The organism is Candidatus Peregrinibacteria bacterium (assembly GCA_016699145.1).
GTDB lineage: Bacteria > Patescibacteriota > Gracilibacteria > UBA1369 > 2-02-FULL-48-14.
Window position 1 is genome coordinate 112,747 of sequence record CP064962.1, and the last position, 55,828, is coordinate 168,574.

Consider the following 55,828-nt stretch of genomic DNA (forward strand, 5'->3'; position numbering starts at 1 on the left):
CTTGACTGAGGAGGTCGTATTGCTTACTGCGGCGGAGCGTTCGGATTTCTTTTTCAACTTTGATTTTACGGGCCTCCAAAACCTTTTTCACTTCTTGACGCATGGCTGGCACTTTGGGGGCACTCGCTAAAAGCCGTTCTCGAAGCAAAAGTTTTTCATCCAAAAGCGCCCCTTTTTTCGTGGTTTTAGCAGACTGCTTGCTTTGAGAAGAAGAATCTCGTTTTTTTTCACTTTGACCGGAAGCCACTTCACTCACGGATTCTCCGACACTGTCCACAGCTTCGGCTAAACCAGAATCTCCCTCCAGGACTCGAACCTGAACAGAAGAACCCTCGGGGACTTGCTCTTTAGTATTGGAAAAATTGTTTTTGTGACTCATAATGCAATCCTAACATTATAACACTTTATCGTCTTTCTTTAAAGGTTAATAAACTTTCGTTGCCATGCAAGAACTTGCTAAAACTTTCAACTCCAAAGAGTTTGAGGAACGTCTCTACAAAAAATGGGAAGAATCCGGGGCTTTTCAACCGGACTCCGATCCTCAAAAGCCCGCCTACGCCCTCATGATGCCGCCCCCCAATGCCACCGGCACTCTGCACTTGGGGCATGCAACCATGCTGGCCATTGAGGATATTTTGGTCCGCTACCACCGAATGAAAGGCCACGCGACGCTTTATTTGCCCGGCACCGACCATGCAGCCATTGCCACCGAAAGCGTGGTGATTAAAAAATTACAAGAAGAAGGAATGAAGAATCCGCGCGAAACCTTAGGACGCGAAGGGCTTTTAAATGAGATCAAAGTTTTTGTTGAAAACAGCAAAGCCACCATCCGTAATCAGGTTCGAAAAATGGGCACCAGCTGCGACTGGTCTCGCGAGCGTTACACCTTCAGTGATGACATGAATCACGCGGTGAATACACTTTTTAAAATGATGTATGACGACGGACTCATCTATCGTGGAGATCGCATTGTGAATTGGGACCCCAAAATGCAAACCACCGTAGCCGACGACGAACTCGAATACATGGAAGAGAAATCCCCATTTTACATCTTTAAATACGGCCCTTTCGAGATTGGGACTTCTCGTCCCGAAACCAAATTTGGCGATAAGGTGGTGGTGATGCACCCCGAGGACCCGCGTTATGCAAAATACAAGCATGGAGAAGTGATTGGACCTTTTGAGTGGATCAATGGACCTTCGACCGCCACTGTGATCAAAGACGAAGCCATCGACATGGAATTTGGTACCGGAGTCATGACCATCACCCCCTGGCACGACATGACGGACTTCGAAATTGCCGAACGCCATAAACTTGAAAAAATCCAAGTCATCGACGAACACGGGCGACTTTTGCCCATTGCGGGTGAATTTGCAGGCATGAAAATCCAAGAAGCTCGCGGAAAAATTGTAGAAAAACTCGCCGAAAAAGGATTGCTTTTGAAAACGGACGAAAATTACGTCCACAACGTGGCCGTCAGCTACCGTGGAAAAGGAAAAGTGGAGCCTCAAATCATGAAACAATGGTTCGTGGACGTGAACAAAGCCGTCATCGATTGGAAAGGGAAAATGAGCAGCATCAAAGAGGTGCTTCAAGATGTAGTCCACAGCGGCATGATCCGCATCGTGCCCGATCGTTTCGACAAAATCTACTTCCACTGGATCAACAATTTGCGCGATTGGTGCATCTCTCGCCAAATCTGGTGGGGCCACCGCATTCCGGTGTGGTACAAAAACGAACAAGTGCAAGTGAGCGAAAACTCGCCCGGCGAAGGCTGGATCCAAGACGAAGACACCCTCGATACCTGGTACAGCTCCGGACTTTGGACTTTTTCAACCTTAGGTTGGCCTGAAAAAACGCCCGACTTACTGCGCTTCACACCCTCCAACGTACTGGAGACGGGCTACGACATTTTGTTTTTTTGGGTGGCTCGCATGATTTTACAATCCACTTACGCCCTTCGCAAAACTGGCTTTTCAGAAGAAAAATCCCTTCCTTTTAAAGACGTGTACTTGCACGGCCTCATCCGCGACATTCGTGGAAAAAAGATGAGCAAATCCCATCCCGAAACCTGCATCGATCCACTGGATATGATCGAAAAATACGGCACCGACGCCATTCGCCTTAGCCTGGTGATTGGGGGAACACCGGGCAACGACATGCGTCTTTATGAAGAGAAAATTTCAGGATTCCGCAACTTTGTGAACAAAATTTGGAACGGCGCTCGCTTTGTGCTTTTAAACCTCGACCCTTCCGCCAGTACTGACCTCGATCCTTCCACTTTCAGCCGTGCGGACAAATGGATTTTAACGCGACTCAACGAAATCATTGAAAAAGCCAGCAAGGAACTCGAGACCTATCAATTTTCGGAAGCAGGCATGAGCGTCTATGACTTTTTTTGGGGAGAATACTGCGACTGGTATGTGGAAATGAGCAAGGTCAATAAAAATCCAGCGGTGCTCAAACACGTGCTCCAAAACACACTTAAACTTTTGCACCCCTTCATGCCCTTTGTAACCGAAGCCGTTTGGGAACAATTGGAGCCCAAAGAATTGCTCATCACTTCTGAGTGGCCACGCCCCAATCCAATGTGGAATTTTGCAGAAGAAACAGCCGAAGTTCAGCGCGTGATGGAACTGGTTTCCTCCATCCGCTCCTTGCGAGCCGAAGCCAACGTGGATGCCACAAAAAAAATCCACGCTATTGTTTACGCCCACGAAGATCTTCAGCTCATGCAAGACAAAGCAGACATCATCAAACGCCTCGGCAACTTGGGGGAGCTCGAACTCAGCGAAACCGGTCCCAAGCCAGAAAAAGCCTTGGCGGCCTTTGTAGGAGACATTGAAATTTTTCTACCCCTTGCCGATCTCCTCGACTTTGAACAGGAGCAAAAACGCATCACCAAAGAGATTCAGGAACTAGAACGCTATATTGAAAACATTGAGCGGAAACTCGAAAACCCCGGCTTCGTTCAAAATGCTCCTCAAGAAATTTTAACGAAAGAAAAAGAAAAGTTGAATGAAAGCAAAAATCGACTGGAAAAACACCAAACCCAACTCAAAACTTTGACGAAATGAGCTGAAGTGCTAAATTGAACTCTTATAATCAATCGCATATGAAATTCAAAGAATTGGCTTTATTAGGCACCCTAGCAGGATGGGGCTGTCTGCCTGAAAAAAATGCACCAACAGACGATTGCACCACCGTAGGAGTGAACGGCGATGTCGCAGCGGATGAAGCAGACGGTTTGTCAGATGAAGACCTTCTCGCAGAATATGGCACAACTGCCATTAGCATTCAAATGGCCCTATCTGGAGAAGAAACTTCTATTACAGGAGAAATTCAAGAGGGAACTGAAGGTGAAAATGGAGACACAGTAGCTTTCGCCTGCGCATCAAATCAAATAGGTTCCTGTGAAATGCATGTTTATAACAATTGTAATAATGATTTTAGATGGACAGTAGCATTCAATGAGCCTATAGAAAGCGCAGCTTGCACCTGGTTCGCTGACGCAGCAGATCTTCCTCCCCGCGACCCAACCTGCACATTGACCACCGATGGAAGAGAGCTCACTGTGGACGGCAACTAAAGCCACATCCAAAGTGAACAGCCTTGAAAAAACGCGCGTTTTGAGTTAGAATGATGAGATGCTCAAAACAGATCATTTAAAACAAATTCAAGTCGCCAAGTCCCAAAAAAATTATGACTTGATGCTGCTGAGTGCCAAAGAAGCTTTAAACGCTTATCCCAGCGACGAAGATTTAAAAGAAGCCCTGTGCGACGCCCAGGCTTATTATGTGAACGAAAAACTGCATTCAGACTTGCTCAAAACTTTGGAAGAAAAAGAGGATTGGGAAGGACTGCAGGCCATTTATCTCAAGCTGCTTTCGGTCTTTCCAAGCTCCGAGAAATTGCATCATCTGCTGGAAAAAACCAGAAAAAAAATCGAACGCAGTGCTAAAGAAGCCAAGGAAAATTTCTATCAAAAGGCGGAGCGACAAGTCAAAGAAATGATGCAAAAAGGAGATTTACAAGGTGCAGAAAACGCCTGCTACGAAATTTTAAGCAGTGATCCAAAGCAAAAAAAAATACTCAAACTCTTGATTAAAATTCAGCACCGCATCGATAAAGACATCGAAAAAGCCCTCGGATTTTACTATAAAAACGCCGTTCCCAGCCTCGAAAGAGAGTATCAAGCTCACCAAGAAAACTACGTTCGCGTTTAGCGCAGCAAAAGTTGGTCGCGTCGTTGCCCAACCCCCACGTATTTCAGAGGACAGCCAAGCAAAGCTTCCAGTCGAAGCACATAATTTTTGGCATTTTGAGGCAACGCATCCCACGAAGTCACTTCTTTAAGAGAGCTTTTCCAACCAGGCAAAGTTTCATATTCCACTTCCACGCGTGCTAGGTCTTCGAGGCTCGCCGGAATACTGTCCAAATTGCGGCCATCCAATTTATAAGCCACCGCAATTTTCACCTCATCAAGCGCGTCCAACACATCGAGCTTCGTCAAATTGAGTGCCGTAAAGCCATTGAGCCGTACGGAATATTTCGTCATCGGCACATCGAACCATCCACAGCGACGAGGCCTCCCCGTGGTAGAGCCATATTCACCCCCTGCCTCTCGAATGGAGTCACCGAGTGCATCCACAAGTTCGGTTGGGAAGGGACCACTGCCCACGCGAGTCATATAGGCTTTCACAATTCCAATATTGTCGCCAAGATCGCGAGGAGAAAGACCGGTTCCAGTGAAAATACCTCCAATGCTGGGGTTGGAGGAAGTCACAAAAGGGAAAGTTCCATGATCAATATCGAGCAAAGTTGCATTTGCCCCCTCCACGAGCACTTTCTTACCCGCCGCCAAAGCTTGATCGAGCACGAGAGCACCATCCACCATCATGGCCAAAAGCCGAGAGCGAACCCCCTGTAAGACAGCCAATTCTGCCTCAGCATCGTATTCGAATCCATAATTTTTTTGATGCCACTCCACATTGGCCTTGTACTTTTCTACAAAACTTTCCCAGTGAGCTAAATCGCAAAGGCGAAGCCCACGTCGATTGATTTTATCGGCATAGGCAGGCCCAATTCCACGTCGAGTCGTCCCCACTTTTTGAGTTCCTTTAGAGTCTTCCTGAGCTCCATCAATAAGCTTGTGATAATCGAATAAAAGAGCAATACGATCCGAAATTTTCACGCGACTCTCCACCTCATAGCCTTGAGTTTTCATCGCTTCAATTTCTTCAAACAGACTGGGCACATGCAAGACCACGCCGTTGCCAATCACACACTGAACATGCGGATACAAAAGTCCACTGGGCAGAAGGTGAAACACAAATTTTTTAATTTCCTCACCTTGCTTCACATACACCGTGTGACCCGCATTCGCACCGCCCGTCGCACGAGCCACAATATCGAAATTTGCACTCAAAACATCCACGAGTTTCCCTTTACCTTCGTCGCCCCATTGAGCGCCCAGGATAACGGTGAAAGCTTGTCGTGTCATGTGAGGAAGGGTAAATCGCGGCTATTTTAAACAAAGCCGCTTGAACTTACTAGGGAGATTTTCTAAGCTAAAACCATGAAACACATGGAGCTTTATATTTCCGGCAAAGTCCAAGGGGTCTGCTTCCGTTCGCTCACACAAAGCCTAGCCAAAGAACTCGGACTCACAGGCTATGTTGAAAATTTGGAAGATGGCCGCGTCCACATCGAAGCAGAGGGCACCGACAAAGATCTAAAAGAACTTTTGGATTGGACCCACCGTGGACCTGACCTTGCTGAAGTTGAAAAAGTGGAAATAAAATGGAGCGACGACTTTGTGGATTATACTGATTTCACCCTCCTTGAACCATGAAACGACTGTTTTTAGGTCTAGAATTTCCAAAAGAACTTGCCAGCGAACTCGAGGCTTTTATCGAACCGTATAAAACTCATTCTGCTCTCAAAGATGCCAAGTGGATCCCCACCGAAAATTTTCACCTGACTCTCCTCTTTTTAGGAGAAGTACCCGACTCCCTTGTGCCAGAAGTACAATCTTTGGCCCGCGGCGTTTGCGCCAAAATTCCTAAATTCATCCTGCAGCCCAAGCGCGTGACGCTGTACCCCGAAATGGGCAAGGCCAAAATCGTTTGGACCAAATTCGAACGCAGCCTCGAGTTTCAAGAACTCTGCTCTGAGTTGCTGCTCTTTTTGAAACACACGCTCCCAGACCTTGAAGTGAAAGAATCCATCGCTCACCTCACACTCGCACGCCTCCGTAAAACCATCGATGGCAAAGCACTGACCTTCAAGCCCATCGACTTCAGTGGCTTCGAGGTGACCGAAACCGCCCTCTACCAGTCGGAACTCACACCCCAAGGCTCCGTTTATACTGTGCTTGAACGCTATCCACACGGAGCGTAGTATACCGGCACTCTTTCGCCCCATTTTTCCATGTCTTCTGCCCTACGCGATCACCGTTGGATCGCCCTTATTGTGCTCTGTCTTGGCTCTCTCATGATCGTACTCGACACGACCATTGTGAACGTGGCGCTGCCTTCCATCCGCGACGACCTTGGCTTTTCCGAGTCCACGCTCGCTTGGGTGGTGAATGCCTACATGCTCACTTTTGGAGGCTTCTTGCTGCTCGGGGGACGCCTCGGCGATCTCTTTGGCCACCGCAAACTCTTCCTCATGGGCTTGGGACTCTTCACTCTAGCTTCCTTAGCGTGCGGATTGGCCAGCACTCAAGAGCTGCTCATCGTTGCCCGTGCCTTTCAAGGGTTTGGAGGGGCGATCGTTGCCGCCGTGGCCCTTTCTCTCGTCATGAATCTTTTCACTGAACCGACAGAACGCGCCAAAGCCATGGGCGTCTATGGTTTTGTGAACTCCGGGGGAGGAACACTGGGTGTCTTGCTCGGTGGAATATTAACCAACTCGTTCAGTTGGAATTGGATCTTTTTAGTGAATGTCCCCTTGGGAATTCTGGTCTTCGTACTGGGCCTCAAACTGCTTCCACTCCACAAAGAAAGCGGTGCCCCACGTCACTTGGACGCCGCCGGTGCCGTCACCATCACCTCAGCCATGCTGCTCGCGGTTTATGCCATTGTGAATGGAAATCAAGTGGGATGGGGGTCTGCACAAACCTGGCTCGAACTGGGGGGAGCCTTAGTACTCTTGCTCATCTTCATTGCCATTGAACTCAAAGTTAAAAAACCACTGATGCCGCTGGGACTCTTCAAACTCCGCAACATGACCATCGCCAATGCCATGGCCATGCTTTGGGCGGCTTCTATGTTCTCATGGTTCTTCCTTTCCGCTCTTTATCTACAGCTCGTGCTCGGTTACAGTCCGCTCTTTGTGGGACTGGCCTTCCTCCCATGCAACATCATCATGGCCATTTTGTCACTCGGTGTTTCTGCCAAGCTAGTCATTCGTTTCGGGATCCGCCCCACGCTTATGGTCGGACTCGCTTTGATCACAGCAGGACTGGGGTTCTTTGTACTCGCTCCAATGGAAGGAACTTTTGTGATGAACGTGATGCCCAGCATGATCCTCTTTGGCCTCGGAGGAGGAATTGCCTTCAACCCGCTCTTGCTCGCTGCCATGAACGATGTGAAACAAGAAGACTCCGGCCTCGCCTCGGGAATGATCAACACTTCCTTCATGATGGGTGGAGCGCTTGGACTCGCTATTTTAGCCAGTCTCGCCTCGTCTCGTTCTGCCAGTTTGCTCGCCTCAGGAGCAGAAGAAATGGTGGCCTTACTGGGTGGCTACCACGCCGCTTTCTTTGCCGGAACTCTCTTTTCTGGACTTGCGCTACTATTGGCCACTCTGCTTAAAATCAAGAAGCCCACTAAGGAGCCTAGCGCTGCGGTACATTTTTAGCAGAATGTTTTCAGGTTTTTTGATAAACAAAAAACCCCTCAGAAGAGGAGTATTTGCGTCACCCGCGAGTTACTGTAGCTGAACAGCCCTTGGATATTTTAAGAATAACACAAAGCAGTATAAAATGGCAACATGAATAAAGCCCTCCCTCTCCGTTGGTTCAACCGCCCCACCGTGGACGTCGCCCGTGACCTCCTCGGCAAATACCTCGTGCGCCGCTTTCCGGATGGCACTGAGCACGCCTACCGCATCACCGAGACCGAAGCCTACGACGGACCCGAGGACCTCGCGTGCCACGCTTCCAAAGGACGCACGCCCCGCACCGAAGTGATGTTCGGCGAAGCCGGTCACTTTTACGTCTACTTCGTCTACGGCATTCACTGGCTCCTCAACATCGTCACCGGCCCCACAGATTTCCCATCCGCCGTCCTCATCCGCGGACTCGAAGGCCTTAGCGGCCCCGCCCGCCTCACCAAAGCCCTTCAGATCGATAAGAGTTTTTACGGCAAACCAGCCACTCCTAAATCAGATTTGTGGTTTGAAGACCGCGGCGAAAAGGTGGATCAGATCCTCGCAACCCCTCGGATTGGAGTGGATTATGCGGGGAAAGAATGGGCAAGGAAGGAGTGGAGGTTTGTGATAAAAATTTAAAAAGGCGGCTACCACTCCGTAACCGCCTTTTCGGGCAGATCAACTACTTTGTGTCACCATTGCCGGATTTCGGCATGCGCTCTACAACGTATTTCTCTGGATTCCCCCTTGCCTTCTCAACTGGTACCAATCTTCCCGTTAGGGCATTGCGTCCAATAAGGAATGTTTTAGCCGTGCTCATAGGTTTCAGACCTCATTTTTGAATCTCGGGCTCGACCAACCTTCGCGAGTCTTCAAGAGGAGGAAGAACTCGGTGTTTTATCACGGGATAATCGTACCAAAGAGAGCTTAGTTTTGTAAAGAATTTATTACAAAATGCAATAAAAACGAGCTAAAATAGATAATTTGTGTGAATACTTGACTTTTAAGTAGATCGAAGTATCATGTAGATGAATCGCCTTAACCACTCGCTCATGAAGGATTTTATTACCAAGCTTCGCAAGTCTGCAGGACTTTCTCAAGAAGAGCTTGCTCAAAAATTAGGGTTTTCGCGACCCACTCTTGTTGCGATAGAGAAGGGTGAAAGAGACGTCACTCTCAATGAACTCAAACAAATATCGGAAATTTTCGACATTCCGCTTGAGATAATTCTGGATCAGGAAATGGAAGTAACTCAAAAAATAGAGGCGCAAAACTTTAGTGAAAAAACTTTTATTAAGTTTCAGAATCTTATTCTTCAATGTATTAAATATGGAGCTGATACTGATGGGAAAATTACAAAAACTAAACTGGCAAAACTAGTATATCTATGTGATTTTGCGAACTATTACAAAACTTTAAAACCAATTTCTGGATTTGAATACCGTAGATTCGCCAGAGGACCTGTAGCAATTGAATTTTTTGATATTATCGATAACGATGAATCTCTTAGTGCTGAGAAAAATGGCACTGCAGTAATGGTCTCTTTAGTGGAACAACCAGATGACACTGTTCTTAATAAAGAAGAATTAGAACTTATTAAAGCTGTCTGCAAAAAATGGAAAAAGGCTACCACTCAACAGATTGTAGATTTCACTCATAAACAAATGCCTTGGGCTATGTGTAAAGATAGGGAAGTCATTCCGTATCAACTCATCAATAACGAAGCTCCAGAGAATGTTTATTAAAGATTTATCCTATCAAATTGAATTTTCTTCATACTGCGAAAGACATTTCTGTAAAGATTTTCTAAAAAAATATAAAACACGTCAGTGGCTTGAAACGAGGAAAACTATTATAGCTACCTTAGAACGTGCCTATGCTTTTCAAAATACTGGGCTAATTGATAATTTAAAATTCTCCCAAGAAGATGGGGTAGGAATCTTCAAACTTGATTTTAGAGTTGCTGGAACAAACTTTTCTCCAAAAACATCAGGAAATCGGGTGATTTTTTCTCTTTCCATTAATGCGGTAAAAATTAAAGTTTTACTCGTCTACGGTAAGGATCACTGCGATAAAAAACATTCAGAGACGCAGTGGATATTGGAGCAAATTAAAGCAAATTTCCCTGAATACCGAAAATATTGTTAATTATAGTGTAAATAACTTACCGTCTCCATCTATATGGTAAAAAATCATAAAAGAACATCAACCGATAGTTTTTTTGAAACTCATGTACTAGAGTCGGTCATGGAAAACTTGATACAAAAGGGTTACCCTCCAGAAACATTATCTACATGTTGGAATCAAGATGGTTATATTTTTGATTTAGCAGTGGTGGATAATACAACCAATGAATTAATAGCTGTAATTGAGACTCAAATTCAAAACCCTATTATAGCGACCAGCACTAACTTAAGAGATAGTCTGAAAAAATATTCAGAAATAGCTCGACTCAGTAAGGTTATTCTTTTTATTGTTAGTCTTTCTAATTCAACACTTAAATTTTCTCAATTTGTACCCGATAAAGAAGATAATGAAAAGGGAACTTTCGTACCTATAGATTCACTGCCTTCTTTTGAGGTTCTTAGAGAGAAAATTTTAGGCATAAAGAGGAAAGAAACTAGAGACCAAATAAGGAACATTTGTAGCCTTTTATTCGTACTGACGCTGCTAGTCTTATTAGCTGATTTTTTTAATTATATCGAGGTCAGCTTCGAAAGATTAACACTCCTGGGTGCCTTGGCCGTATTTGCGCTAGTCCCCCATGCTAATAAACTTAAAATATTGAACATAGAGTTTGAGAGAAAGAAGTCAGAGTAGTTTCAGCTTGCCCCTCCCGTCATCCTTCCCTAAAATAAAACTACCCCTAACTCATCCCCGATGCTCGACGCTGCTGTCATTGCCTCTCAGATCCCGCATGTTCTGAAAGGCACGAATTTTACGAACCTTGGAACCCGTTACGAAGGAAAAGTGCGAGACAATTACACTCAGGGCGACAGACGCATCCTCATCACAACCGATCGTCTTTCCGCCTTCGATCGCATCATCGCGCTCATCCCATTCAAGGGGGAAGTGCTCAATGCCATCACCAAATTCTGGTTTGAAAACACCAAGGACATCTGCCCGAACTACATCGAATCCTACCCAGACCCCAACGTAATCGTGGGCACCGAATGCAAGCCGCTCATGATCGAGATGATCGTGCGCGGCTACATCACCGGCTCCACCACCACCTCCATCTGGTATAATTACAACGAAAAGGGCATGCGCAACTTTTGTGGAAACGAACTGCCCGAAGGACTCAAAAAGAACATGCGTTTGCCCATGCCGATCATCACGCCCACGACCAAGGCCGCTCACGGAGCGCACGACGAAAACGTGACACCTCAACAAGCCGTTGAAATGGGACTCGTGACCCAAGAGGAATGGGATCAACTCGCGAACTACGCCCTCGGACTCTACGCTCGTGGAGTGGAAGTGGCCGCTCGACAAGGAGTGATTCTCGTGGACACCAAATACGAATTCGGCCGTATGCCGGATGGAAAGATCGTGGTGATCGATGAGATCCACACGCCAGACTCCTCCCGTTTCTGGATCGCAGACACCTACGAAGCCAAGATGGCTGCGGGCGAAGAACCCGACAACATCAACAAGGAGTTCCTCCGCCTCTGGCTTTCCAATCAAGGTTACCGTGGGGAAGGAGAAATGCCCGTGATTCCTCAGGAAATTTTGATCGAAACCGCCCAAAAATACATGCAAGCCTACGAAATGATCACTGGACAAAAGTTCGAAGCCACTCCCGGCGACGTTCAAGCTCGTTTGCAACAAAACCTCACTCCTTACTTCATCAAGTAACCCCGAACCCCATGATTGTACCCTTTCTCCTCGGTTCCAAAGTCGACCTCGACCACGCGAAGAACATCGCCAAAGTCCTCGATGACTACGGCGTGAAGTATGAAATCTATGTATCCAGCGCCCACAAGGTGCCCGAAAAGACCCTCGAAATCATCAAGAAGTTCAACGAAAAGAAAGAGACGGTGGTCTGGGTGAACATGGCCGGACGCAGCAACGCGCTCAGCGGGCTCGTTTCTGCAAACTCTCACTTTCCAGTGCTCGCTTGCCCTCCATTCAAGGATTACGCAGACTATCTCGCGAACATCCATTCCACCTTGCAAATGCCCGGTGAAACCCCCGCCATCACCGTAGTGGACCCCAAGAATGCGGCTCAAGCCGTCGTGCGCATCCTCGCGCTCACCGACAAAGACCTCGCGAAGAAAGTGAAAAATCACATCAAAGTCGTTCAAAATTCCTTTGAAATCAAACCTGTCTCACTGTAGTCACCTACTCAAAAATGCATAAAACACTCTCTCCGCTCGACGGCCGTTACTCAGAAAAAGTCACCGAATTGACCGAAATTTTCTCGGAAGCGGGACTCATTCGCAGCCGCATCGCGGTGGAAGTCGAATGGCTGATCTTCGTTTGCAACACCCTCAAATTAGAAGGAGCTGGCCATCTTGAAAAATTGGAGGTGGAATCGCTCCGCAAACTTTACATTCAATTCCAGGACGAGTTTGCCGAAGAAGTGAAGGAACTCGAAAAGACCACCAATCACGACGTGAAAGCCGTGGAATATTTTTTGCAAAAAGCTCTCAAGGTGCTGGGCCGCGAAGACCTCGTGCCCTTCATCCATTTTGCCTGCACCAGCGAAGACATCAACAACTTGGCCTACGCCCAAATGATGAAAGCGGGACTGAACAGCGTACTCCTCAAGTCCCTCGAAAAAGTACTCGCCAAACTCAAAGAACTTTCGGAAACCTATCGCAAAGTGCCCATGATGGCGCACACCCACGGCCAGCCCGCAACACCAACCACCGTCGGAAAAGAATTCAAAAACATCGGCGCGCGTCTCTTCCGCCAATATGAGTTTTTGACCAAGGCCGAATTTTTTGGAAAGATCAACGGCGCAACAGGGAACTTCAACGCCCACCTCGTGGCTTACCCAAAAGTGGATTGGATTGCCGCCAGCAAACAATTTGTAGAACATCTCGAACTGACCTGGCAGCGTTACACCACCCAGATAGAACCCCACGACTACATGGCCGAGATTTTCGATGCCATGCGTCGGGTCAACACCGTACTCCTCGATGCCAGCCGCGACCTTTGGTCCTACATCGCCATGGGCTATTTCAAACAAAAGGTGATCGAGGGGGAAGTGGGTTCGTCCACCATGCCACACAAAGTGAATCCCATCGACTTTGAAAATGCCGAAGGGAACCTCGGTCTTGCGAACGCCCTACTCACACATTTCAGCGAAAAACTACCCATCAGCCGCATGCAACGCGATCTGACCGATTCCACCGTGCTCCGCAACATAGGTCTCGCGTTCGGTTATTCCCTCCTCGCTTACAAGAGCCTGCTCAAAGGCCTCGATAAACTTGAGGTGAACGAGACTAAACTTGCCACCGACCTCGATGCCAATTGGGCCCTGCTCGCCGAACCCATCCAAACGGTGCTCCGCCGCTACGGCGTTAAGGACGCCTATGAACAACTCAAAGCCCTCACTCGTGGCACCGACGTGAACCAAGAAACCATCCGCAGCTTCGTGGAAGGCCTCACCATTCCCGAGGATGCAAAAAACCGCTTGCTGGAACTCACTCCAAGCAAGTACATCGGACTTGCAGCTTTGCTATAAAATATCAGCTTTACTTTTAGAATAACAGTGTTATAATTAAGGATCTAGAATTCTTTACATGGCTGATTCAACAGGTATAAAACTAGGCGATACGGTACAAAACGACACAGAAGAAATTGGGAGAGCATTAGGAGTAATAGAAATTCAGAAAGGTGCGATTAGGCAAAAAGATGAGGAGCAAAAAGCGGCTCGAGCTGCCCATGTTGAGCGAATAAATCAAGTCACAGTTCTTCCAACAGAATTTTCAAATTTCGATGCGTTTAAAGCATATCTTGAAGGAATGAACCTCCCCGAGCTTACGCTCGGGGTTTCAGCCTAGTTCAAGCTGCGCTTGGCCCGCATCTTCTTCGCCCTGTTGTTGGATATACTTTCGAATGACCTCCTCGTTAATCCCAACTGTGGAGGCAAAGTAACCTGCCGACCAAATACTTCTCGTCCCCAGTCCACTTTTCTAAGAAACGGAAACTTTATGTTCAACTCACGAGCTGTGTTGGCTTTTATTATTCTCACCACCTCTCCCACTGCTATTTGTGGAGGTATGGAAATTAAAATATGTACATGGTCTAAATCCGTGTTTACCTCTTTCACCACCAGTTCCGGATAGTACTTCGGAATATCCTTCATCACTTCCTGCAGAAAAGCCAACACACCTTCGTTGAATATCTTCCGACGGTATTTGGTCGGCCAAACTAAGTGATAGTCACAGATGAAAACTGCGTGTGAGCTTTTTCGTAGCTTCTTCATGCCTCCACTTTACACCACCACGAAGATGCGGGCACCCACTACATCCCTCGGGCTTACGCCCGGGGAACTACGTCAGTTGATTAGATGTCGATCGAGGGCTCTTATATTTTAGAGAAGGATACATTTATGCGAATGGAGAGGAAAAACTGGCTCACGTAGATGCAAAAAGCGGGAAGATTTCCATCTATAACCTTTTAGCATTGGGAGCTAACCAAGCTCAAAAAAAGTTCCTATCGAATCTAGCAATGATAGCAGGATTGCCCCTATATCAAAGATATGAGGATCATATTATTTACGAAATAGATACTGACCTCTCCCAAAACCTAGAGGACACACTTGCATGCATACTTCTTCGCCATCGAACTCAATTTGATGCAGCCGTAGCAGGATGGACGGGAAAAGACAAAAGAGAAGAAGAGGATTTAGCAGAAGTATATCCAAGCGCAAATGCATTATTACGTAAATTCAACATTCCTAAGGGTGAATTAACTGAAGCACCAAATGGTGATCTGCAAATACCTCCTCTATCTGAAGAAGAATTCCAAAAGATCTTTAGATCTAGCACCAGATCCAAAACTGCTCCAATTGTTTTTGCAAAAAAAGTCGCGCGAGGGTACCAACTCAGTCCATTGACAGATATGGGGGAGTCTCTATCTCTGAGCGATACCAGGCGCTCCGAATTAATAAAATTGATGAGAAAGAGATTTGAAGAAAGAACAGAAGAGAGCTACAAAGATATGTTAAACAATCTAGGAATACAGACCTTAGAGGAGGACCTTGAAAAGGACCCTTCACTTAAAGCAGATTTTCTACATTACATCTCGATAGTTTTTGGTCCGAAAGAGTCACCCATTGCTCCAAACCCACAAGAGCCCTTTACCGTAGCCTTGCTTAGACTGAATGAAAAGGCATTTCTAGAAGAAATCTTCGTGCCAACCATAAAATACAAAAGAGGGGAAGGGAAGATGGAATTGCCCTATAAGGGGATAGCATATGAAGAAAAACCATTTGGGGAAAATGGTAGCCTTACTACAGTAAATACTCAAAAAACATGTGGACAATTTACTGGATTGGAAGAATCGGAAAAAATTGAAAATGCTAAAAAAGCTGCTGAAGATGAAAATATAAAAATCAAATATGCTTTTAAAGAAGATTTCTTGATGTTTAGACTCTTCGTTAAAGCAGTTTCCGATCAAGAAAGAGAAGATTTACGCAGAGCAATTTTCATAAAAGAACTTGATTCTAGCATCAGGAGAGGCTCCTATTCCATGTCAAAGGCTTTTGATGATATTAAAGAACTAGGAGCTGTTAACATAAATAGAGGAGTGGTGTAGAGTGAAGTTACTCTAACCCTAACGCCATGTACCAGATGCTAACGGATGAACAGTTCAAACTGATCCAGCCTTATTTTCCAAAGCCCAGAAAGCCTGAAAAGATTCCACTGAAACGTTGCATGGATGCCATTTGTTATGTACTTAAAACAGGGTGCGCATGGAGACAAATGCCCTACGATTACAGAGAAAAAGAGAATGACTGGCACACGATTTATACAAGATACAAACGGTGGAGCGAATCTGGACTTTTTGGACAAATGCTTAGAGCACTTGAAGTAGCAGATGTACTTCAAGTGCGAATAGCTTTCCTGGACAGTACAACAAATAGAGCGCACCACAGTGCAGCGGGAGCCATGAAAAAAAGGGGCCACAAGCGTTAGGCCGAAGTAGAGGTGGGTACACTACAAAAATTCACATGATTGCTGGAGATCCAGATCATGGGATGCACTTTGTTTTAACAGGTGGTGAAGTGAGCGATGTGAAAGTTGGAAAACAAATTTTGAGAGATTATTCGTTTCCAAAAACAGTAGATCATTTGGCTATGGACAAAGGTTATTCATGCTACAAAGTTCTGGAGCTGTGCGAAGAAAAAGGCATAACTCAGTCGTTCCTCCAAAGGCAAAAATGAAATTTCCGTGGGAATACAACAAGAACATTTATGCCTACCGCAACGAGATTGAACGCCTATTTCACCGAATGAAAAATTACAGAAGAATTTCAACTCGCTATGACAAATTAGACCTGATGTATGCCTCCTTTATCTCCCTCTGCCTTGTGGCACTTTTACTCAAAGTCTTATGTTAACAGCTCCTAAAGCCAGAAGAATTAGAGGAAGTCCTACAATTGGCAGAAGTAGAGATGGAAGCGACTGAAAAAGAAAATCTTGAAGCGGTTTTAAATCAAAACGAAAAGCTTAAATTAATCTCTGCTTTAGATGCAATACGCAGGATTAGATTACTAAATCAGCCAGATCGATCAATAAGAGCAATGTCCCTTAGTCGGGATATATTGGCTTATATTGAGAAACAGGATCAATCAATTAAAGAGAAGCAAACTAGGTTGGATGCTTTTCAGGTTAGACTTACTGAATACAATCAAAAGTTAGAACAGCTCAGCCCCGCTCAACAGAAAGAATTGGGTACTTTAGAGGCGGAAGCCTTAGATTGTGCTATGAGCGAAACGCGTCTAGGGGACGCTTTATTACAGGAGTTCCGAGGTTCTTCTCCTCACCCAATTTTTGGGTCTGCTAGCTTTCCATACCAATTACTGCACTTTAGTAAGGTTGAATTTCAAGGTTACTTTGTTTCTCATCCAAACCAAGATTTAACTACTGAACATCTCGAGACTATTGCTCGATGTGAAGCATTGAGAAAAGAAACAATGGATACCCAAGCCTCGATTCAGGAAAAACTCGTTGAATGGGTGGGGCCAAGACCAAACTCTCCTGATGGAAGTTTGGCAGGAACTATTGAACTTCAAAAAAGAAATGTGGAGTTTGCTTTGGCGAATAATAGAATCCCAGACTACAAGGATCAGAAAGATTGGAAAATATCATGGTAGTCAAAAGCGCTTGCGGATGCGGCTCATCAAAAGGTACATTGAGTCCGCTTAACTTTTCCAATGATCCTCTCCGACCACGACATCAAAATTGCCATTCAAAGCGGCCGCATTGCCGTTGAATCGCCGGAAAATGATCATGAAAAAAATATTCATGCTTCCAGCATGGATTTACGTTTGGGCAAATGGTTCAAAGTGTATGAGCACAGTAAATTTCCCGTGCTCGATCCCCTCAAAATGGGCAGCTTTCAAGGACTCACCAAGCTCGTAGAAATCACAAATCCTGAAGAACCCTTCATCGTTCACCCAGGCGACTTTGTGCTCGGCGTAACCATAGAAAAAGTAAAACTCGGCGACGACATCGTGGCTCGTGTAGAGGGCCGCAGTTCGCTCGGGCGTCTCGGCATCATCGTACACTCCACGGCCGGCTTCATCGACGCCGGATTTGAAGGAACCATCACTCTTGAAATCACCAACATCAACCGTATGCCCGTAGCCCTTTACCCAGGCATGCGCGTGTGCCAACTCGCTTTTGAAGAAATGAGCAGTCCAGCCGACGTCCCTTACAACAAAAAAGCCAGCTCCAAATACCAAGGCCAATCCTTGCCTGAAGAAAGTCGCCTCACCATCGATCCGGAGTTCGACAAAGTTAAATTGGCCGCCTAAGCCATGTTCAATCTTCTCCACGACCGCAAAATCCCGTCGCTCATGGCGACTCAGCATCCCGACAATGCCTGTGCACCCTTTTGGTCGGACACTCCTTTCATAAACACTCACCTGGAAGTGGAAGAAATTTATCAAAGTTTCTTCGGCCTCGGCTGCGACGAGTACATGTGGGATTGGGAAGGCAAATTCGCCGACGAAGGAATGATCGAACGCCTGTTGACCAACCACTTCGAAGCCTTCAAGCAGGAGCAACTGGGTCGCGATCGCTTCATCACTTTGCGCATCCCCAACATTTGGGAAGAAAAAACGTTCAAACTGGCTCGTGCCTACATGAGCGTGCTGTCTGCTGCTGAATTCATGAAATCGCTGAATCTGTATACGCCACCCGTTTTCGAGCTCATTTTGCCCATGACCAAGAGCGCGGATCAACTCTTGCATATTCAAAAAACCTTTCAAAAAACAGCCCAACTTCACGAACAAATTTTCTGCGAAGAAGACTCCAGCGCTTGCAATCGTTTTGGAGAAGATTACATTCACATCATTCCTCTTTTTGAAAGCGTGGATGATTTGGCCAACTGCGCCGAAGTCCTCACCGAATTTTTACGCCTGCACCGTGAACACTTCAAAAAAGACCCTCCTTATTTACGCGTATTCATCGCTCGCTCAGACCCAGCCCTCAACGCCGGTTTCGTGCCTGCCGTTTTAGCTTCTCGTTTGGCTTTGCGTGAAATTGCTCGCATGGAAAAAGAAACCGGTATTCCCATGTATCCCATCATCGGCAGCGGATCTCTTCCATTTCGCGGAGGCATCAATCCTGAAAATTTAGAAAAAGTGCTGCCTCAATATGAAGGAGTACAAACCGTTTCCATTCAATCCGCTTTCCGTTACGACTATCCTCAAGAGGAAGTAAAAACAGCGCTTCAATACATCCAAAAAACACTCCCAAGCTTAAAAGCGCCCGACTTTGATGATGCCACTTTCGAAAAACTCAAAACTCTGATGCACTTGTTCAAAGATGTCTATCACCCCACCCTCGAAGCCTTCGCACCCACCATCAACGCCATGGCCAAACACGTGCCAGCTCGCCGTGAACGTGTGCAGCACGTAGGTCTCTTCGGTTACAATCGAGGAGTAGGAGAGGTGAAATTACCCAGAGCCATTTCCTTCACAGCCGCCTGCTATTCTTTGGGCGTCCCACCCGAGTTCATTGGAACAGGTCGAGCACTCAAAAAGGCAAAAGCCCAAAATCTTCTCGACCTCTTAGAACAACATTTCTTCACTCTCCGCTCTGAATTGCACCATGCCGGCAAATACCTGAACATAGAAAACTTAGAGCACTATGCCAAAAGTGAGAGCTGGGCTAAGGAAATTTTAGAAGACGTACACCTTTGCCAAGAGATACTAGGCATCGAACTCGGACCTCAAAAGCCCAATCATTTTCTGCACCGCAACCTCACCTCAAGCATTCTTTACAAACAAGAGCTAGGCCTCGACTTTCAGGAAGATCTTGTAGAAGCCGCCGTGATGCGGAAGAGTCTGGGGTGACACTAAACTAGAGGCTATCTCAAACGCTTAGAGCTTTTTACCCGTTCGCTTAGCTCGCTTTGTTTGACCTCGAGTAAGTTTTTTCTTTGGAGCAACAGGAGCCTCGGTGACCTCCTCAACCATTTCCTCCATATCTGAAAAATCTTCGTCATCTTCAAAATCAATTTCTTCTTCCATAGCAGCTTCCAAAATCTCCAAGATTTTGTCCATCTTCGCATTGAGGGTCTTAAACTGCTCATTCGTCATTTTTGGCTCAGAAACAGGGGCAGGAGCAAACCGTGGAGCCTTTGGCTCAAAGCGTCTGGGTTCAAAACCATCTTGATCCTGACGTTTGAAGCAATCCCTACAGAAAACAGGGCGCCCATTAACAGGTTTAAAAGGCACTTCACAAAAATTGCCACAATCAGAGCAATGGGTAGAAAAAAGAGGCTTACCCGTTCCATTCCCACCACTAAAATTAGGACGATCTCCATAAGGACGGCTAAAATGACGTTTCCCTCCAGAATTTCGCTCTGAACCAAAGTCGCGATTCTCTTGATTGAATTTTCTATACATATAACAAGTTTTTTAAATGACAAGCGTAGAACCATAGACCCTTCCTAGGAGAATGTCCAATAAATAAAAACAGCCCGCTCTAACTCCCCAAATACGCCTCAATAGCTTTTGCCAGCGTTGCATAAATCGCATCCAATCTTTGGGGATCGCGTGTCAATGTTGTGACGCGGAATCCATAATAGGGGCTGAAAAAACCGGTCGCCGGAACCACACAAATACCAGTGCTCGCCACAAGATAGTAAACAAAACGTTTATCCAAGGCCATGTCGGGATCAGCCGTCTTTTCTTCCACAAATTTACGCAGCTCTTCATTGGCGATGGGCAAACTTTGATGGGCCTTCAAAACGCCATCTTCAAAGATGGGCATCATGTAAAAAGCTCCATTGGCCGGATTCACTTTAAGTCCTTTCACGGTGCTTAATTTTTCCGTAATCACCCGACTGTTGCGCTCTAACAGTTCATTGTTCTGCTTCAGCCATCCAGCAAATTCAGGATGATCGTAAACACGTGGCATCACCACCTGTGGCAAGTGCGTAGAACACACCTCCAAAAGGGCACGCCGTTTCACACTGTCCGCATATTTTTTAAAATCGGCATCCAAGTTTACATTGTGAAATTCCACCCAACCGCTGCGCCCACCGGGCCAAGGCACATCTTTAGAAAGCCCACGCATCACAATCAGCGGCACACGATTTTTGGCAATTTCCGTGATTTGAGGGAAAACATAAGCATTATAAATCATGCGGAAATAAATCTCATCCGAAAGGATCATGAGCTGATATTTTTCAGCGAGTTGCACGATTTTTTCCAAAGTTTCCGCACTATAAATCGCACCCGTGGGATTGTTAGGATTGATGATCAAAATACCCGCCACCTCAGGGTGTTGAACAATTTGATTTTCCATGTCTGCCAAATCAGGCTCCCATCCTTTTTCTGGATCCAACTTGTAAGTGAGCGCCTCTTCCCCCTCAGAAAAAGATTCAAAAGCCCCATGAGTAGGGTAGGCAGGGCTGGGTTGTAAAATGCGCGCTCCTTTTGGCAGCATTTGGTACATCATCGAAATGGCCGCTCCTAAACCAGAAGTGATGAGCACATCCTCGTAGTCGAGTTCGCTGTTCGGGGAAAAACGTCGAGAATAATCAGCAATCCATTTGCGAACGGGAATGGCCCCGCGTGAATGAGTGTAACCAAACACTAAATCACCAGGTTTATCCACTTCTTCTTTGATGAGTTCCTTCATAAAAGTCGGCACCGGCCAACCTTTCGCAATGGGGTCCCCAATATTTTCATTTTCAATCTTCAGACTAGGATCCAACTCCGTCAGCCGCTGCACAAAATCCACAATTTCACGAATTTCATAACGGAGCAGATGAGCAGAAGGATGAACAAGGCTGTGGCGCATGAAGAAAGATTAAGTGGCCTGAAGCTACCATAAAACAGACGGCATCAAAATATCATTTTACTTCAACTTGAAAAAGCATCTGAAAATGTGATAAATAAGAGCAGTTTTCCTGACCACGCCTTTATGCAAATCTTGCGCTGCACGCCAAAATTCTTCGATGTTTCTTATGTCATCAATCCTTATATGGAAGCGGGACTCGGAAACGTGAACCGAGAACGCGCCTTTGAAGAGTGGAACGCTTTGACCCGTATTTACGATGAACTCGGCGTCGACTACAAAGTAATAGAAGGACAAGAAGCCCTGCCAGACATGGTCTTCACCGCCAACGCCGCCCTAACGTTCAAAGGACTGCGCGGCGAAAACTGCGTTCTCATTTCAAACATGGCCAAGGACGAACGAAAAGGCGAAAGCCCTCACATTGAAAATTGGTTCCGTGAAGAAGGGTATCAAATTCACAAACTGCCTGCTCATTTGAGTTGCAGTGGAACAGGAGACATTTTATACAATGCCGATCGCAGCTTTTTATGGGGAGGACATGGCTTCCGCACTCAAGTCGAAACCCATCGTGAAGTTGAAAAAATCACTGGTCTGGAAGTGAAATCCCTCCGCCTCATCGATCCTTGGTTTTACGATCTGGATACCTGCCTCACGCCGATCACCCCTCAGCTCGCCCTCTGCAACCTTATGGCTTTCGACGAAGCTTCTCAAGAACTCATCCGTTCTCACTTCTCAGACCTCATTGAGCTCACCGAAGAAGAAGGCCGCAATTTCACCTGCAATTCCCACATTTTAGCGGATCAAAAAACCATCATCATGAACGGCCGCAGCCCACGCGTCATCCAAGAATTGGAAGATCGTGGCTTCACCGTCATTGTCAGCCCCACCGAAGAATTCCTAAAAGCCGGCGGTTCCGTCGCTTGCATGAAGATGTTATTGGTGTGAAGGAAAACTCACTCAGGAGTAACCGTAGCAGCAACATTGAGGGCTCGGTTTATATTGGCAACCGCATCAAGAATATGTTGACGTTTGGCATTTAAAATCTCTAGCATTGTTTCATCACGATCTTCTCCTAAAAGAGGAATTTGAGCTGAATTTATCTCGTTTAGAGCTAACAATAACTGATCTCGAGTTTTTCTCAAAACTTGATCAACATCAACTTTCGATGGCATACCTTCTGGAAGAACGGACTCCGTATCAACCTGATTATCTACCTTCATTCTAGAAGAGAGAATCCTCCTAGGACGGGCGGTTTTTGCAATCTTTGGCTTAAATCGAAGCTGTTGAACATCCACACAAAAAGCCAAAAATAACTTCTTAAGTCCATCATCAAAGCCATAAAACTCTGCTAAACGCGTATAGCGAAGGTCTTTATCGGCAAAGTTCCGCTTAGGACCACGAAAAAACTGACCATACGTTTCCATTAAGTGAATAAAGTTAGGGTAACAGCCCACTTCTTTCTCAACTCGAGGACGACTTTCCCCCCAATAAGTTCTCACTTCCTTGAGAAGTTGACCTGCAAAAGTCTGAACACTTTCCTCTGTCGAAGGATAAGGGGGGATTTGGAATCCAATCTCTCTCAATTGTTCAAGAAAAGATCCATGCCTTTTAAGAAAGGCCTTTACTTCATCGATTTGATCATTGACATTAACATTGTTTTTTAAAATATTTGACATAAAGAACTAAAATTTAGAATCACCACCCAATCCAGTTGCCCCGGAAGGCAAGGCATCATCCTAATCCAAACCCTAAACTTGTCAAGGCGTTTGCTTTGAAAGCGATTTTAGCTTAAAAGGAAGCCTGTTATTCTTCTGCAAAAGATAAACAAGTCTATGTACCGTCCTATTGATCCTAAAACGCACCTGCCCGACGTCGAGCACAAACACCTAGAATACTGGAAAGCTGCCAAAATTTTCGAACGCTCTGTTGAGCAAAGAAAAGGATGCGAAAAATACGTCTTCTTTGATGGACCTCCCTTCGCCAATGGCTTGCCACACTATGGCCACATCATGGCCAACGCCCTCAAAGACGCCGTAACGCGTTACTTCACCATGCGCGGCTATTACGTCCCTCGCACCAACGGCTGGGATTGCCACGGACTCCCAGTGGAATACGAAATCGAAAAAGAACTGGGACTTTCAGGACGAAAAGACATTCTCGAAATGGGCGTGGAGCAATTCAACACCAAATGTCGCGAATCCGTTTTCCGCTACACCGCTCAGTGGGAAGAACTTTTGAACCGCATCGCTCGCTGGGTGAACATTGACGATTCTTACGCCACCCTCGATGCCGATTACATGGAATCCATCTGGTGGGTTTTCAAAACCATTTGGGAAAAGGGAATGGTTTATCAGGATTTCAAGTCCATGCACACCTGTCCCCGTTGCGCGACGCCACTCTCTAATTTTGAAGTGTCGTTGGGTTATAAAGATGTGACCGACCTCACCGTCACCGCACAATTCCAGTCCAAGAAAGACCCCAATCTTTACTTCCTGGCTTGGACCACCACACCTTGGACTCTGCCCGGGAACGCCGCCCTCGCAGTGGGCCCCGACATCGACTATGTGCGCGTGAACAAAGATGGAAAATCCTTCATCCTAGCCAAAGCTCTGTTAGAAAAACACTTTGAACTCGACGGCCTCACTATTGAAGAGGAAGTCAAAGGCTCTCAGCTTGTGGGTGAAACCTACGAACCGCTTTTCTCTTACTACCAAAATGCCAAACTTCCTGGCATCGAAAATTGCTGGAAGGTGATTGCGGCCGACTTCGTCACCACAGAAGATGGAACAGGCATCGTGCACATCGCTCCCGGCTACGGAGAAGAGGACCACCTCGTGGGTAAAAAGAGGGCATTGCCGTGATTCAACACGTGAACATGGCCGGGCTTTTCGAACCTGAAGTCACTGACTTTGCTGGAAAATTTGTAAAAGGCCAGGAGCAAAACATCGCCGCTTGGCTGGAGGAACACAAAAAACTCTTCAAAAAAGAAAACCATCGTCACAGTTACCCTCATTGCTGGCGCTGCGACACACCACTCCTGAATTTTGCCACCAAAGGCTGGTTCGTGCGCGTGACCGAAATCAAGGATAAACTCTTGGCAAACAATCAAAAAATCCACTGGCAACCCGACCACATTCAAGAAGGTCGCTTTGGAAAATGGCTCGAAGGTGTGCGGGATTGGAACATTTCACGCAACCGTTTTTGGGGCTGCCCCATCCCAATTTGGGAATGTGAAAGCTGCAAAGCTCAAGACTGCATCGGTTCTGTGGAAGAACTGGGTAAGCGCAATGGCGGAAAACTGCCTCAGCGAGACGGTCAGCTCGACCTCCACAAACCCTACATCGACGAAGTGACTTTGCCTTGTGAAAAGTGTCCCGGAACCATGAAGCGCATTCCTGAAGTGCTCGACTGCTGGTTTGAATCCGGAGCCATGCCTTATGCGCAACTCCACTATCCCTTTGAAAACAAGGAGGAATTCGAAAAAAACTTCCCAGCCAACTTCATTGCCGAAGGGCTGGATCAAACTCGCGGCTGGTTCTACACCCTACACGTGCTCGCCACTTTGCTCTTCGACAAACCCGCCTTCCAAAATGTGATTGTGAATGGAATTTTGCTGGCCGCCGACGGAGAAAAACTCTCCAAACGCAAAAAGAATTATCCCGACCCCAGTGGCCTTTTCGAGTCCAAAGGCGTCGACACCACTCGCATGTTCCTCTACAGCTCCACCGCTCCGCTCGCCGAAGACGTGCGTTTTTCGGAGCAAGCTGTAGAAGATTTGATGAAAAAATTCACCCTCACTCTCTGGAACACCTACAGTTTCTACGTGACTTATGCGAACATCGACAAGGTGCAGCCCACTCTCATGGAAGGGGAGCCCAAACACAAACTCGATCAATGGATTCTTTCTCGCCTCAACGGCATTATGGAAGAGACCACAAAAAATATGGAGGAATACAATCTCACCAAAGCCACCCGTCCGCTCATCGATTTTGTGGACGAACTTTCCAATTGGTACGTGCGCCGCAGCCGTCGTCGTTTTTGGAAATCCGAAAATGATGGAGACAAAGTCGAGGCCTATCAAACGCTCTACACGGTGCTGGTGAAATTCAGTCAGCTGCTGGCACCCTTCATGCCCTTCCTTTCTGACGAAATTTATCGCAACTTAACGGGGGCAGAATCCGTGCATCTCACCGACTGGCCCACCGTCAACAACGCTCAAATCAAACCGGAACTGGATAAAGAAATCGCGCTGGCTCGTCGCATCGTAAATTTGGGTCATGCCATTCGCGGAGCTAAAAAAATCCGCGTGCGTCAACCGCTGGCCAAAGTCACAGTCGGTTTACCCAAATCCATAAACCCCGAGGTGGTGCTGCTCCAAAAAGAGGTGATTCTCGAAGAACTCAACGTCAAAGATCTTGAAATCCTCAAAGACGCTGGGGAAGTGGCCGAATTTGTAGCCCTGCCCAACGCCAAATTGCTCGGTCCCAAATACGGCAAAGATGTTCAACGCATCATCCAAGAAGCCAAGGCCGGCAAATTCGAGGTGCTGCCTGACCATTCTGTAAAAGTAGCCGAATTCACTTTGCTGCCCACTGAAATCGAACTCGCCTTCAAAGGCAAAGAAGGCTTCGACGTGGAATCCGAAGAAGGAACTGTCGTCGCGCTCGACACTCAAGTCACCGATGAACTCTATGCCGAAGGCCTCATGCGTGAGGTGGTTCGACTGGTTCAAGACGCCCGCAAGGAAGCCGGTTACGAGGTCAGTGATCGTATCCAACTTCAACTCAAAACCAATGGCAAACTTGAAAGCGCCATCATCACCTGGCAAGACCTCATCAAGACCGAAACCTTGACTGAAGATCTTCAACTCAGCGGAGACATGGACTACGACCTCGAAAAAACTTTCGAAATCGACGGATTCTCTGCTACACTTGCGGTGAAGAAACGTTAATCCACTTTATGAGCATTCTTTATACCCTCATCGCCAACGGACTCGCCCTCTTTTTCGCAAGCCAAATTTTGGACGGTTTAACTTTTACGGGCGGAATTCCCACTTACCTGATTGTAGCGGCTCTCATCAGCCTTTTGAATCTCATTCTAAAACCCATTTTAAAAGTCCTTTCTTTCCCTCTTATTTTCTTCACAGGAGGGCTTTTCCTCATCGTCATCAACGCTCTCATTCTCTATCTGGCGCAATATTTGCTCACCGTTATGGATTTCACCGGCCTTTCCATGAGCGTGGACAAACCCTTGACCTATCTGCTTGCGGCAGCTATCTTTGGCGTCGCAAATTGGCTCATTCACTGGTTCTTAAAAGACGAATAAATGCAAACCACCATTCTCATCATTCAACAGGTTATCGGCGTACTGCTCATCTTGCTCATTTTGATTCAAGAAAAGGGAAGTGGCCTTGGGGAAGCCATTGGAGGAGTAGGAGGCACCTATCAAAGCACCAAACGGGGGGCTGAAAAGGTTTTGTCCCGCACCACAGTGCTTTTTTTGTTCATTTTCCTAGGACTTTCACTCACGCTTAACTTCATCTAATGAATCTCTTCGTACGTACCTTAAAGTCCTTTTCTACAAAGGAACGATGGGTCGCCGGAGCTTTCCTTCTGGTGTTCGTGGGGACTTTGTTTTCCCTGATTTTTCAAACCCTTCTCGATTTCAATCCTGGGCAAAGCAAAACTTATACCGAAGGAATTGTGGGAGAAATCACTCACTTAAACCCTGTTTTTACTGAATTCAGTGAAGCAGATGCAGACATTTCCAGCCTTATTTTTTCAGGATTGGTCAAATACAATCCTCAAAAGGCCAGTTTTGATGAAGACATGGCCACCCACACCTTGAGTGAGGACAAGCTGACCTACACCTTCACCTTAAAAAACAATTTATTTTGGCACGATGGAACGCCCGTCAGTACCGACGATGTTTATTTCACCTTCGCCGAAGTCATTCAGTCCCCTGATTTCAGCAACACTCTGCTCAAATCCAATTTTGATGGAGTAAAAATTGAAGCAAGCAACAGCCGCACGGTGGCTTTCACTCTCAATTCACCCAATTCTTTCTTCTTCACTTCTCTCACCGTGGGTCTTTTACCCAAACACCTGCTGGGGGGCATTCCCGTGGCCGATCTAGACGAAGATGAGTTCAACAAATTTCCCATCGGAACCGGTCCTTATAAAGTGGAAGAAGCCTACACTCTGAACGAAGACGGAAGCAGCACTGTCACCCTCACCGCAAACGAAGACTATTACGGGGACACTGCCTCCTTAAAAAAGATCCGTTTTGTGGCTTACCCCACCATCACCGACCTCATTGAAAACAGATCAACCTGGCATGGAGCCGCCCGTATCAAAGCCAGCTCACTCGAAGAAATGGATCTAACCGACCTCACGCCTTACGAGTACGAACTGCCTCAATACACCGCTCTCTTTTTCAACACCGATGCCCCTTTTCTCACTCGAAACAAAGAACGCCTGGGCCTCGCCAAAGCCATCGATAAAGAGGCAATCATCACCGCCATTGGAGGGGGCGCACAAATAGACACTCCGCTTTTGGAATTGGATCAAGAAGAATGGATCAACAAATGGAATAAAGAAGAAGCCATGGGTGCTCTTTTCGACGCCGGTTGGGAATGGACCGAAGGCGATGAATTCCGAAGCAATGAAGAAGGGACCGTTTTGAGTCTCAGACTCCTTCGTCGCGATTTTTCCACGACCAATCCACCTCAAGAAGAGGTGACTGAAAAAACAGCAGAACTTATAAAAGAGCAACTCGCAAGCGTGGGTATCCAGGTTCAAATCGAAGCCTATCCCATGGAAGAACTCAGTCAAAAAATCTTGGCACGAGATTACGACATGCTGCTTTATGGTCAAAGTTTAGGCTACAACCTCGACACCTTTGCTTATTGGCATTCCAGCCAAGCCACCGAAACTGGATTCAATCTTTCCAATTATCAAAACCCCTCTGCCGACCTGCTCATCGAAAAAATCCGCGGCAGTTTTGATTCCAGTGAACGCGAAGATCTGCTTAAAAAATTGGCCAGCACCATAGCCGAAGACATTCCCGCTGTTTTCCTTTATAGCCCAACCTTTTATTACGTAGTGGATTCCAAAGTCACCGGCATAGAATATCGAAAACTCTTGCTTCCCAAAGACCGTTTGGTCAATATAACGGAGTGGGATTTTAACTGATTGCTTATGAAAGTCATTCTGACCAGTCACATCAAAGGAGTAGGCCAAAAAGGCGAAATCAAAGACGTCTCAGACGGTTACTTTCAAAATTTCTTGGCTCCTCGCAAACTTGCGGTCATGGCCACTGCTGGGAAAGTGAATTTGGTCACGGCACAAAAAGCCAAAGCCGTAGAAAAATTGGAAAACATGAAAGAAAGCGCCTTGGCCGTGAAAGCAAAAGTACAGGGCAAAACAGTAGAACTGAAGGGAAAGAGCAGTGAAGGTGAAGAACTGTACGCCGCCCTCCATGCAAAAGAACTGCGCCTAGCCCTAAAAACCCAACTGGGAGTGGACATTCCTGAAAAGCAAATTGAAATGGAATCCATCAAAAGCACCGGTTCTTACACGCTCACTTTGAAGCTCTACAAAGACGTTCAAGTACAAATTCAAGTGCAGGTCCACGCCGCTTAACCCCTGCTCCGTGCTTCTTCCGATTCAAGGAAAAATCCTTGCCCTCGACCTTGGAACTCGCCGCACCGGCGTGGCCATTAGCGACGTCAAACAAACGGTGGCTTTTGCAAGGCCTGAAATCGAGCATAAAAACACTAAGGAACTTTTAGAACAAATTCAAAGACTGGCCACTTCCGAGCCCCTCACTGGCCTCTTACTCGGTCGCCCCACTAAATTGGACGGAGAAGCAACCGAACAAACTCGCCTTGTTGAAGAAGCTGCTGAAGCACTTCAAACTCTCGGCCTACCTATGGAATTCATGGATGAGCGTCTCAGCACCCAGTTCGCTCAAAACCTACATGGGTTTCAAACCAAGGAAAGCCACCATGACAGCCGCGCGGCACAAATCTTACTCGAAACCCATCTCTCTTCTTTAAGTTCATTGGGCCAGTAAAGCCTCCACTCCGGGCAGCATTTTTCCTTCCAAAAATTCCAGCATGGCTCCTCCGCCGGTAGAAATATGGGTGAATTTTTCGATAGGCACTCCAAAGTGGGTGAGGGCATCGATGGTGTCTCCGCCGCCAATCACTTTCACAGCTGGGAGTTCAGCCAGAGCCTCCGCCAATTCGCGAGTTCCCGCCGCAAAAGACTCCACCTCGTAAAGCCCCATGGGACCATTCCACAAAACAGTGGCTACGCTCGCAAGTGCATCCGCAAACGCAGCTCGGGTTTGAGTGCCCAAATCCAAAATCTTTTGCCCCGCAGGTACGGCATTCACAGCCACTTCTTGAGTGGGAAGTCCCGGAGTGATGTCCGCAGCCACCACCACATCCGTAGGCAGCAGCACTGTTTTGCCTGCCGCAGTTGCCAAAAAGCGTTTAGCGACTTCCACTTTTTCCACTTCACACAAAGAAGTCCCAATGGAGTAGCCCTGCGCCAATAAAAAAGTATTCGCCAAAGCTCCTCCAATCACAAAAACATCGGCAATGTCCAAAAACTTTTCCAAAATCCCAATTTTAGTGTCGATCTTTGCACCTCCAACCACCAAAGCCACCGGTTTTTTAGGGTGCTCCAAAATGCCACTCAAAACATCCACTTCTTTTTGGACCAAAAAGCCCGCGTACGAAGGGAGATATTTGGTGACCCCCACGGTACTGGCATGGGCCCGATGCACGGTGCCAAACGCATCACTCACATAAAGGTCTTTTCCTTCTGCGAGCGCGGCCGCAAAAGCTGCATCGTTCGCCTCTTCTTCGGGATGGAACCTCAAATTTTCCAAGAGCAAAACCGTGCCAAAAGGGACTGCCGAAATGGCAGTCAAAACCTCAGGACCAATGCAATCGTTCAATTTCAAAACGGGCTTACCAAGCAATTTAGAAAGTTCAAAACCCACCGCATCCAAACGAAGTTCCTCCATCACTTGCCCCTTGGGGCGGCCCAAATGAGAACACAGCACCACTTTGGCGCCTTTTTCAAGGAGGAATTGAATCGTGGGCAGGCTTTCCACCAAGCGAGTCTTGTCCTGAACCTCTCCATTTTTAAGGGGAACATTGAAATCTGCGCGAAGTAAAATCGTCTTTTCATCCACCGAAGTTTGGGCAAGGGTACGAAGCTGCATAAAAAAGATTAAATCACCTTCATTTTAAGGTAACCCAAGGAATAAGAAAAAAGAAATGCGTGACAAAGCTTGAAAAAAATGGTAGAATCCTAAGATGGCCTTCAAGAACCTAAAAATAGACCTACTCAGCGGCACGGGAACCGCTTTAATCCTCGTGCTTGCCATTGGAGTGACCTACGAACTCTACATTTACGGGATTGAAAACATGGTTTACACCAACAATTACACCACTTCAGTCCTCCTTTCCGATACTCTAGCCACAGGCACAGGGGTCGCACCGCTCGCTCTTGCCGGGCTCAACTGGTTCATCTGCAAATCTGCCATTAAAAAGTGGCGAAAATTCATCCGAAAAATTTTAGATTAGAGGCCCTCTAGCGCATTTTTTGAGCCATCTCCGTTGCCACAAAGGCCGCCTCATACCCCTTAGAAATTCGATCCAAGGCTTTTTGTTTTTCATCCACCATCAGAACTTCAAAAACAATCGGTACCCCTGTTTTCAGCATCACTTCCATGATGCCCTGACTGCACATCTGGCAAACGACCTCATAATGTTCGGTGTCGCCTTCAATGACGCAGCCCAGCGCAACCACGCAGTCGAATGCCTCCTTCTCAAGCTGATTTTGAATCATGAGGGGGATTTCCACCGCTCCCGGCACCTCGAGCACCTTAGCTTCGATATTCTGTTCCGCAAAGCCACGCAGGCATTCTTTCACCAAAGCCTGAGTCACGTCCTCATTGAATCGAGAATAAACAATCAAAGCATTCATGTGCGAAACGTTAAAAGGCGATCAAGATAGCGAGCAATCAGATCCACTTCAAGGTTCACGTTGTCGCCCGCCTTCAAAAGCCCCAAATTCGTCTGCTTCAAAGTTTCGGGAATCAGAGCCATACGAACAAGGTCTGCTTCCACGTCCGCTACAGTCAAACTCACTCCATTGACCACCAAAGACCCTTTCACGGCTATGAAACGCAAAAGTTCTTCAGGAATTTGGAGCTCAAAATGAGCTCCGGCCTTTTTTACGATACCCATCGCATCCACATGCCCGCTCATCCATTGTCCACCCAAAGGAGTTTGCAAGGTGAGAGCCGCCTCCAAATGGACCTTTTGCCCCACTTTGAAGCCTCCAAGCGTAGTTTTGCACAAAGTTTCCTCAACCGCTGTGACTTTGAAGTTTTTTTGAGCAGAATTATAGTATTCAACAGTTAAACACACTCCATCCACGGCAATGCTGGCGCCTTTTTTAAAGTGCTTGGTCGGCAAACTGCTATGGATGAGCATTTCCAAATTCTTATCTGATGGAGTGCATTTCACAATTTTGCCCAAGTTTTGAACAAGTCCGGTGAACATTTTGAATTTGTCAGGAAAAGTTAATGCGTTTTTAATGAAAATTTCAGGATTCTATTCAGGTCGCTGGTCTAAAAAAGAAAGGCTTATTCATTAACCCTTATTTTTATGAAAAGCATCAATCGAGTAACCTTCCTTGGTTACATAGTAGCAGACCCCGAGGTTAAAACCACCAAAAATAAAAAACGGGTCTCTTCTTTTGTGATCGCGACCAACAACGAATGGTTCGACAGTGAAGGAGAACTCAAAAAAAGCGTGGATTTTCACCGTGTAGTGGCCTGGGATCACTTGGCTGAACTCAGTGGAAAGCACCTGCGCAAAGGGTCTCCTATTTTCTTAGAAGGACGTTTGACCAATCGTTCTTACGAAGGAAAGGATAAAATCACTCACTACATCACAGAAGTAGTGGCCAACACCATCACCATTTTACAGTGGCAAAAAGAACGAGTTCACACCGAAGAGCTCAGTAACCAAGAAGAAAAAGAGTTGGCGCTGGCCTAAAAAAAGCTGGTCTTTTTCTGAGGCAGCCTCTAGGCTGAAGATATGAAAATCAGTGTCGTCATCCCCACCTATAATAGATTAAAAAAGCTGAAAATTTGTTTGCAGCATTTGGAAAAGCAAAGCCTCAACAAAGCTCAGTATGACATTTGGGTGGTGGATGACGGCAGCACAGACGAAACCAAAACTTTTTTAAAAAGCTGGATCAAAAAAGACCGTTACGCTTTATTTCAAAAAAACCAAGGGCAGGGAGTGGCGCGCAACGCCGCTTTAAAAAAACTCAAAGGAGAAATCACGCTCTTCATTGGTGATGACATTTATGTACAAAAGGATTTTCTTAAAAAGCATTATGAATTTCACGAGTTTCATCCAGAGCTTCAAGAAGCTTGTCTGGGCCTCACCGAATGGGACCCGAACGAAGAAGTCACTCCTTTCATGCATTGGATGACCCATGGAGGTTATCAATTCGCTTACGACAAACTTAAAGAAAATCAAAAGGCAAGTTTTTGGCACTTTTACACTTCCAATTTGTCTTTAAAAACCGCTCTTTTAAAAAAGCAAAATTTCAACCCTAGCTTCAAAGGTTACGGCTGGGAAGACATCGAAATCGCTTATCGTCTTGAAAAAGAGGAAGGCATGTCCCTCCGTTTTACCCCTGCCGCCTTGGCTCACCACAGCCACCCCTTAAACGAAAACGACCTAAAAAGAAAAATGGAAAGTTTAGCAAAAAATGGAGCTGTTTTTGAAAAACTGCAACCCACGATTCGAGTCTTGCCACGTGGTTTTAAAAAACTAGCTTTTCATCTCATCGGGAGTCGTGCTTCGCTTTGGATTTTGAAGTTTTTTAAAAAAATCAGCCGCAAAGCACAAAACGGATATTGGTACGCTCTTTCAAAACGCTATTTTCTCGAAGCCAGCTCCTTGCTAAAATAAAACCACTCCCACGCCATGCACAAAAAACTTTTTTGCTCGATTTTAATCCTCAGCTTGCTGCTGCTCACCAGCGGCTGTGAGCGCAAAGGTCAAAGCACTCAAAACGGAGATCTGCCTCCAGTAACTTTGACATTTTACGGCCTCTTCGACAATGAAAGCGTGATGGAGCCCTTCATTCAAAGCTATCAAAGCGCCCATCCAAATGTGACCATCTTATATAAAAAATTCACCGATCCCGAAGCCTACATGAACCTGATCGTAAACGAGCTGGCCGAAGGGGAAGGACCCGACATTTTCATGCTGAGCAACACCGCCTTCCCTCAGCATTATAAAAAACTCACACCCGCACCCGAGAGCTTGGTGAGTGTGGAAAATTTCAAGAGCAGTTTTGTGGACATCGCCGCCAAAGACCTCATCATTCCGAATGAGGAAGGCCTGGAGCAAATTTGGGGCATGCCACTTTACATCGACACCTTGGCGCTCTACTACAACGACTCTCATTTCGAAGATGTTTTGCCCGCACAAGGGGAGCCCTCTACCACCTGGGAAGGTCTAAAAAATGACGTGGCTCTGCTGAATAAACAGGATCAAAGTTTTGAACGGTTCGCTCGTTCAGGCATCGCCTTGGGCCGTGGAGACAATATTTTAAGAGCCTTCGATGTGCTCGCCCTAATGATGCTTCAACACAAAACAAGTTTCTACACCGGTGATTACACGAAAGTGCTGTTTGGGAACGATCCGAACGCCCTCGCCGCTCTAGAGCTCTACACCAGCTTTGGACTGCCCAGTCAAAAGAACTACAGTTGGAACAAATACCTTGCAGATGCCGAAAGTCCCGAGCAAGAACTCAGCACCTTTGCCCGAGGAAAAGTCTCGATGATTTTTGCTTATTCCTATGCCTATGAAGACTTGATCAACGAAGTGAATCGCCTCACTCAAGAAGGGGAGGAAACCATGAATTGGCAAGACATCAAAATCGCTCCGGCACCTCAAGTGAATGACCCCGAAACATCAGCGGAAAGTCGCATCGCTTACGCCAATTATTTTGTACCCGTGGTGGGAAGAACCAGTCCAAATTCAGAAGTGGCTTGGGACTTTTTACTGAGCATGAGCTCCACGGATTTGCTCAGAACTTACAACCAAAACACTCACAGGCCCAGCGCCTTACGCAGCCTCATCAATGAACAAATGCAAGATCCCATTTATGGCGTTTTCGCCTCTCAAGTGGGCTTCGCAACCGATCTAACCATGAGTGATGCCAAAGCTTACGAGACCCTGTTTTTAGGAGCCATCACTGACGTTCTAGAAACCGCCCGCGGCCAAGAAGTGCTGCTCAAACTTTCTAAAGACATTCAAGCACTAATCCCATCCAGTGGAATCAAACCCACCTACGTGGCTCCACCCACTCCTGAGGAGTAAAGGGAGCTCCCTCTGCTTCAAAGCATTTTTATTCACACTTCCCTTCCAAACGGCTTGTCTCATTTACGAAACAGCCTGGGGAAGAGGGTTCTTCAACCCTTACACCAGCATTTCTTTCAGCATTTCAGAAGCATTTTTATTGCTCGCTTCTCTTTTTTTCTTGTTGGAAAATAGGAATAAAGCCTTTCAAGTAGGGGAGAAAAGCATTTTTTGGACGCTACTCTTTGCTTTGACTTGCGCCAGTTTTTCACTGCTCCTCAGCCCGCATTCCGATTCCCTCTTAAAATTCTTTTTGAGCGCCGGTTTATTGGAACTGCTGCTCATCTATTTTTTGATCGTGAACAAAGTAATCAAGGTCAACACGATTTTTCGTATTTTAACGATAAGTCTGAGTCTTCAAGCAGTTTTAGCCCTTCTGCAATTCTTTCTGGGTCACAGTATGGGATTGAATTTTTTAGGGGAGCCAGTGCTCAGTAGCGCAACCGCTCACTTGGCAAAAATAAATTTCTCCACTTGGGAATTTTTCCGTTCCTACGGTACCTTTGCTCACCCCAACATTTTAGGGGGATTTTTAGCCCTCAGCATTTTGGGCACACTCCTTTATCCGCCCAAATCTCAAAAAATAACTGTGTTGCTTTTGGGACTACAAATCCTAGGCCTCATCACCAGTTTTTCAAGATCCGCTCTTTTCAGTCTCACACTCGCTCTCTTTTTTTTGGGCTACCGTGCCGTTCCTTTTCTCAAAGAGAAACGTCATCGCATCTTCACTTATTCGGCCTTCTTTTTAATCGCTTTAGAAGTGGGCATACTGTTGATTCATTCTCCTTTGCTTTCCGACAACGCCTGGTACGAACGAATGGAAGGTTTCAAACGAGCCGCAGAGCTTTTTTACGCTCATCCTCTTGGAGTGGGGTGGAGCCTTGAAACTCTCTTTTTAGATGAAAATTCAATACAAGAATGGATGCCATGGGACTACCAACCCACCCACAATATTTTGCTGCTTCTATTGGTAGAGATAGGGGTTCTGGGCCTCTTTGCCTTCTTACTTCTACTTTTCAAGCTCACGCAAAAATTGTTCAAACAAAAAAACAATTTAGGAACAAAACACGAAACAAGTAAAAAGAATTTCTTCCTTTCCATGGGGCTGCTCATGTTTTGTACGGGGCTCTTGGATCATTATTGGCTCACATCCGAATCCAGCCGCTTTTTAGCCATGACAGTTCTGGCTTCCATTTCACGTTTTTTATTAGACCCGCTGCCCATCAAAGCCCTCAAGTCCCCAAAAAAGTTGAAGCCCAATCTGGAAAACCCAAAATGAAATCCTTCGCCTCCAAGGGCTTTTTCCCTTCCAATTGCAAGCGAGTGAGTTTCAAATCTCCCTTTTGAGTTCCCACATAAAAGGCAAAATCACGATAGCTCAGCTCGCCCGGTTGAAGGGATAAAGTGGAACTTTTTTCCAAACCCAAAAACTTAAGCCTCTGCCCTTGATGAGTGGTCCAAAGTCCCGGCCACGGAGTGTAAGCGCGAAACTGACGCAGCAGGGTTTCAGCATCTTTATGAAAGTCCACAGAGGCATCTTCCTTTTTTATTTTGGAGCTATACGTCGCTGCGGCTGGATCTTGTTCCTCAAAAACCAAACGTTCTTTCAATTGGAGCAAATCCTCAGGAATGCGCTCCGCCGCCAAAGACCCGAGCGCATCGAACAAATCTTCACTGTTCATGGTGGCCTCAATATCAAAAGGGTGCTTAAAAGCGACAGGACCTTCATCCATTTTTTCAGTCATCTTCATGAGCGAAAGACCCGTTTGTTTCTGCCCATCCAAAAGAGCCGCTTGTATGGGAGCTGCTCCACGGTATAAAGGCAACAAAGATGCATGTACGTTCAAAGGAGCCAAGCGAGGAAGCTCAAGCCAATCGCTCGATAAAATTTGACCATAGGCAAAAGTGAGCAAAAAATCCGGCGGATCTTTTTTTAGAAAATCCAAAAGTTCTTTAGCTTCCGAAAGCCGAGGCATTTGATGAACCAAAATGCCCTCCGTTTCCGCCACAAGCTTCGTTTCAGGAGCCGTCAAAAGCTGTCCTCTCCCTGCAGGCTTATCAGGCTGACAAAAAAGACCCATGATTTCAAAACGCTTATCCTTCAATAAAGCACGAAACAAAGGCAAACTGATGGGACTGCTGGAAAAGAAAAGAAGACGAAGAGGATTCATAAGGTTGCAGGGGAAGCGAAGCAATTGTAACATGAAGACACGTCTATGAACGAAGAGAAAAAAAAACATCCTTACCTCATCATTCCGCAGTATCGAACGCTGCTTTATTTTGGCTTTGGCACAGCTTTAGCCTGGGGAGCCTGGCTTTTAGTCCTCTACAAATTGGACCCTTTTTTGAGTCCCAGTCTCTCTTTATCGCTTTTTTTCATCACCACCTTCATAGCACTTTCAGGAACTTTCAGCATCGTGCTGACTCTTTTAAAAAAATGGAAAAACAAAGATCAAATTTACTTCAAACACATCATGATTTCCTTACGCCAAGGAGTCTTGCTCAGCATTTGCACGGTGCTTTGTCTGGGTTTACTCATGCTCGGTTTTTTAAGAATTTGGAACGGCCTGCTTTTGGTCGCTCTCATCATGCTCATTGAATTTTACTTCAGCGGAAAAGACGAGCTCTAATCCAAATCACTCACCCAACGAAAGTGCGTGAAAGGGAAGAGTACCAATTTCACCTCTCCTTCAATGAACGATTCATCCAAGTAAGGGGAGCTGTTTTCAGAGCAACCCAGTTGCTGAAAACAACGGCGCGAATCACTACTTTTGATGCGATTGTCTCCCATCACAAAATAACTGTCTTCAGGAACTTCATAGGTTTCGGCACTGGAGCGATGAGGATGGGTGTTTCCAGTGTTTTCGGCATTCAAATAAGGCTCATCCCATTCAATAAAACGCCCTTCTTCATTTTTCAAATAAACCAACCCATTCTTGACCAGAATAGTATCCCCGGGCAGACCTATCACTCGCTTGATATAATATTCCCCTTTTTCAGAGTAAGGAGCTTGAAAAACAATCACATCGCCTCGCTCAAGCTCGGTCGGGGACCAGCCAAAAAGGTCCCAAACAGGGAAGCGTGAAACCAAAATAAATTCTCCATCTCCGTTGTAACATTCTCCATTGAAAGAGTTGAAAGTGTCACACATCGAAGGCCCATGAATCCGAAAAGGAGCAAATATAAAATTTTGTATGAATAGCACCAGCACGACCACGATCACAATGTCCAATCCTATGTCCAAAAAAAAACGCGCGAATTTAAAATCTTTAGTCGTTTTTTCTTGCATAAGGGTGTAAAATACAAAGGAAGTCTAGCAAGAAAATATTCCCTCCACAATGAAAACAGTGCTCGATCGATTCCTCTTTGGAAGTCTCCTGGATGAAGGAGAAAAAATCGTTTATGTCGCCCATATCCATCCCTTCATTGTCTATCCAATTTTATTCAAATCCACTTTTTTTGGACTCCTGATCCCTGCTCTAGGGTATTGGATTTTCCCGATGATGCCCGCCGTCTGGCTGGCCTGGGTTATTTTAGGAGGAATGATTTGTTTTTATCGGCTCACCCAATGGTACATGGATGCGTGGATCGTCACCAATATGTCGGTCATCAACTTTGAATGGAACTCGCCCTTCAGCAAATCCACCAATCGCATCGAATTCGGAACCATAGAAACCACCACCAGTGAAATTCATGGATTTTGGGGAACGCTCTTTCGTTTTGGCAATCTGCAAATCGACAACGTAGCTTCCAATCCTATCGTTTTAAAAAACGTAGCCTTGCCCCAAAAAGTGGAGCGCATCATCATGGAAAATCAAAGCAAATTCGTCCACCACCAAGCCGTACGGGATCACGGTCAATTGAAAGAATTGCTCACAACTCTGTTGCGTTCGAACATAAAAAACGGTTAAATGCAGCTGAATTAAAGAGCTCTTATGGATCTTGAAGTGATCATCGGATTAGAAATTCACGCAGAGATGAACACTCGCACCAAAATGTTTTGCGCCTGCAGCAATGATAATTTTGGCAAAGAGCCCAACACCAACGTTTGTCCCATTTGCATGGGTTTCCCGGGCATGCTGCCTGTGGCCAATGTCGAAAGCATTAAAAAAGGAGCCATCGCGGCGATGGCTCTCAATTGCGAAATTAAAAAACATTCCAAATTCGATCGAAAAAACTACTTTTACCCCGATCTACCATCAGGTTTTCAAATTTCTCAGTACGACGAGCCCGTTTCTGAAAACGGCCATATCGAAATCCTTGTAGAAGGGAAGAAAAAACGCATCGGCATCCGCCGTTTGCACCTTGAAAACGATGCTGGAAAATTGACCCACAGCACTCAAGGCACCTTGCTCGATTTCAACCGAGCGGGGAAGCCTCTCATGGAAATCGTCTCAGAGCCGGATCTGCGCAGCGCCAAAGAAGCCAAAGAATACGCCGAGTCCGTACAGAAAATTGTGCGCTACTCTGGAAGCAGCGACTGCGACATGGAAAAAGGACAAATGCGTTTCGACGCCAGCGTCTCTTTACGACCTGTAGGGGACAGCAAACTCTACCCTCGCGCCGAAATTAAAAACCTCAATTCTTTTCGCTCTCTAGAAGCCTCCATCGAACGTGAAATCGCCAAACAAAGTGAAGCATGGGAGGCTGGCACACCCCCCACCATAGAAACCACCGTGGGCTGGGATGAAGACAAAGGTGACACTCATTTACTCCGTGAAAAAGAAAGCGCCGCCGACTACCGTTACTTTCCTGAACCCGATTTACCTCCCTTGGAGCTCAGTGAAGAACAGATTACTGAGTGGCGCAAAGAAGTGCCCGAATCTCCTTTAGCGGTCTATGAACGTTTCCTCAGCGAATACCAATTGAATGAAGCCGAAGCTCGCTTTTTTTCAGAAGATTCACGTTTCGCCCGACTTTTTGAAGAAACGGCGAAAGCCAGTAAAAATGCAAAAACAGCAGCCTCTTTTGTGGGCACTGTTTTGGTGAGCCGTCTCAAAGAAGCAGGCAAATCTCTTGCCGATTCTCCCATCACGGCTCAGCATCTCACTCAGCTCATTCAAATGATCGATGCCGGAAAAATTTCAAACAACGTGGCTAAATCCAGCGTCTTCGAAGCCATGATGCAAAGTGGAAAAATGCCCGCTCAACTCGTAGAAGAACTGGGCCTCTCTCAAGTCAGCGACACAACAGCCATCGAAGAACTATGTAAAAAAGCCATCGAAGCCAATCCCGAAGCTGTAGCCGATGTAAAAGCAGGGAAAAGCAAAGCCATGGCTGCCATCGTGGGCAGCGTGATGAAAGAAAGCAAAGGTAAGGCCAACCCTCAAATGGTCAACGAACTTCTCACTAAACTTTTATCTTAATATGAAAAACAAGACCTTCTTCAAAAGCACTCCTTTTCTAGCCACTCTCTTCCTCCTCCTTTTGCTTGCCAGCAACGGCCTCACAGCATGGGCTGTGTACTCCGTGAAAGAAAGCGAGTACAATGAACTCAAGTTGCGCATCGCCAGCACCATCGATCAAAAACTCAAAGTTCAAGATGAACTCGAAGAATTGAGACTGATCTGTCCCGTCGAAGAAACGGAAGAATAAAATTTAACTCCACCGCCATGCAATCTCTCGACATTCTGTACCTCACGCTTTCGGTCTGCATCACCTTGCTCACCGTTTTCGTTTCCATCACTCTCATTTACCTGCTTTTCATTTTACGCGACGTGGTAAAAGTGACCGATCAAGTCAAAGACCTCGTTGAAAAAGTGAACACCTACATCACAAAACCCATTTTGCTCACCAAAAGCATCATCGAGTTTGTTTCCCCCTTCATTCAATCCGCCCAAGAAAAAGTAGGGAAGAAGAGGAGGGATTAAATGCCCTCTAGCTTCTAGCTAACAGCGCTTTGAAGGAAAACACCACCACCGCATTCCAGATGCGTTTTCCACGTTGAATCGGATTTAAAAAGAGCCTCCACAGCCACTCCAGGCCCAATTTTCTAAAGAGAAGAGGAGCTCGTTTAACCACCCCCGCATAAAAATCAAAGGAGCCGCCCACTCCCATCGCAATGCGAAGAGAAGGGAGTTTTTCAAAATATTCCGAAAGCCAAAGTTCCTGTTTAGGCGCACCATACGCCACAAAAAGAATCTGAGGTTTTGCTTTTAACACTTCTTCAAAAGCCTGTTTCCCAGGATTCTCAGAAGAAGCGCCGGCCACTTTTAAAGAAGGCCATCGCTTTTGAAAATAAGCCGCTGTTTTCTCTGCCACTCCTGGTGCAGCTCCTAAAAAAAATATGGACCAATTTTTTTCAACCGCTTTTTCAATCACATCCACCATAAAGTCCGCACCATGAATGATTTCAGGGAAAACCCAGCGGAAGTAGCGCCTTCTAAAAAGATAGAGCACAAGCGCATTGGGGAAGGCAAGTACCCGAAGCCAACGGGGCAGAAACATTAAGGTACTCACCAATTGAAGGCCATTCCCATCGGGCAGCATCAAAGTACCTTTTTGCAGCGCCTTTCGGTACCCAGGGTTCCGAGAGGCTTCAAGTAAAATTTCTGGATTGGGTGTAAAAATCAGCTGTTTTTCATCCAAACGAGCTTGAGCCTGAACTCGAGTCAGAGCATCCACTTTCACTCCAAAAAAAGTCGTTCCATTTTTCATGTGCGAGCAATGGTGATTAAATTTCGATCTTGTTTTTCATAGTGCACTGTATAGCCTGCCTTCTCTAATAAACCGCGAAGCTGTTTAGGGCGAAAGGCATAGTAATACCGTTTCACTCGATGTTTCCAGGGAATGAGCAGTCCTCGAAACCCATAATTCGGCCACAGCACATTCCGCAGCCACGCCTTCCAAAAACGCAGCGACCACAGATTCCAATTCGTCATAAACAAAAACGCACCCGGTTTCAAATGCATTTTCAGCCGCTTCAAAAACACAAGTTGATCCTTGGGCGGTAAGTGATGAAACGAAGCGATCATAAATGCAGCATCAAATTTCCCTCCCAGATTCGGCAAGTTCAAGATGTCCGCCTGAACAAAGCGGAGTTTCGCAGGGTCAATGACACCATCCGCAAAAGTGTCGACGCATCCGCGTGCCTGCTCAAGTAGCGCCTCCGATTGATCCACACCCACGTAAGAATGCAACTGCTTGTCTCGTAAAAAACCGAGCAAACGCCCATTGCCGCAGCCCAAGTCCAAAACTCGTAAGCCGGATCTTAAAAATGGCACAAAATCCTCAAACTCCTTCCAACTCGCTTGGCGCGTCTCCGAAAACTCCTCCGCGATCGAATTGTAGTCCCGCTTGACCTTTTCGCGGATTCTCTTAGAGTGCATGGTAGGCTGAGTGTTAACGAATCCCATGAAAATCATTCAAGAAGAGAATATCCTTAAAAACCTGCTCAAACAAGCGTCCAAACTCCCTGAAAAAACGGAGGGGGAACTTCACAAACTCAAGAAGCGTTTCGCCCGGGACTACAAAATTTCTTTGCCCACAAACTTTCAACTGCAAACCGCTTACGAGGAACTCTTAAAAGAAGGATGGAAAGGGGAGGCAGTTTTGCAACGTCTCATTCGTAAGCGAAAAATCCGGACCTTATCAGGCGTCAGCGTGCTCACCGTTTTGACCAAACCTTATCCCTGCCCAGGCAAGTGTGTGTTTTGCCCCACGGAACCCGGCATGCCAAAGTCCTATCTTTCGAATGAACCCGGAGCCATGCGCGCTGTGCTTGACGATTTTCACCCTCAGGACCAGGTTCGAACTCGCCTCGACAGCCTCACACGCCAAGGTCACGAAACCGAAAAAATCGAGATGATCGTGCTCGGTGGCACTTTTTCAGCCTACAACCGCCGCTATCAAACGGACTTCGTGCGCGCTCTTTTCAATGCTTGCAATAAGGGCTTGCCAAAAGAAAAAGGCCCCACGGGACGTTCCCTTGAAGAGGCCCAACGCATCAACGAATCCGCCAAACACAAAATCATCGGCCTCAGCCTTGAAACCCGTCCCGACCACATCACCGAAGACGAAATTTTGAACATGCGCCGTCTCGGATGCACCAAGGTTCAAATCGGCGTCCAGCACATCGATCAAGCGGTACTCGACCTCAACAAGCGCGGCGAAAAAATTGAAGACACCATCAACGCGATGAAATTGCTCCGTGACGCGGGCTTCAAAATCGCTACTCACCTTATGCCCAACCTGCCCGGCAGCACTCCTGAACTCGACCTCTGGGTGGTACAAGAATTCTTCCGAAATCCCGCTTTTAAACCAGACCAAGTCAAAATCTACCCCTGCGTGGTCACCCCTTATGCCGAACTGGAAGAGTGGTGGAGAGAGGGGCGCTACCAGGCCTACAGCGACGAAGTGCTCATGGATCTCCTTTACAAAATCCAACTCGAATTGCCCGAATACGTACGGGTCGAGCGCCTTTTCCGCGATATTCCAGGGGAGTCTATTCTGGAAGGCAGCCAAAAGACCAATATGCGCCAACTTCTCGAAGAGCGTATGAAAGCCGACGGAAAATTCTGCCGCTGCATCCGTTGTCGTGAAATCCGCGGCGAGTCTTACGATCCCAACGCCACGTCTTTGCGCATTCATGAGTTCGACGCCAGTGACGGCAAAGAATTTTTCATCAGTTTCAACCAAGCGGATCCAAAGGATTTGCTAAGCCAAAAAGACAAACTCTGTTCGCTACTACGCATGCGCTACTCCTCCTACTCACTTCAGGGCAAAACTCATTTCATCCCTGAACTCGACGGTGCCGCACTCATTCGTGAAGTGCACGTTTACGGAGCAGAAGTGAACGTGGGTAGCACTAAAAAAACCGCGTCTCAGCACGCCGGACTCGGCCGCCGCATGCTCGAAAAAGCTGAAGAATTGGCCAAAAAAGACGGATTTAAAAAAATGGCCATCATCGCTGGAGTGGGCACCCGCAACTACTATCGCAAATGGGGCTATGAGCTCGAAGGGACTTATATGACGAAAGCTCTTTAAAAGGCACTTCCAAAACACACAACAATCAGGTATAATAAAGAGATTTAATTCTCTTGAATGAATGCACGCCAATCGCAAGGATCTTCCGCTCAATCTCAATCCGTCCCCGAAAAGTGGGGAGACAAGATTCTAGAGGTCTTGAATCTCTCCGATCAAAAAAAGGAACGTGCCGATTTAGCCATGACAGTTATGGAAGAAACTCCACCAGAACCTGTTTTAGATCGTGCAAGAAAATTGAAAGAGGAGGTGGACAAAGGAGAAAAACCTCGTGATTGGAGCTGGATGCCCACTGCCCTTAAGGTAGGAGTAGGGCTAGGAACGGCTTATTTAAGCTGGAAAGTGTTCAGTAAACTTTGGACCAAAGAAGTCGATGAAAAAGAAGGAAAAAAAGACAAAGAAGCTTTCTTCAGTACAGCCGAAAAAGCAATCGGTTTAGCCACTCTCGGGGGAGTGGCTTGGCTCGTAGGGAAGGAGGCTATTCCAGGATATTTCAAGGATAAGATGGGGCTCGATGCCAAGAAAGAAACGGTAGACCGCTTCATTGCAAGGCTCAAAGAAAAAGGAATGAAAGATGCCCTCGCCGAACTGACTCTCGATTCCGATGAAGCCTATTTGACTCGCATGGCCGAAACCATCAGTGTTGAAAGAAAATACATACTCAATTTACGAGATGTGAGTTACTCAACATTTTTAGAACATCGAAAAGGACAAATTTCTGGAAAATTTGGCTACGCCACGATGCAAATCGCTGAGATGGTGGGTTTTGACCTATCCAGTAATATTCCATTCACCAACGCTGACGATGACCTTCGTGAAGCCAATGCAGACGCCAAAATCCAAATCTACATTGAAGCGAATAGCACCGAAGAGGAGCGAAAAAAGAAAACCATTGGCGAACTATTACAAACGATTGATCAAAGAGAACATCCTGAAACTACACCCGAACTTACTAAGAAGCCTCTGATTTCAGAAGATCCAAAACTTTTAGAAGAAAAAGGTAAAAACACCAGCAATCTTATCAAATCATGGGGAGAGGAGCCTCAAGAAGGACAGACTCCAAGCTCCGTCGAAAAGAAAGCAGGGGATCTTGTGGATGCAGCCGCAAAAGACGGGGGACAGCTTTTCTGCTATGAAGGGGTACTTTATCTCCTTTCAGGGGGCAGCATAATGGTGCTTTCCAGTTGTTCTTTCTTCGTAGACACCGTCTGCGACGTGGCTGAAGCAGCTGCAACGGAAGAAAAAACTGCGGGCAGTGTGGTGACTAGCTTTCTGGAACGCGGAGGACTGACTTACGTGGGAGGAGGAATGGCGGTAGGAGTCGCCATAGCAGGTCTTCAAAAAGCAGGCATATTAAACGGAAGTGGGTCCGTAATTTTTGAAGCCTTAAAAGGAGCGGGAAGAGGAATCATTGCCCCTCTCAATATTTTCAAGGGGACCGCAATAGGTGCAAAAACGGTTTATGCCGGAGCTCAATGGGCGACGGATGAAGCTAAATTGCTCTTCTTCACAGCAAAAGAATTGGCAGACCCAAGCAACAAACTGGTCTATCAACGAGCCAGAGCGGCCTGGGCTGCTGAAGAATTTTTAAAACTTTCGACGAAGCCAATTTCGAAAAAATCGCCGGTTGGGACATGGAAGGAATCAAATCTCGAGTCAAATCTACACTGCTTCCAGAAAACGTAAAGCAGCTACGAACTCGTTACATAGAATGGTTTTTAAGAAATCGAAAGGAATACCTCAAAGCAGCCAATCTCTCAGACGACTTCACCTGGCACTACGCTAAAAGTGGAGTGGATTTAACCGCTCCAGCGGAAGAGGCCAAACGTTTTCTTGCAGAAATAAAAGCAAGCCAAACAACCGCTTCCTTACGCGCTTTAAGCGAAGCAACGAACAGACCCGCTGGGGTAGAAACACCTCAAGCTAAAATCAACCGATTGAGGAGCATGGCCACTAGTTCAGACTCCTACATGCGCAGCGCAATTGAAGAACGGGAAAATATGGTTCGACGCGGCATTCGAGGACCCGAGTTAGATGCGTTCGACACTCAAGTTCGAGAACACCTAAAAACCTCAGGCATAGAAGCAGAAACATTACTCGATGAACTCAGCAAAGAAACGCTTTCTCATGAAGAAAAGGTCGCACTCAATGCAATCGTCCGTAAAGAATTGAGTACCAGCCTAGGAATTAAAGCAGTAGCCAAAGAAGTGAAAGGCCGCGGAATCATGTCCGTCGTCATCGGAACAGGCTATCTAGTTTATGAAACATATAAAGCGAATGAAGCGGGAAAAGACATGATCATCGACGGTGAACTCACCGCATTAGGAGAACAAATGGGTTGGACAACGCTCGAAACCATCATCAACGTGCTATGCCCATTTGGACTCACAGACTTTTATAGTGCAGCCATGGCAGAAGAAATTTTAACAGATAGAAAATTAAGTGGCTGGGAACGTGCACTTCGTCTTGGAATGGGAACCTACAGTGCCTTTACAGATACAGTCGGCGTACTCGCTGCTATTGCCAGCAGTCCCGCCGCAGGAACGGCCGGAGCAGGAGTCTACGCCAGCGCCAATGCCGTAGAAGCAGCCGTGCGTCTCAGTCTTCGTGGCCTTGGAGCCAGCGATGATCTCATCGAAACAGGCACACGACTCGTCCCTCGTTTAACAGAACTCGCACGTAAAGTAGGAGGTTATCGACAGTTGCTCGAACGCATGCAAAAAGTTGCTAGGGGAACCGGATACGCAATGGCAGGAGCAACAGCAGCATTCATGGGCTATACGGTAATGTACGACACTCGTGATGCAAAAGAAATTGAATTTGCGTCTATTGAAATGCCAGAAATCCCAACAGAGGAGCCAAAGGCCGCTGCCTAGGGCAGGGAGGGAAAGGTGGTAACAACTTGGAAAGAAGCCTAACTAATTCTGCACAATGTATCTTGTGTAAAGTTAATCTTCAGCTTTCCAAACCCAATTCCTCCAGAACTTCCTCTTCATCATAGCTATCCATCAACCTCACCAATTCTACAAGTCTTTGCCTCCTTTCTTCAATAATCCTCACCATTCGCAATCGGTGTCGTATCCAAGACAATTCAACTAGTTTTCCATCATCTGGCTCGATTGAATCACTCTGAACCGTTTGAACATCATAACTCGCGATATCTAAGACTCTTCTAATCATAGGGCCACAAACTTGCGTTTATACGCGTTATTTTTTGAAAGACGGCTTTAAGCCTGGTCTGTGATTTCCATTTGCGCCTCTGCTTTGGCCACTTTTTCGGCAAGCACTGGGTATCCGATCAAATTTGGATCTTCGTCGACAAGGCGCTGAGCGCATGCACGAACGCGATCTAAAAGTTCTTTGTCGCCGAACGTTGCCATTTTAAGGTCCGGGATTCCACTTTGCTTCACGCCGTAGATTTCTCCAGGACCACGAACTTCGAGGTCTTTTTCGGCCAAATCGAAACCAGAATTGAATTCTACCATATATTTCAAACGACGCAAGGCTTCGTCCGAGCCTGAATCTGTAAATAAGAAACAATAGGACTGATGTGCACCTCGCCCGACTCTCCCCCGAAACTGATGGAGCTGTGCGAGACCAAATCGATCCGCGCCTTCAATCATCATAATGGTCGCATTCGGCACGTCGATGCCCACTTCAATCACCGAAGTCGAAACGAGGATGTCGATGTCACCAACAGCAAAGTTTTGCATCACTTCCGCCTTTTCATCGCCCTTCATGCGGCCATGCAAGAGGGCCAACCGATGGTTCGGGAAAACCTCAGTGCGCAATCGGTCGAATTCCAAAGTCGCAGCCTTCACTTGCACCGCTTCCGACTCCTCAATCAACGGACAAACCACAAAAACCTGGCGCCCCTTCGCCACTTGATCCGAAACCCAAAATTCCGCGTCACTGCGTTTATGCTCGGGCACGAGCCGCGTCACAATCGGTGTACGTCCTGGCGGCAGTTCATCCAAGATAGACAAGTCCTGATCACCATAAATAGTGAGCGCCATGGTGCGCGGGATCGGGGTCGCCGATAAATTCAAAAGATGCGGAAACCCCTGAGCCTTGAGCTTGGCACGCTGCTTCACTCCAAAACGATGTTGTTCATCAATCACCACAAGGCCCAGTCGCGCGAATGAAACGCCTTCTTGAATGATCGCGTGGGTACCAATCACTAGATCGCAGGTGCCCGTCGCAAGTTGACGCACAGTGTCTTCATGCTCACTCGCACTCATCGAGCCCACGAGCAGTTGAATATTGAATCCAAAACGTGAAAGAAAGGTTGTCAAATTCTTAAAGTGCTGCTTAGCCAAAATTTCAGTCGGTGCCATCAGCACACACTGGTAACCACTCTTCACCATCGCAAAAATCGCTGCAGCCGCCACGGCCGTCTTACCACTACCCACGTCACCTTGAATCAGACGTAGCATTGGAAAGTCGCGCTTCAGATCACCAAAAATTTCTTCAATGGTGCGCTTCTGTGCACTCGTGAGTTCAAAGGGTAACGCATCGAAAAAAGCCTGCATGTCAAGTTCGGGCGTCAGCAGTTTTTTGTCACCCGTGAAGCCCTCTTGCCACCTTTTTTTGCGGCGCAACGCCATGAATTGCAGCATGAAAAGTTCATCAAACGCCAATCGCTCGCGCGCTTTATTCAAAAATTCTTCATCTTTGGCAAAATGCACATGGTAGATCGCATCCGAATAGCTCATCAGCCTCTGCCCGTCGAGCACCCAGTGCGGCAAATATTCATCGAAGAATTTTGCATACGGCAAGAGGCTATAAATCTTTTCCCGAAGCCATTTTGACGTGATTTCCTCACTCTCTGGATACACCGGCACAATGCGCCCAGTGTGCAAGAGCACCTTCGATGGTTTTTCGTACTTCGGACTCATCATCATGCTCCTCCCCTTCTCGAACTTGATTTTACCTGTCAAAATAATGTCGCTTCCCTTAAAAAACAGTTGTTTGAGATGACGTTGATTGAACCACATCACCGGCAATTCGCCTGTGGAGTCCGCCACCACCGCGCGTGTCACCACTCCCCCAGCCCTCGTCGGAATATTCACCATGGACTTGATCTTAACCTGAATCACATTCACCTCATCCGTGCGCATCTCATTGATCCTCGTGAACTCCTGCTCATCGCGATACGCCCGCGGAAAATAGGTCAAAAGATCGCGCAATGTCTTGATGTCCATCTCCTTGAGTTTCAAGATGTAGGAATCGCGGGTCTTTAAAAGTTTGGAATCGAGTCGGTGGTCGAGCATAGCTAGAGAATAGCTAAGCTTGGAGGAAATTTCTACGACGATCAGAAGATTCTTTGTTTTTCAAAAAGTTCACCTTCTTTGAAACTTTTTTGCCAGTTTTCAGCTCCAAAGCCTTTCGCGTGTCCCCAGCAATTTTTCCGCCCGCCTGCGCATCTTCCTTAAGAGGATCAAAGCCATGAGTATCTTTAACTTCAGTGATTTCTGTCGTTGCCCGCTCTCCGAGCATGGAAAAAATCAACTCTAAATCAGTCATCAGGATCTCGCAAATTTTCCCGTTTCAAACTTTTATATTTCTTATACTCATGGGGCGTCATCCCAAAAGTAGCTTTAGAAATTTCAGCCGACAAAATCGCGTAATCTTTCGCTTCTTTAGCGCCACGTTTGCTCCATTCGTCGGTCAGCTCTTCTCGAATCGCAATCCCACGCATTCGTTTTTCGATCCAACTCTCACTGTAGCCCTTGGCTTTATAAAGCTCATGCGTTCGTTTTGTCGCCAACTCAGGATCTTCGATCTCTTTAACCCGTTCATACCCCACTTTAGCGAGCCACAGCTTAAAAGGTTCCGCTTTAGGAGAAGGAATAGATTGAATAATACGAAAAATACCTTCGGTGTTAGCACAGTCGGTCATATATTTCTTACCATCAACAGATTCTAATTTCAGTTGTCGACAAAATGTCGACAACTCAGCTCCATCCTCAGTCTCAACTCGAACTTTCATTCTATACCAATAATCTCTAGGGTTTTCACTTTCCGTAAGAGCAGCAATCACATCCACAACCGAAAACCACCATTCTTCTTCATAGAAAATCTTTCGAATCGTGCGGCCTTCAAAAATGGAAAGCATATTGGGCATGGAATTTGGGGTAATCTTTGGACCTCGAATTTTCTCACAAAGAAAATCGCCATGCTAGAGATTTTGTTTCAGGTTTTTGTCAGGATTTTTATGAAAAACAATACGCAACAAATTGTCACGGCCAGCTATAATGAATTCCTTACTTTTCGAAGAATATAAAAAAACAGGAGAATCTTTGGCTAGGAAAGGTCTTATTAACAGTCAAGATTTTAATAAGTTAATAGAAATGATAAGCAAGAAAGGATATTTCCAATTCCTACAAAGATGATCATCTTTTTGACGGGATAAGTGCAGATTATTTGGTTTCAGAGGATCAAAAAGGCGTAGCTTGTGCAAAAATCATATCTGCACAAAAGAACTACAAGAAAATATTAACCGCGGCAGATTTTCTAAACATCCCTGTACCAAAAGCATAGGGGTCGGGGTTTTCTAAACTCTCCAAGGAAGTCCAGGTTTGCCATTAGGATTTAGAACGGCATCTACCCTAGCTCGATTAGCTGCAAGCCATGTATCATAAATTGCTTGACGTGCTGGGCTGCAATGATCCAAAAACCCAGGCCGATCTAAACCTTGTTTGAATAGTAAAGCTAAATCCTCAACGCCAGACGGAACTTCAGATGCTCCTGTTTCTGCTGCTTGCAAGCCTCTGTCTAAAACCTCCAAAATTTCTGAGTCTTTCACGGAATCGCGTTCAAATACGTCTATAAGTGCCATAAATGAGAGTTATGAAAGACCAACCGTAGCATATAAGTTTGCTTTCGCACAAATCAGCACATTGAAAATAAGGGCTAGTCTCCTCTCACCCTCCTAAAATTCCTCTTCCCAACCTGCAAAAGCTGCGCCTCGCCCGTCAGTTCCACCTCCCTCTTCACATCCTCAACCTTCTCGCCTTCCCACTTCACCCCCCCACCTTCTATCAACTGGCGCGCCTTGCTCTTCGTACCGGCAAGCCCAAGTTCAGAAATCAAATCCACAATGTTCCAAGCACCGTTTGCGCCAGAGCCAGCTCCTAAAGTCACCTCCTCAATTTCATCCGGAATTTCCTTCTTTTGATGCACGGTCTTGAAGTGCTCCTCCGCGCGCTTGGCCTCCTCTTCCCCTTTATAAAGCTTCACAAGTTCGTAACCGAGTTCCATCTTCAAATTGCGGGGGTTTTCACCATCCTTGAGACGCTTCGCAACGCCAGCCAAGTATGCTCCATCCTTGCGTCCAGCGAGTTCAAAGTAGATCAGAATGAGATCGTCGGGGATGGACATGGTTTTTCCGTACATGTCTTCGGGCTTGTCGTCCACACCGATATAATTGCCGGTGCTCTTTCCCATCTTCATGCTGCCATCCGTCCCCACCAAAATGGGCACCGTCAAAATGTTTTGAGGTTCTTGTCCATAAGCTTTTTGCAAAGTGCGACCTGCCAATAAATTGAAAGTTTGATCTGTTCCACCGAGTTCCACATCTGCCTTGAGAGCCACGGAGTCGTAACCCTGCATGAGCGGATACATGAATTCATGCATGGAAATCGGCTGATCATTCTTAATGCGTTCCTGGAACATATCGCGCTCGAGCATCTGCGCCACCGTGAACTGAGAAGACAGTGTGATCACATCTGCAAAGTTGAGTGGCGCGAGCCATTCGGCATTCCAACGCACTTCCACCTTCGAAACATCCAAAACACTGGCTGCTTGCTTCATATAATCCTTGGCGTTTGCCTCCAATTCTTCCTGGGTGCGCATGGGACGAGTTTCATTCTTGCCCGTGGGGTCCCCGATGCGTCCCGTAAAATTTCCAAACAGCAAAATGATCTGGTGCCCTAGGTCTTGGAATTCCTTCAATTTATGCACCACCACCATGTGTCCAAGGTGCAGATCAAAACCCGTGGGATCGATGCCGAGCTTGATGCGCAGCTGCTTGCCACTCATCAGCTTCTTTTTGAGGTCTTCCTTCACAATCACATCCGCCACTCCCAGGTTCAAAACGCGGTCAATTGCCTTTTCATCGGTAATCACTGCCATAGTCTTAAAAAATGAAGTAAACTTGGATGCGATCAGAGTAACAAGCCCCACACTCAAATGCAATTTGAAACCCAAGTCAACGCCGAACACAGCGGAAAACGCGTGGATCAATTTTTATCAGACGCCACAGGCCAGACACGTAGCGCCGTGCAGAAGCAAATTCTGGCTGGACGTGTGAAGATCAACGGCGTGAGTCCCCACAAAACCGGAGTAAAACTGGCCACCGGCGATACCGTACAAATGCCCCTCGCCGGACTCCCTCGTCCCAAACTTAAAAAGAGCAATCTCAAACTCGAAATTCTGTTCGAAGACGAGAAAATGCTCGTGATCAATAAACCTGCGGGCATCGTCGTGCATCCCGACTCCACTGGCCACCACGAAAACACCATCGCCAATGCAATCCAAGCTCATCTCACCGGTAAGTTCGAAGGTTTTCGCCCTGGCATCGTTCACCGCCTGGACAAAGACACCTCCGGAGCCCTCATCATCGCCAAAACGCCCGAAAGCCTCCACCATCTCTCCCGTCTCTTCCAAAACCGCAAAGTTCACAAAAGCTACCTTGCCTTGGTGAAGGATTGCCCCAAAACCACTAGCGGAAAAATCAGTGCCCCGATTCAACGAGACTCCCATAAACGAAAGCAGATGGCCATGCATCGCCAAGGTAAAAATGCAGTGACCACTTTTGAAGTCCTCGAAAACTACGGCTGGTGCAGCCTCCTCAAGGTGAACATCGAGACGGGACGCACCCATCAAATTCGCCTCCACCTCGCTGGCATTGGTCACCCCGTACTTGGAGACACAACCTATGGAAACAAACCTGTAAACGCACGGGCCTTAAAAGAACTAGAGCTCAAGCGGCAATTCTTGCACGCAAAAAATTTGGAAATCGATGGCAAAACCTTTGACGCACCGCTGTCTCAAGATTTAAACTTGGCCCTTTCTCATTTTGGCGTATGATCGACAAATCCAAACTCATTTCACTGCTACAGAAATTGAACTTCTCTCGCAATGAAGCACTCGTTTATTTGACTTTGCTGGAACTCAACGAGGCAATTCCAAGCACCCTTGCCCAAAAAACCGGCCAAAAACGACCCAACTGCTACATGATTTTAGAAAAATTACGCAGCCGAGGAGTGGTCACCAGCGTCAAAAAGAAAAACCTGATCCATTTCCAAGCCATAAAACCCGAATATTTCCTTGAAAGAGAACGTAGCAAAACCCAAGAAATAGAAAAATCCCTCACTGATTTGGCAAGCGCCTTACCCGAACTGCTCAGCCTGCATCAAAGATACACGGCCACTCCGCAAATGTCCGTCTACTACGGAAAAGAGGGCCTCATTCAAGTGATGGAAGAAACCTTAAACACAAAAGAAGATTTGTTGTGTTGGGCCAATGCAGATCAAGCCTTTTCAAGCCTAGAAGATTACTACCCTCGCTACATCAAGAAAAAAGTCACTCGAAAAATTTGGGTGAGAGGCATTTTTGCGATGATGCTACCGGAAAAAATTCCAACAAAGAGGAAAAAAGAATTGCGTGAAATCTATTTAACCCCAAAAGACGAATTCCCTTTTAAAAACGAAATCAACATTTATGACGACAAAGTCGCCATCATTTCTCATGAAGACCAAATCGGGGTCATCATTCAAAATCAACACATTGCAGACAGTCAAAAAGCGATCTTTAATTTTGTATTTAAACAGGTGAAAAAACAGTATAAACCAAATATCAAGAAGACTTCAGTGAAGTCTTCTTGATGCTCTTTTTATCGTCGGTGGAGAGCAAGTCTTTTTCTATCAACCGAGCATACTCAAAAGCGAAATTAAATATTGAACGTTGGGTATTAGCAATAGCTTCATTTTGGAGAATAACTCCAACATTATCCTTATGAGAGATAATGCTCATTTTATTATCATAAATATTAATCTCATTTTCAAATAAAAAGCGATCCTTAGGGATGAAATAAACCTCTCTTAGTTCTTCAGAAGCTCTTAATTTGAAACCAAGTCCTACAGAATCATAAAGAAATAAACACCTCGTCCATATTTTCTTTTGAATTTTTTTAGCCAAATAGTGAGGATGATATTCTTTCAAAAGAGTATTAACTGCTAAATCTGTATTAGACCAACATAATATTTCTCCAGAAGTAGTCAACGTATCCTCCATTACCTGAATAATACCTTCTTTCCCTTCAAATATAGACATTTGTGGCGTTATATCATATAAATGCTTGAGTCTAAGCATTTCAGGTAAAATCACTTCAAGATTCTTCAATTTTCTAGCTTGGTCTTCCACTAAAGCAGTAGGGTCAACAGGACTATAAAAAAGGCTCTTGCCTTTTATAACATGACTAACCAATCCCTTTTTTTTAAGTTGCTCAAGGATAACATAAACAGTAGGACGTTTAAGTAAAGATTTTCTAGCAACAGAGCTAGGTAAAGATTCTCCTAACTCAAGAAGGGTTACGTACACTAAAGCTTCTTTTTCAGTCAAACCCACCATGTTTAAAACTTCAATAAGGTCAAAATCAGTATTCATTCTCATATTTAAACAAATGTTAAGTAGTTGAAGCAGCCCAAGAAGCGTTTTTATTATCTTTAAAAAATTCCTCTAATCTACGTAAGCCACCCACACAAACACCCATAAATCTTAATTCTTTTGCTGAAGGAGATCGTGTATCCACTAAATCGGTGAAAGGTAAACTAGCAACTGTAGACATGTTAACCTGCATATCACTGGGTAAGAAATCATAAAATCTTGCTCTATCCAAATAAGGAGGGGTACGTCCAATCAAACCAGAGATAATAAAACCAACACGGTGTTGATCAGAAGAATAATGAGAGGTAAGCCAACGAGCAACATTAAAAGGATACTCGCTAGAGCCACCAATAGAAACAGTACAAGATTCATTCCCCCCATCGCCGAATGTTTGAGAAATTGTATGGTAATAAGCGTAACTTAAAGCCGATGTCAGATCAGTACTTTTAGCGTAACGCCTAGAATTCTTTGCCAAAACATCTAAAGTATCTTTGTCCATCAATTCTCGAAGGACAGTCAATTTTTCACGAAAACTCTCTGACTCCATTTCTTGTATTCTCATATCTATATCCTCCCGATCCAGCTTAATATCAGATAGATCAATCTTGTCACGTAACTGAGAAGGATAGAAAGCAGAAAGATAATCTTCTAAGAATGCTCTTTGCTGACCAGTAATCAATGCAGCTTGATCTAAATCTGTTCTATTAATAGCAGTAGATAAACTCGCTGTACTAAAAATTCTGAGACGAACATCAGATAAAACCTCAAAGACAGACTTCAAACGTTGTATGCCTAATTCAGCGTATGCAGGAAAAGTAGGTGATAAAGAGCTACCATCGGTTCCAATCCCTACATTCAATTGCAAGCTTCGACGAGATTCCCTAGGACTTAAAACACGATTGGCGAGAGGGAATAAGTCAGAAAGACCAAAAACCGTGGTTTCCATCATACTAGAAGAACCGACAAAATCTCTTTCGGTCTCAGGTCGTATCAGTCTCTCCAACAATTTAGGTACTTCCGGATAAATTCTATCAAGGATCAGCTGAGGATTCCCTTCAAAAAGATTAAAAAGACGGTCCACAATTATATTTCCCTCTTGATTCAGTAAGAAACCTCTAACACCTTCACCTCTAAATTGATTGAGAGCAGTAGAAATGATGTTACGTGCACGAGCCTCATCCAACAACGGCATCTCAGAATCAACTGACACACTAAAAATTTTAGAATAAACAATGTGATAATAGAAACTAATTTAAAAATGTCAATGTCAATGACACTGTTAATATTTTTAACAACAGCAAATAACAAAGTTGAGCTCAAATGCACTTTCG

The 55,828-nt window shown here is 46.0% G+C and carries 61 protein-coding genes and 2 pseudogenes (1 of these 63 cut by a window edge); 44 read left to right on the plus strand and 19 right to left on the minus strand.

The annotated features are described in order from the left end of the window. Positions 1 to 379, minus strand: partial view of a hypothetical protein gene (locus IPG41_00620; protein ID QQR55067.1) — the 5' portion only. Its footprint begins 107 nt before the window's first position; 379 of the gene's 486 nt are visible here — the first part of the coding sequence; it begins with the start codon at positions 377 to 379; the stop codon falls past the left edge of the window. Between the two features lie 64 nt (positions 380 to 443). Here IPG41_00620 and IPG41_00625 point away from each other — a divergent pair, with 64 nt between their 5' ends. The 3 genes from IPG41_00625 to IPG41_00635 are packed head-to-tail and all read left to right on the plus strand — an operon-like array spanning position 444 to position 4,226. Next, complete coding sequence (locus IPG41_00625) at positions 444 to 3,077, plus strand: valine--tRNA ligase (GenBank protein QQR55068.1); 2,634 nt, start codon at positions 444 to 446, stop codon at positions 3,075 to 3,077. 38 nt (positions 3,078 to 3,115) lie between these two features. Continuing rightward, complete coding sequence (locus tag IPG41_00630; protein ID QQR55069.1) at positions 3,116 to 3,589, plus strand: hypothetical protein; 474 nt, start codon at positions 3,116 to 3,118, stop codon at positions 3,587 to 3,589. 58 nt (positions 3,590 to 3,647) lie between these two features. Further along, positions 3,648 to 4,226, plus strand: a complete 579-nt coding sequence (locus tag IPG41_00635; protein QQR55070.1) for a hypothetical protein — start codon at positions 3,648 to 3,650, stop codon at positions 4,224 to 4,226. On the opposite strand, the gene IPG41_00640 is transcribed toward IPG41_00635, so the two are convergent. Further along, positions 4,223 to 5,503, minus strand: coding sequence for an adenylosuccinate synthase (locus IPG41_00640; GenBank protein QQR55071.1), 1,281 nt, complete (start codon positions 5,501 to 5,503; stop codon positions 4,223 to 4,225). The genes IPG41_00635 and IPG41_00640 overlap by 4 nt on opposite strands. Positions 5,504 to 5,578: 75 nt before the next feature. Between IPG41_00640 and IPG41_00645 the strand changes: the two genes are divergently transcribed. From IPG41_00645 to IPG41_00695, 11 genes are all read left to right on the plus strand, one after another. Next, the gene (locus tag IPG41_00645) at positions 5,579 to 5,854 is read left to right on the plus strand and encodes an acylphosphatase (protein ID QQR55072.1); all 276 of its coding nucleotides are present in this window, start codon (positions 5,579 to 5,581) and stop codon (positions 5,852 to 5,854) included. Beyond that, on the plus strand, positions 5,851 to 6,402 hold the full coding sequence (gene thpR / locus IPG41_00650) for an RNA 2',3'-cyclic phosphodiesterase (GenBank protein ID QQR55073.1): 552 nt from the start codon (positions 5,851 to 5,853) through the stop codon (positions 6,400 to 6,402). The genes IPG41_00645 and thpR overlap by 4 nt, the downstream gene beginning before the upstream one ends. Positions 6,403 to 6,432: 30 nt before the next feature. Then, positions 6,433 to 7,866, plus strand: coding sequence for a DHA2 family efflux MFS transporter permease subunit (locus IPG41_00655; GenBank protein QQR55074.1), 1,434 nt, complete (start codon positions 6,433 to 6,435; stop codon positions 7,864 to 7,866). Positions 7,867 to 7,998: 132 nt separating this feature from the next. Beyond that, a complete protein-coding gene (locus IPG41_00660; protein ID QQR55075.1) occupies positions 7,999 to 8,517 on the plus strand; it encodes a DNA-3-methyladenine glycosylase in 519 nt (172 codons plus the stop codon). Between the two features lie 413 nt (positions 8,518 to 8,930). Then, positions 8,931 to 9,623 (plus strand): DUF4065 domain-containing protein, encoded by a 693-nt coding sequence (locus tag IPG41_00665; protein ID QQR55076.1) that lies wholly within the window; start codon positions 8,931 to 8,933, stop codon positions 9,621 to 9,623. After that, positions 9,613 to 10,026 carry a hypothetical protein gene (locus IPG41_00670; GenBank protein QQR55077.1) on the plus strand — a complete coding sequence of 138 codons (414 nt, stop codon included), beginning with the start codon at positions 9,613 to 9,615 and terminating at the stop codon, positions 10,024 to 10,026. The genes IPG41_00665 and IPG41_00670 overlap by 11 nt, the downstream gene beginning before the upstream one ends. 33 nt (positions 10,027 to 10,059) lie before the next feature. Then, positions 10,060 to 10,698: a hypothetical protein gene (locus IPG41_00675; GenBank protein ID QQR55078.1), complete on the plus strand. Its 639-nt coding sequence runs from the start codon at positions 10,060 to 10,062 to the stop codon at positions 10,696 to 10,698. A gap of 60 nt (positions 10,699 to 10,758) precedes the next feature. Continuing rightward, complete coding sequence (locus IPG41_00680; protein ID QQR55079.1) at positions 10,759 to 11,733, plus strand: phosphoribosylaminoimidazolesuccinocarboxamide synthase; 975 nt, start codon at positions 10,759 to 10,761, stop codon at positions 11,731 to 11,733. 11 nt (positions 11,734 to 11,744) lie between these two features. After that, positions 11,745 to 12,215 carry an AIR carboxylase family protein gene (locus IPG41_00685; GenBank protein ID QQR55080.1) on the plus strand — a complete coding sequence of 157 codons (471 nt, stop codon included), beginning with the start codon at positions 11,745 to 11,747 and terminating at the stop codon, positions 12,213 to 12,215. A gap of 14 nt (positions 12,216 to 12,229) precedes the next feature. After that, on the plus strand, positions 12,230 to 13,570 hold the full coding sequence (gene purB, locus IPG41_00690; GenBank protein QQR55081.1) for an adenylosuccinate lyase: 1,341 nt from the start codon (positions 12,230 to 12,232) through the stop codon (positions 13,568 to 13,570). A 58-nt stretch (positions 13,571 to 13,628) separates the two neighbouring features. Then, positions 13,629 to 13,889 carry a hypothetical protein gene (locus IPG41_00695; protein QQR55082.1) on the plus strand — a complete coding sequence of 87 codons (261 nt, stop codon included), beginning with the start codon at positions 13,629 to 13,631 and terminating at the stop codon, positions 13,887 to 13,889. On the opposite strand, the gene tnpA is transcribed toward IPG41_00695, so the two are convergent. Then, complete coding sequence (gene tnpA, locus IPG41_00700) at positions 13,886 to 14,314, minus strand: IS200/IS605 family transposase (GenBank protein QQR55083.1); 429 nt, start codon at positions 14,312 to 14,314, stop codon at positions 13,886 to 13,888. The two genes, IPG41_00695 and tnpA, sit on opposite strands and share 4 nt — an antisense overlap. Before the next feature lie 245 nt (positions 14,315 to 14,559). Here tnpA and IPG41_00705 point away from each other — a divergent pair, with 245 nt between their 5' ends. The 7 genes from IPG41_00705 to ppcA are packed head-to-tail and all read left to right on the plus strand — an operon-like array spanning position 14,560 to position 19,416. Continuing rightward, positions 14,560 to 15,648 carry a hypothetical protein gene (locus tag IPG41_00705; GenBank protein ID QQR55084.1) on the plus strand — a complete coding sequence of 363 codons (1,089 nt, stop codon included), beginning with the start codon at positions 14,560 to 14,562 and terminating at the stop codon, positions 15,646 to 15,648. A 26-nt stretch (positions 15,649 to 15,674) separates the two neighbouring features. Continuing rightward, positions 15,675 to 16,028: a transposase gene (locus tag IPG41_00710; protein QQR55085.1), complete on the plus strand. Its 354-nt coding sequence runs from the start codon at positions 15,675 to 15,677 to the stop codon at positions 16,026 to 16,028. 35 nt (positions 16,029 to 16,063) lie between these two features. Continuing rightward, positions 16,064 to 16,276 carry a transposase gene (locus IPG41_00715; GenBank protein ID QQR55086.1) on the plus strand — a complete coding sequence of 71 codons (213 nt, stop codon included), beginning with the start codon at positions 16,064 to 16,066 and terminating at the stop codon, positions 16,274 to 16,276. Then, a complete protein-coding gene (locus tag IPG41_00720; protein ID QQR55087.1) occupies positions 16,273 to 16,452 on the plus strand; it encodes a transposase in 180 nt (59 codons plus the stop codon). Before IPG41_00715 ends, IPG41_00720 begins: the two co-directional genes overlap by 4 nt. A 39-nt stretch (positions 16,453 to 16,491) precedes the next feature. Beyond that, positions 16,492 to 17,208: a hypothetical protein gene (locus IPG41_00725; GenBank protein ID QQR55088.1), complete on the plus strand. Its 717-nt coding sequence runs from the start codon at positions 16,492 to 16,494 to the stop codon at positions 17,206 to 17,208. A 60-nt stretch (positions 17,209 to 17,268) separates the two neighbouring features. Further along, the gene (locus tag IPG41_00730) at positions 17,269 to 17,871 is read left to right on the plus strand and encodes a dCTP deaminase (protein QQR55089.1); all 603 of its coding nucleotides are present in this window, start codon (positions 17,269 to 17,271) and stop codon (positions 17,869 to 17,871) included. 3 nt (positions 17,872 to 17,874) lie between these two features. After that, positions 17,875 to 19,416 carry a phosphoenolpyruvate carboxylase gene (gene ppcA, locus IPG41_00735; GenBank protein ID QQR55090.1) on the plus strand — a complete coding sequence of 514 codons (1,542 nt, stop codon included), beginning with the start codon at positions 17,875 to 17,877 and terminating at the stop codon, positions 19,414 to 19,416. Positions 19,417 to 19,731: 315 nt separating this feature from the next. Here the strand turns inward: ppcA and IPG41_00740 are convergent. Further along, positions 19,732 to 19,971, minus strand: a pseudogene (locus IPG41_00740) (hypothetical protein). 79 nt (positions 19,972 to 20,050) lie between these two features. Then, positions 20,051 to 21,373: a pyridoxal phosphate-dependent aminotransferase gene (locus IPG41_00745; GenBank protein ID QQR55091.1), complete on the minus strand. Its 1,323-nt coding sequence runs from the start codon at positions 21,371 to 21,373 to the stop codon at positions 20,051 to 20,053. Between the two features lie 123 nt (positions 21,374 to 21,496). Here IPG41_00745 and IPG41_00750 point away from each other — a divergent pair, with 123 nt between their 5' ends. Next, complete coding sequence (locus IPG41_00750) at positions 21,497 to 22,315, plus strand: hypothetical protein (protein QQR55092.1); 819 nt, start codon at positions 21,497 to 21,499, stop codon at positions 22,313 to 22,315. An 8-nt stretch (positions 22,316 to 22,323) separates the two neighbouring features. Here IPG41_00750 and IPG41_00755 read toward each other — a convergent pair whose 3' ends face one another. Further along, positions 22,324 to 23,046 (minus strand): hypothetical protein, encoded by a 723-nt coding sequence (locus tag IPG41_00755; protein ID QQR55093.1) that lies wholly within the window; start codon positions 23,044 to 23,046, stop codon positions 22,324 to 22,326. 156 nt (positions 23,047 to 23,202) lie between these two features. Between IPG41_00755 and IPG41_00760 the strand changes: the two genes are divergently transcribed. From IPG41_00760 to ruvX, 7 genes are read left to right on the plus strand one after another with little or no spacing between them, the layout of a single operon-like run. Beyond that, positions 23,203 to 24,231 carry a class I tRNA ligase family protein gene (locus IPG41_00760; protein QQR55094.1) on the plus strand — a complete coding sequence of 343 codons (1,029 nt, stop codon included), beginning with the start codon at positions 23,203 to 23,205 and terminating at the stop codon, positions 24,229 to 24,231. Continuing rightward, complete coding sequence (locus tag IPG41_00765) at positions 24,228 to 26,321, plus strand: isoleucine--tRNA ligase (protein ID QQR55095.1); 2,094 nt, start codon at positions 24,228 to 24,230, stop codon at positions 26,319 to 26,321. Before IPG41_00760 ends, IPG41_00765 begins: the two co-directional genes overlap by 4 nt. A gap of 8 nt (positions 26,322 to 26,329) precedes the next feature. Continuing rightward, entirely contained in the window at positions 26,330 to 26,695 is a 366-nt protein-coding gene (locus IPG41_00770) for a phage holin family protein (protein QQR55096.1), read from the plus strand. Further along, entirely contained in the window at positions 26,696 to 26,914 is a 219-nt protein-coding gene (gene secG, locus IPG41_00775) for a preprotein translocase subunit SecG (protein ID QQR55097.1), read from the plus strand. Then, positions 26,914 to 28,563, plus strand: coding sequence for a peptide ABC transporter substrate-binding protein (locus IPG41_00780; GenBank protein QQR55098.1), 1,650 nt, complete (start codon positions 26,914 to 26,916; stop codon positions 28,561 to 28,563). The genes secG and IPG41_00780 overlap by 1 nt, the downstream gene beginning before the upstream one ends. A gap of 6 nt (positions 28,564 to 28,569) precedes the next feature. Beyond that, the gene (gene rplI, locus IPG41_00785) at positions 28,570 to 29,013 is read left to right on the plus strand and encodes a 50S ribosomal protein L9 (GenBank protein ID QQR55099.1); all 444 of its coding nucleotides are present in this window, start codon (positions 28,570 to 28,572) and stop codon (positions 29,011 to 29,013) included. Positions 29,014 to 29,023: 10 nt separating this feature from the next. After that, positions 29,024 to 29,446: a Holliday junction resolvase RuvX gene (ruvX, locus tag IPG41_00790; GenBank protein ID QQR55100.1), complete on the plus strand. Its 423-nt coding sequence runs from the start codon at positions 29,024 to 29,026 to the stop codon at positions 29,444 to 29,446. Here ruvX and IPG41_00795 read toward each other — a convergent pair. Continuing rightward, complete coding sequence (locus tag IPG41_00795; protein ID QQR55101.1) at positions 29,432 to 30,610, minus strand: phosphoglycerate kinase; 1,179 nt, start codon at positions 30,608 to 30,610, stop codon at positions 29,432 to 29,434. The genes ruvX and IPG41_00795 overlap by 15 nt on opposite strands. A gap of 94 nt (positions 30,611 to 30,704) precedes the next feature. On the opposite strand from IPG41_00795, the gene IPG41_00800 reads away from it, so the two are divergent. Further along, positions 30,705 to 30,974, plus strand: a complete 270-nt coding sequence (locus tag IPG41_00800; protein ID QQR55102.1) for a hypothetical protein — start codon at positions 30,705 to 30,707, stop codon at positions 30,972 to 30,974. 7 nt (positions 30,975 to 30,981) lie between these two features. On the opposite strand, the gene ribH is transcribed toward IPG41_00800, so the two are convergent. Then, entirely contained in the window at positions 30,982 to 31,377 is a 396-nt protein-coding gene (gene ribH, locus IPG41_00805) for a 6,7-dimethyl-8-ribityllumazine synthase (protein ID QQR55103.1), read from the minus strand. Continuing rightward, positions 31,374 to 31,958 carry a riboflavin synthase gene (locus tag IPG41_00810; GenBank protein ID QQR55104.1) on the minus strand — a complete coding sequence of 195 codons (585 nt, stop codon included), beginning with the start codon at positions 31,956 to 31,958 and terminating at the stop codon, positions 31,374 to 31,376. The genes ribH and IPG41_00810 overlap by 4 nt, the downstream gene beginning before the upstream one ends. 105 nt (positions 31,959 to 32,063) lie before the next feature. Here IPG41_00810 and IPG41_00815 point away from each other — a divergent pair, with 105 nt between their 5' ends. The 4 genes from IPG41_00815 to IPG41_00830 all read left to right on the plus strand — a co-directional run bounded on the left by IPG41_00815 (position 32,064) and on the right by IPG41_00830 (position 36,123). Then, on the plus strand, positions 32,064 to 32,456 hold the full coding sequence (locus IPG41_00815; GenBank protein QQR55105.1) for a single-stranded DNA-binding protein: 393 nt from the start codon (positions 32,064 to 32,066) through the stop codon (positions 32,454 to 32,456). Between the two features lie 42 nt (positions 32,457 to 32,498). Further along, positions 32,499 to 33,386: a glycosyltransferase family 2 protein gene (locus IPG41_00820; GenBank protein QQR55106.1), complete on the plus strand. Its 888-nt coding sequence runs from the start codon at positions 32,499 to 32,501 to the stop codon at positions 33,384 to 33,386. Between the two features lie 15 nt (positions 33,387 to 33,401). After that, positions 33,402 to 34,805 carry a hypothetical protein gene (locus IPG41_00825; GenBank protein ID QQR55107.1) on the plus strand — a complete coding sequence of 468 codons (1,404 nt, stop codon included), beginning with the start codon at positions 33,402 to 33,404 and terminating at the stop codon, positions 34,803 to 34,805. A gap of 292 nt (positions 34,806 to 35,097) precedes the next feature. Further along, the gene (locus tag IPG41_00830; GenBank protein ID QQR55108.1) at positions 35,098 to 36,123 is read left to right on the plus strand and encodes a hypothetical protein; all 1,026 of its coding nucleotides are present in this window, start codon (positions 35,098 to 35,100) and stop codon (positions 36,121 to 36,123) included. Here the strand turns inward: IPG41_00830 and IPG41_00835 are convergent. Further along, positions 36,077 to 37,015, minus strand: a complete 939-nt coding sequence (locus tag IPG41_00835; GenBank protein ID QQR55109.1) for a methionyl-tRNA formyltransferase — start codon at positions 37,013 to 37,015, stop codon at positions 36,077 to 36,079. The genes IPG41_00830 and IPG41_00835 overlap by 47 nt on opposite strands. Positions 37,016 to 37,060: 45 nt before the next feature. Here IPG41_00835 and IPG41_00840 point away from each other — a divergent pair, with 45 nt between their 5' ends. Next, the gene (locus tag IPG41_00840; protein ID QQR55110.1) at positions 37,061 to 37,474 is read left to right on the plus strand and encodes a hypothetical protein; all 414 of its coding nucleotides are present in this window, start codon (positions 37,061 to 37,063) and stop codon (positions 37,472 to 37,474) included. Here the strand turns inward: IPG41_00840 and lepB are convergent. Then, positions 37,471 to 38,133, minus strand: a complete 663-nt coding sequence (lepB, locus tag IPG41_00845) for a signal peptidase I (GenBank protein QQR55111.1) — start codon at positions 38,131 to 38,133, stop codon at positions 37,471 to 37,473. The genes IPG41_00840 and lepB overlap by 4 nt on opposite strands. Positions 38,134 to 38,182: 49 nt before the next feature. Here lepB and IPG41_00850 point away from each other — a divergent pair, with 49 nt between their 5' ends. From IPG41_00850 to IPG41_00865, 4 genes are read left to right on the plus strand one after another with little or no spacing between them, the layout of a single operon-like run. After that, the gene (locus IPG41_00850) at positions 38,183 to 38,755 is read left to right on the plus strand and encodes a hypothetical protein (GenBank protein QQR55112.1); all 573 of its coding nucleotides are present in this window, start codon (positions 38,183 to 38,185) and stop codon (positions 38,753 to 38,755) included. A 24-nt stretch (positions 38,756 to 38,779) separates the two neighbouring features. Next, positions 38,780 to 40,210 (plus strand): Asp-tRNA(Asn)/Glu-tRNA(Gln) amidotransferase subunit GatB, encoded by a 1,431-nt coding sequence (gene gatB / locus IPG41_00855; protein ID QQR55113.1) that lies wholly within the window; start codon positions 38,780 to 38,782, stop codon positions 40,208 to 40,210. 1 nt (position 40,211) lies between these two features. Beyond that, entirely contained in the window at positions 40,212 to 40,439 is a 228-nt protein-coding gene (locus IPG41_00860) for a hypothetical protein (protein ID QQR55114.1), read from the plus strand. Between the two features lie 17 nt (positions 40,440 to 40,456). After that, positions 40,457 to 40,714 carry a hypothetical protein gene (locus IPG41_00865; protein ID QQR55115.1) on the plus strand — a complete coding sequence of 86 codons (258 nt, stop codon included), beginning with the start codon at positions 40,457 to 40,459 and terminating at the stop codon, positions 40,712 to 40,714. 7 nt (positions 40,715 to 40,721) lie between these two features. Here IPG41_00865 and IPG41_00870 read toward each other — a convergent pair whose 3' ends face one another. Together IPG41_00870 and IPG41_00875 are read right to left on the minus strand one after the other, a co-directional pair. Next, positions 40,722 to 41,501 (minus strand): WecB/TagA/CpsF family glycosyltransferase, encoded by a 780-nt coding sequence (locus IPG41_00870; protein QQR55116.1) that lies wholly within the window; start codon positions 41,499 to 41,501, stop codon positions 40,722 to 40,724. Further along, complete coding sequence (locus IPG41_00875; GenBank protein QQR55117.1) at positions 41,498 to 42,172, minus strand: class I SAM-dependent methyltransferase; 675 nt, start codon at positions 42,170 to 42,172, stop codon at positions 41,498 to 41,500. The genes IPG41_00870 and IPG41_00875 overlap by 4 nt, the downstream gene beginning before the upstream one ends. A gap of 25 nt (positions 42,173 to 42,197) precedes the next feature. Here IPG41_00875 and IPG41_00880 point away from each other — a divergent pair, with 25 nt between their 5' ends. Genes IPG41_00880 through IPG41_00890 form a run of 3 tightly spaced genes read left to right on the plus strand, consistent with a single transcriptional unit; the run spans position 42,198 to position 46,702 of the window. Next, entirely contained in the window at positions 42,198 to 43,829 is a 1,632-nt protein-coding gene (locus IPG41_00880) for a tRNA uridine(34) 5-carboxymethylaminomethyl modification radical SAM/GNAT enzyme Elp3 (protein QQR55118.1), read from the plus strand. 57 nt (positions 43,830 to 43,886) lie between these two features. Next, positions 43,887 to 45,512: a hypothetical protein gene (locus IPG41_00885; GenBank protein QQR55119.1), complete on the plus strand. Its 1,626-nt coding sequence runs from the start codon at positions 43,887 to 43,889 to the stop codon at positions 45,510 to 45,512. Next, entirely contained in the window at positions 45,461 to 46,702 is a 1,242-nt protein-coding gene (locus IPG41_00890; protein ID QQR55120.1) for a hypothetical protein, read from the plus strand. The genes IPG41_00885 and IPG41_00890 overlap by 52 nt, the downstream gene beginning before the upstream one ends. A gap of 351 nt (positions 46,703 to 47,053) precedes the next feature. Here the strand turns inward: IPG41_00890 and recG are convergent, their stop codons facing one another. The 4 genes and pseudogenes from recG to IPG41_00910 form a co-directional block, all read right to left on the minus strand. Next, positions 47,054 to 49,099: an ATP-dependent DNA helicase RecG gene (recG, locus tag IPG41_00895; GenBank protein QQR55121.1), complete on the minus strand. Its 2,046-nt coding sequence runs from the start codon at positions 49,097 to 49,099 to the stop codon at positions 47,054 to 47,056. Positions 49,100 to 49,112: 13 nt separating this feature from the next. Then, a pseudogene (locus IPG41_00900) lies at positions 49,113 to 49,953 on the minus strand (Bro-N domain-containing protein). A 429-nt stretch (positions 49,954 to 50,382) separates the two neighbouring features. Then, positions 50,383 to 50,667, minus strand: coding sequence for a hypothetical protein (locus IPG41_00905; GenBank protein ID QQR55122.1), 285 nt, complete (start codon positions 50,665 to 50,667; stop codon positions 50,383 to 50,385). Positions 50,668 to 50,741: 74 nt separating this feature from the next. Then, positions 50,742 to 51,953 (minus strand): tyrosine--tRNA ligase, encoded by a 1,212-nt coding sequence (locus IPG41_00910; GenBank protein QQR55636.1) that lies wholly within the window; start codon positions 51,951 to 51,953, stop codon positions 50,742 to 50,744. Between the two features lie 66 nt (positions 51,954 to 52,019). On the opposite strand from IPG41_00910, the gene IPG41_00915 reads away from it, so the two are divergent. Together IPG41_00915 and IPG41_00920 are read left to right on the plus strand one after the other, a co-directional pair. Beyond that, the gene (locus IPG41_00915) at positions 52,020 to 52,919 is read left to right on the plus strand and encodes an RluA family pseudouridine synthase (protein ID QQR55123.1); all 900 of its coding nucleotides are present in this window, start codon (positions 52,020 to 52,022) and stop codon (positions 52,917 to 52,919) included. After that, complete coding sequence (locus IPG41_00920) at positions 52,916 to 53,716, plus strand: TrmB family transcriptional regulator (GenBank protein ID QQR55124.1); 801 nt, start codon at positions 52,916 to 52,918, stop codon at positions 53,714 to 53,716. Before IPG41_00915 ends, IPG41_00920 begins: the two co-directional genes overlap by 4 nt. On the opposite strand, the gene IPG41_00925 is transcribed toward IPG41_00920, so the two are convergent. Next, positions 53,688 to 54,497, minus strand: a complete 810-nt coding sequence (locus IPG41_00925; GenBank protein ID QQR55125.1) for a hypothetical protein — start codon at positions 54,495 to 54,497, stop codon at positions 53,688 to 53,690. The genes IPG41_00920 and IPG41_00925 overlap by 29 nt on opposite strands. A 19-nt stretch (positions 54,498 to 54,516) precedes the next feature. Next, complete coding sequence (locus IPG41_00930; protein ID QQR55126.1) at positions 54,517 to 55,707, minus strand: hypothetical protein; 1,191 nt, start codon at positions 55,705 to 55,707, stop codon at positions 54,517 to 54,519. Positions 55,708 to 55,828: the final 121 nt, after the last annotated feature.

Excerpts from the sequence above, each read along its gene's own strand:
- IPG41_00625 (QQR55068.1), top strand. The coding sequence starts at position 444 with ATGCAAGAACTTGCTAAAACTTTCAACTCCAAAGAGTTTGAGGAACGT.
- IPG41_00630 (QQR55069.1), top strand. The coding sequence starts at position 3,116 with ATGAAATTCAAAGAATTGGCTTTATTAGGCACCCTAGCAGGATGGGGC.
- IPG41_00635 (QQR55070.1), top strand. The coding sequence starts at position 3,648 with ATGCTCAAAACAGATCATTTAAAACAAATTCAAGTCGCCAAGTCCCAA.
- IPG41_00640 (QQR55071.1), bottom strand. The coding sequence starts at position 5,503 with ATGACACGACAAGCTTTCACCGTTATCCTGGGCGCTCAATGGGGCGAC.
- IPG41_00645 (QQR55072.1), top strand. The coding sequence starts at position 5,579 with ATGAAACACATGGAGCTTTATATTTCCGGCAAAGTCCAAGGGGTCTGC.
- thpR (QQR55073.1), top strand. The coding sequence starts at position 5,851 with ATGAAACGACTGTTTTTAGGTCTAGAATTTCCAAAAGAACTTGCCAGC.
- IPG41_00655 (QQR55074.1), top strand. The coding sequence starts at position 6,433 with ATGTCTTCTGCCCTACGCGATCACCGTTGGATCGCCCTTATTGTGCTC.
- IPG41_00660 (QQR55075.1), top strand. The coding sequence starts at position 7,999 with ATGAATAAAGCCCTCCCTCTCCGTTGGTTCAACCGCCCCACCGTGGAC.
- IPG41_00665 (QQR55076.1), top strand. The coding sequence starts at position 8,931 with ATGAAGGATTTTATTACCAAGCTTCGCAAGTCTGCAGGACTTTCTCAA.
- IPG41_00670 (QQR55077.1), top strand. The coding sequence starts at position 9,613 with ATGTTTATTAAAGATTTATCCTATCAAATTGAATTTTCTTCATACTGC.
- IPG41_00675 (QQR55078.1), top strand. The coding sequence starts at position 10,060 with ATGGTAAAAAATCATAAAAGAACATCAACCGATAGTTTTTTTGAAACT.
- IPG41_00680 (QQR55079.1), top strand. The coding sequence starts at position 10,759 with ATGCTCGACGCTGCTGTCATTGCCTCTCAGATCCCGCATGTTCTGAAA.
- IPG41_00685 (QQR55080.1), top strand. The coding sequence starts at position 11,745 with ATGATTGTACCCTTTCTCCTCGGTTCCAAAGTCGACCTCGACCACGCG.
- purB (QQR55081.1), top strand. The coding sequence starts at position 12,230 with ATGCATAAAACACTCTCTCCGCTCGACGGCCGTTACTCAGAAAAAGTC.
- IPG41_00695 (QQR55082.1), top strand. The coding sequence starts at position 13,629 with ATGGCTGATTCAACAGGTATAAAACTAGGCGATACGGTACAAAACGAC.
- tnpA (QQR55083.1), bottom strand. The coding sequence starts at position 14,314 with ATGAAGAAGCTACGAAAAAGCTCACACGCAGTTTTCATCTGTGACTAT.
- IPG41_00705 (QQR55084.1), top strand. The coding sequence starts at position 14,560 with ATGATAGCAGGATTGCCCCTATATCAAAGATATGAGGATCATATTATT.
- IPG41_00710 (QQR55085.1), top strand. The coding sequence starts at position 15,675 with ATGTACCAGATGCTAACGGATGAACAGTTCAAACTGATCCAGCCTTAT.
- IPG41_00715 (QQR55086.1), top strand. The coding sequence starts at position 16,064 with ATGATTGCTGGAGATCCAGATCATGGGATGCACTTTGTTTTAACAGGT.
- IPG41_00720 (QQR55087.1), top strand. The coding sequence starts at position 16,273 with ATGAAATTTCCGTGGGAATACAACAAGAACATTTATGCCTACCGCAAC.
- IPG41_00730 (QQR55089.1), top strand. The coding sequence starts at position 17,269 with ATGATCCTCTCCGACCACGACATCAAAATTGCCATTCAAAGCGGCCGC.
- ppcA (QQR55090.1), top strand. The coding sequence starts at position 17,875 with ATGTTCAATCTTCTCCACGACCGCAAAATCCCGTCGCTCATGGCGACT.
- IPG41_00745 (QQR55091.1), bottom strand. The coding sequence starts at position 21,373 with ATGCGCCACAGCCTTGTTCATCCTTCTGCTCATCTGCTCCGTTATGAA.
- IPG41_00750 (QQR55092.1), top strand. The coding sequence starts at position 21,497 with ATGCAAATCTTGCGCTGCACGCCAAAATTCTTCGATGTTTCTTATGTC.
- IPG41_00755 (QQR55093.1), bottom strand. The coding sequence starts at position 23,046 with ATGTCAAATATTTTAAAAAACAATGTTAATGTCAATGATCAAATCGAT.
- IPG41_00760 (QQR55094.1), top strand. The coding sequence starts at position 23,203 with ATGTACCGTCCTATTGATCCTAAAACGCACCTGCCCGACGTCGAGCAC.
- IPG41_00770 (QQR55096.1), top strand. The coding sequence starts at position 26,330 with ATGAGCATTCTTTATACCCTCATCGCCAACGGACTCGCCCTCTTTTTC.
- secG (QQR55097.1), top strand. The coding sequence starts at position 26,696 with ATGCAAACCACCATTCTCATCATTCAACAGGTTATCGGCGTACTGCTC.
- IPG41_00780 (QQR55098.1), top strand. The coding sequence starts at position 26,914 with ATGAATCTCTTCGTACGTACCTTAAAGTCCTTTTCTACAAAGGAACGA.
- rplI (QQR55099.1), top strand. The coding sequence starts at position 28,570 with ATGAAAGTCATTCTGACCAGTCACATCAAAGGAGTAGGCCAAAAAGGC.
- IPG41_00795 (QQR55101.1), bottom strand. The coding sequence starts at position 30,610 with ATGCAGCTTCGTACCCTTGCCCAAACTTCGGTGGATGAAAAGACGATT.
- IPG41_00800 (QQR55102.1), top strand. The coding sequence starts at position 30,705 with ATGGCCTTCAAGAACCTAAAAATAGACCTACTCAGCGGCACGGGAACC.
- ribH (QQR55103.1), bottom strand. The coding sequence starts at position 31,377 with ATGAATGCTTTGATTGTTTATTCTCGATTCAATGAGGACGTGACTCAG.
- IPG41_00810 (QQR55104.1), bottom strand. The coding sequence starts at position 31,958 with ATGTTCACCGGACTTGTTCAAAACTTGGGCAAAATTGTGAAATGCACT.
- IPG41_00815 (QQR55105.1), top strand. The coding sequence starts at position 32,064 with ATGAAAAGCATCAATCGAGTAACCTTCCTTGGTTACATAGTAGCAGAC.
- IPG41_00820 (QQR55106.1), top strand. The coding sequence starts at position 32,499 with ATGAAAATCAGTGTCGTCATCCCCACCTATAATAGATTAAAAAAGCTG.
- IPG41_00825 (QQR55107.1), top strand. The coding sequence starts at position 33,402 with ATGCACAAAAAACTTTTTTGCTCGATTTTAATCCTCAGCTTGCTGCTG.
- IPG41_00835 (QQR55109.1), bottom strand. The coding sequence starts at position 37,015 with ATGAATCCTCTTCGTCTTCTTTTCTTTTCCAGCAGTCCCATCAGTTTG.
- IPG41_00840 (QQR55110.1), top strand. The coding sequence starts at position 37,061 with ATGAACGAAGAGAAAAAAAAACATCCTTACCTCATCATTCCGCAGTAT.
- lepB (QQR55111.1), bottom strand. The coding sequence starts at position 38,133 with ATGCAAGAAAAAACGACTAAAGATTTTAAATTCGCGCGTTTTTTTTTG.
- IPG41_00850 (QQR55112.1), top strand. The coding sequence starts at position 38,183 with ATGAAAACAGTGCTCGATCGATTCCTCTTTGGAAGTCTCCTGGATGAA.
- gatB (QQR55113.1), top strand. The coding sequence starts at position 38,780 with ATGGATCTTGAAGTGATCATCGGATTAGAAATTCACGCAGAGATGAAC.
- IPG41_00860 (QQR55114.1), top strand. The coding sequence starts at position 40,212 with ATGAAAAACAAGACCTTCTTCAAAAGCACTCCTTTTCTAGCCACTCTC.
- IPG41_00865 (QQR55115.1), top strand. The coding sequence starts at position 40,457 with ATGCAATCTCTCGACATTCTGTACCTCACGCTTTCGGTCTGCATCACC.
- IPG41_00870 (QQR55116.1), bottom strand. The coding sequence starts at position 41,501 with ATGAAAAATGGAACGACTTTTTTTGGAGTGAAAGTGGATGCTCTGACT.
- IPG41_00875 (QQR55117.1), bottom strand. The coding sequence starts at position 42,172 with ATGCACTCTAAGAGAATCCGCGAAAAGGTCAAGCGGGACTACAATTCG.
- IPG41_00880 (QQR55118.1), top strand. The coding sequence starts at position 42,198 with ATGAAAATCATTCAAGAAGAGAATATCCTTAAAAACCTGCTCAAACAA.
- IPG41_00885 (QQR55119.1), top strand. The coding sequence starts at position 43,887 with ATGAATGCACGCCAATCGCAAGGATCTTCCGCTCAATCTCAATCCGTC.
- IPG41_00890 (QQR55120.1), top strand. The coding sequence starts at position 45,461 with ATGGAAGGAATCAAATCTCGAGTCAAATCTACACTGCTTCCAGAAAAC.
- recG (QQR55121.1), bottom strand. The coding sequence starts at position 49,099 with ATGCTCGACCACCGACTCGATTCCAAACTTTTAAAGACCCGCGATTCC.
- IPG41_00905 (QQR55122.1), bottom strand. The coding sequence starts at position 50,667 with ATGGCACTTATAGACGTATTTGAACGCGATTCCGTGAAAGACTCAGAA.
- IPG41_00915 (QQR55123.1), top strand. The coding sequence starts at position 52,020 with ATGCAATTTGAAACCCAAGTCAACGCCGAACACAGCGGAAAACGCGTG.
- IPG41_00920 (QQR55124.1), top strand. The coding sequence starts at position 52,916 with ATGATCGACAAATCCAAACTCATTTCACTGCTACAGAAATTGAACTTC.
- IPG41_00925 (QQR55125.1), bottom strand. The coding sequence starts at position 54,497 with ATGAATACTGATTTTGACCTTATTGAAGTTTTAAACATGGTGGGTTTG.